Genomic DNA, 50,779 nt, shown 5'->3' on the forward strand with positions numbered 1-50,779 from the left:
CGATGGCTGCAAGCGTGACTCTGCCTCCTCGGTCAGCTACGTGATTCCAGAATTTCATTGCGTGCTCATATTCTTCTTCAGCTTGAACCTTTAGCCAGTTGGCCATTCCGTTAAGGTTCTGCTCTTCCATATATGTGGCCATGCTCAGGTAGATGTACCCACTGTATAGCTCGTAGTTGATTTGATCATTAAGCGCATCTGTTAGTTTTTGGCTAATTTCCATCTGCTTCACCTATGTAATTTGAGTTAACAATAATTAACACGCCTCTAAAGCATTATGGTAAGGTCGTTGCTTGGCAAAAAGACCTAATGTTCTCTGTATCGCTGAGTCAATCCAACTAACCTTTATCACTAGGATACTACTAGATGGATGTCCTAGTAGTCAATGGAGCCGTTTGTCAATGGTAAGCATCACGCCGCTAACAATCCTAGTTGAATTCATTCCCGCGCTCATCGTTGCTCTCTTCTACCTGGTGTTTTTCAGAGAACGACGCAACCGATTGATTGAAGCTTTTGTCATAATTATGGCAGTCAAGGTGTTTACGTTCTTTCTTCTCAACATTTGGCTTGCTCCGAACTCAGGGCTTCCAACCTATTTTACTCCGGTTGTGAATTCCGGGGATTTATACTGGATACTACTTACCGACTTTGTATTCCAATTTACCTACGCCTTGCAGGATTTCTTGACGTGGATTATGGTTTCTTTCGTGGCTGCCCTTTTTGGACAGCTCGTGTTGATAGTGAAACTGTCATTGCAGGATCCTATGAAACGCAGGTTTAGTAATCTCATCAAACGGTTGACAGGAAAAGAGCCGGAGACAGATGAATACTCAGGCCTTGGTGACAGACTAGATCATATTCATTTTGAAGGTGTCGAGCCTCAGCCTCTTGATCCTAAGATTCAAGAAAAAGCTTGGCGGGAATCATGGAAGGATTATCTCATTATTGGTCTGGTTACCATTCTGCCTTCTATTCCCGTGTACATGAATCCAGGCGGAACTATTGGCCCCTATGTTCAGGGTGTTCTGATTTTTCTAACATGGATATACAGGTTCGGATATCCAGGTTCAAATCGCATTGCTAAGGGTGCCGGTCTGAGGCTTGGTGATCGGGATTTGGGTGAAGAGATGATGCAAGGTGTACTTGGATGGTTCTTCCGTCTCAATCTGATATGGTCTCTATTCACTATTGGTCTTGATGTTATTCGCGGCATTCAAACTGGTACATTAGGTGGTTTGATTGGGTATTATGGGATCGGACTAGCTCTTGCCTTCCCACCTATTCTGTTTGTTATTCTAATATTCCCGTTGGCAGAGGACTTCTCTGTTCTTCTTTACAAGCGGATTTTTGATTCAATACGGAGTTTTAGAGAAAAAGCAAAGGCATTTGACTGGAGCAATGCGATAAAGAATACGCTTTCTGCTGTTGCTAGTGGTGGATTAGTCACAGGTGCATTCGTTGGCGCTGTCATGATGGTGTGTCTTCATTTCTCATTTACTCAGATGGGCGTATTCGGTCTGCTTCCTAGCATGGTTGATAGTGTAGTGGTGTCTCTGTTGAACAACGCTCCCAAAAATGGAGTACTTATCGCTCCGACAATTTGGGCTCTGATGATGCTGCTTATTCCATTTGCGAGCATGATTCTCCTCGGTGTGTTGGGACGGTACATATTGCGTCGGACTGGATATGGGAAGGAAGGCTTTGCTTTCTTCTCTGCTCTTACTGTTGCAATAGCTGTTTGGTTCTTGCTTCCTGGAATGGATTATCTGCTGCTTGTGAGTCCAACTCCTGCAACGGTGGCGTCACGCGTCTTCTTTCGATTACGCCCAATACTCTCTCCGCCGGTAGAAGCAGCTTATCTCCTACGAGTTGCATACCAATTCATTGTGTTTGTTCCCATTTACATTGCCACTGTGCTCTTCATTCTATACTTCTTTGAATTTCGCGAGAAGTGGCGGATTTCCCAGGGTGAGAAAACTGGTCCCCTGCTAAGTGTTCATCAAAAGGATGTGACAGACACTATCGCCATGTTTTTTGGTGGTATTTTTGTGTCTTTGATTGGAGTGTATTTGATTGGAGCTGTGCTGGATCCTGGCTTGCTGGAGGGTTACATTCTTACGCTCTTTAACGAAATTGGGGCTGCTGATGGACTAGAAGCGGTTCTAGAAGCATTCGTCTTAAGCAGTAGCGGCAGTATATTCCCAATAATTGCAGAACACAACGTAATTCGGACTCTGCTTATGTTGCTACTTGGTCCAGTATTCTGGTCGGCCATACTATGGCTCGTCGCCCTTGAGAAGGAATCCAATGAACGAAAAATCGGTATTGCTAGCATAGTCGGTATTTTTGTGGGTGCAGTTATAGCATATCTGTGGACTTTCAGGGATGCTTCTTTGGGACTCTTCCAACCAAATTCATGGCCATGGGGCTTTGCTGCACAACTCGGTCTAAGGGCTGGAATCATCTATGCTGTTCTATTGGCAATATACTTGCTTGCCTTTGTGGTCCGAGGTTTCTATGGTGCTGAAGGTTCGGTGTGGTGGGTTCCACTAACTGCTACCCTGATTGCAATGGAGTACTTCATTTATGATGATCAGTTCGTACTCATTGCATTGATTGTCCTCCCCCTCATACTCACAGCTGGCTACATGATTGCGACGAAGAACCCTGGTGACCCGCTACTGAACTATATACGATTCAGCTTGATGTCTCTAGCCATATCTGAGGTGCTGTCAACAGCTCTCATTCTAGGTGGTCTCAGTGCCATCTATCTGAATGCTCCAAATGGTGGTCTAATCGTATTCCTCGCCAGCATCCTTCCTCATGCAATAATAGAAATTCCTGCCTTTCTCCTTGCTGCAGCAATATCTATTCGTATTGCTCGTAATTTGTCCCCGTTAGTTATGCAGGAGAATTGGGAAGAGTTTCCTTCTAAGACACGTGAATTGTTGGGAGATATGAGAACATGGCGCAGCTATGTTCTGATTGTTTTCTTCCTGCTTCTCGCCTCTGTAATCGAAGCATACGTAACACCTATTGTGGTAATGATGGCTAGGACTTTATGAATTGGTGTGGATGTAATTCTCCACCTTAGAATACTAGAGAACCCCCTCACTCAATCAGAGGGGGTTTAGCTCAGATTTTGGCAGACGCGGTCGATAGATGCTTGCTTTTCTTCGGCATTTATGCAAGCTTGTTTTATATTATGCGAATAAGAAAGTGACTATAGAATGAATAATGCCGCGCTGCGCCATGCGTCAATCTAGGCTTTTGCTGCCTTATGCTTGAACGTACGCAAGCTTACACAGATTGAATGCCCATGGGAAAGCGTAGGGGATCTAGATCAATATGCAACACAAGAACAGAACACATATACTACTTTCTACACTTGCTATTGTCTTGTTCATGGTATCATTTGCTTATGCTGGTTCAAGTATGACTAGAATTCCATCTGGTCAACCTGATTCTCCGGTAACCTATACATTCTCTCAGGATGATCCTGGGGAGAATGAGAGTTATCCAGAACAGCCTAACAATGGTACCTATGTCCACTGGGATAGCGACAAGAATAGCACAAGCGACGAATGGACATGGGAACATCAGAATTGGCTTTTCGGACCAAGTCCGGAGTTCAAGATTTTCCACGAAAATGGAAGCGAAGTTGCTGAAGACAGCTATGCTGAGATTGGAGAGGTTCTAACCTTTCAGGCAACAATTCCCAAAAATATCTTCACAGAAGGGCAGAATCTCAGCGAAGTGAGGATTAATGGCTGGTACATGACACCTGACTGGAACTTCTCAGCCGATTTCGGGATGTCCTTCCGTGCAGAAGGTTGGGGAGATACTTGGTCTGCGTACAGCAGCCAGTACAACCAGAGCGAAGAAGAAGGCGGGATGCTGCCATCATTCATCGATTTAGTCGTTGATGACTGTTCCAATCATAGTGATGCAAGCGCATACTACGTCAATTTCGCTGTGAAGTTCACTGTTGATGCCCCATTGGGACTCTACGAACTCCATATGGACGTCATGGATACCGACTACAACAATATCGGCTCCTATGGATATGCTTCTGGATATGAATTCCAAGGCATTGCTGTAGGTATGCCTCCTTCCGAAGCTTGGAGTTGGTCCAAAGGTGGTTCTTATACTTTAGAGAAGGTTGACTTGGAAGGCGATTCACTCTATTCCGTAAGTCGACAAAAGGACTTCATCATGCGTTTCAATATTACCGGCGATACCCCAAGCTACGTTCAGCTTGGGTTCAAAATGCCTAGTGGTATTGATACTTGGGTAAACGCCACCGGATGGCATCAAGAAGTCATTACTGAATATGGTGGCTGGACATATGATGAAGCACTAGGAACCTATGTTTGGAATGATAGCCTTGAGGTGACATATATCGACGATGTCTATGGTGAGTACAAGAAGCGTAAGTGGGTTGAATTTGGAACTCACGACCACGTAAACGTCACTTGGCTCAATGAGACATGGCACGAAGATACCCAGACTTGGACACAAGAGGTAGTCAACGAAAGCCGCTGGGTGGAACGACAGCTCTTCTTTGTCTACAACGAGACAAACGGTGGAACCTGGGAGTCCTACTATGGCTATAGCTATTGGGGTTACCCATACGATCACTATGTTGAGGGTGAATACAACCGGGAGATAACTGTCCACGAGCCTATGCCAGAGGACCTACCAATATTATATGAACTGAACACATCTTTGTGCACTACGAGGCAGACTGACACAGCACTCAGTGTTGATTTCGTGGGTCATTTCACCGAAAAGATGCCCAAGACTGATCAATACTCAGGCTTCCGTTTCAAAGATATGGTTATGGGGCCTGAAGGCAATCGCTATTGGGCAGATACTTACGGAGAGACTGCCCGTCAGACTTTGCAAGAATATCAGATGGCCAAAGAAATAACCATTGAAAGTCCTGTTACACTTGCAAAGGTTCTGACAGCTGATGGGCGCTCACCTGGCGACTATATGTTTGCTGTTGAGAAAGGACAAGACTTCATGGTTAAGGGTCGACTTCAGGGTGGTGGCTCTATAGCTGATGACATAGATGGCGCACAATTCAGTCTAGAGGCTGGTGATGGTTACTGGACTGAAAATGAGTCACGCTGGTCACGGCTGATTTACACAATTGACTATGATGTCAACGGCACTCCAACATTTACTGCATTCAATTTCACAGAGAAACAGAATTACACATATGGAACATACGAGGACTACGTGAGGGTTAACGTCACAGGTTGGCATTATGTCTACAATTCAACAACTGACACCTGGGACTGGGTATACGGGAACTATACCGAGTGGCAATGGAAAGAGGTGGCGGGTTGGCACTGGGCCTGGTGGTACTACAACCAGAAAACCGGGCAGTGGCAGGAAGAGTACATCAACCATCGCAGCTCAGCCACAAAGGTGAATTCTAATTTCTGTACGACCTCAAACTTCACAAAATGGACGGATGGAGGTGACCTCTACGTCTCATGGTTGGTAAACATGTCTGAGATTGTTCCAGAAACCAACTACTGGTGGAACTTCGCTTTCATGAATGATACTTGGTATGAGGATTATTCCAGTGACTATGGCCAACATAAGGTCAAGAGCTGGGATCGTGAATGGGTCTACTCCTTTGACCATCAGGGTGAACGCGTATACATGGATAAGCCTCAGCCACAGCTGGCTTTCAAGAACGACACACTCTGTAACCAGACTGGCGATGAATTCCTCATGGGACGCAGCTCACCATATATCATGGTTGACGGTCAGAAACTACCTATTGAAGTTCATGAAACCTATGATTCATGGAGCGGCGAGACATATGAGAACATTCTCATGTATGACCACTACGACCCTGAGAACAACAGGGATGTGTATACCTACGAACTCGTCAATGGAACGATGGTCTATGTGACATATGATGAGACCATACACATCTACAATGTCACGCTTGGCACTGGCGAATCCTTCCTCACCGCAATGCAATATCATCACGGTTGGGACTATGGAGGCAACTACTACTACAGTTGGATCGATATTGATGGTGTGCTTCATCAAGGTACCAGCTGGGAAGACTATGCAGACTATAGCGGCAATGTCCAGATTGAGTACTACGACAAAGTCGAATTCGACCGTGATAGCAAAGGTTGGATTGTGCGATATGGCGCAGGAAATGTACTCGAGCTTGCAGAGGATTGGAGATGGGATAGCAGAACCAGTTCCTACTTCATGACAGACATCGACGGGAATCTATACAATCTTCAATACAATAACAGTGATGGCTACTACTACACCACAATAGATGGACAGTGGCATCGAGTTTCGTGGCCTAAACGCTACTTTGAGACTGAATATGGGGGCTCAACTGCCAAATTGTTGACTTGGGACACTCACAGGTTCTGGTTTACTGAAATTGCCGGAGTCAAATATGAGATGCCTTATCCCGGTGCTAATGCTGATTATCACTATCAGCTGAACGAGAAGGTGGGTTCTGGTGGGATGGTACCTACCACGAAATCCGTATTGGTTGATGATACCTGGTATCCTGTGTACAATGTTTCCTACGACTACTTCGTGGACATAGGCAGTGACACCTATGAACTGATACGTTATGACCCAATGCATACAACTGCAAACGGTACCCACATTTGGAATCCAACAACAGCTGGTTGGAGCGCTCCAATGGGCACATATAACGGCAGTATGCGTTTCGAGCAGACGGGTCTTGTGAACTACACAACTGAATCAGGTGATTATTGGCCTAGTATTTACAGCGATTCTCAGGGTGATTACGAGTACATCACTCTTACCAACGGGACAACCTGGATTCTCAATTGGACTACAATCCTCCAAATCTATGAGTATGATTACTATGGAGATGTATTCTACTCACTTAATGAATGGCCTGTGTGGTATGAGCACGAAAACGAAACATACCATTACTACGAGGCTTTGAATGGTTCACAGATAGTGTTGGATGGCTATGAGGAGCTACCAGTGCTTGATACCCACTTGGTTATGGTCTACTACAATGAGACTACGGCCACAGATAACTACGATTTCTTGGGCGAGACCTATCTATTTGAGTGGGAAGGTTACTGGAAAGACGTCTACTATGTCCATAATGCAACATACAGCAGTGATCTCTATGTAGAGATTTGTAGTGCACATTCGATGTACAATTTCTCCTATGATGGTTCTAACGTAACAGCGTATGCCACCAAGGAGAACATCTACAGGATGCGAGAACGCTGGGGTTTCGACCTAGTCTATGGTCCTCAGCCAATCGAAAGTGCTGTCTACAAGAACATCTATGATATCGTCATTGGTACACCCGAGTGGGGCATGTGGGGCGTCCAGAAATGGACCACGAACCCCGAGAACGGTGCAGTAGACTTGGACGGTAACCTTGACACATCTGATGACCAATATTACGTAAGAGAGGAGTATTGTTCCACCGATTCCTGGACTCACGAATATGAGAAGATGTGGGTCGGTGTCGACTGGGAGCCTAATGCAACCCAGTATGGCGATGAGATGCATCTACAATCCTGGATGGGTCTGGATACCTTCACGTGGAGTTACGAGTGGAACCAGACGTTCTACTGGTATGATGCTGACACCATGGAACTGGTCAATCAGACCGAGTGGGACAACATCAACAGCACACTTCGAACAGACGAAGGTGAACCTAAGCCTGGCTACTGGGATATTGCTTGGATGGCCAAGAATGTCACTTGGGCCGATATCGTTGCTGAGGCTGAAGAGAAAGGGTACGATTGGATTGATTCCAACGAGCAGACCTGGACTTGGCTATCCTTTGGCGTTGGTCAAGACTACGGTGTCTCGACAGTTGAAGATGATGTAGAGCACTACCTCAACATCGGCATGCACTATGAATACAGCGGCCTCCTAATCTGGGAGGATGCCAACAACAACAGTGAGATGGACGTCGACCTTACTAACGCTGGTAGCGGTGAACTCAGCCACTATTTGATGCCCAAATCTGTCGCCAACGTATCATTTGTCAAACCTGGTGAGAGATTCGGTAATTTCAATGACTCTGGTGACATGCGTGTGAACCTCACCGATGAGGTAACATGGGGTGTTACTTTCGAGGACATCAATGGAACAGTCTATCCCTACACAATGGAAGGCTATTGGGGTTGGTATAGCGACGTTCAGCAGGGTTCAGACTATCGGACCTTCGATGAGCGACCGACCAAGGTAACGGTCGAAGAACTTTCCTTCCTGGTACACTTCCAAGGCCATGTCAATGAGACAGCTGGTGCAACCAACAACTGGGCCGATCTTAAGGTGGATAACACAGTTGGTGATTGGTCTGTCGATATGATTGGCGGACGAGATAATCTTGAGAACAAGTCCCTAGGTTTGAATTACTTCGCTGAAGTATCGATGACCGATTTCGCATTCAAGGCGAATGGAACTCTCTCAGACAACGAACAGACGGTTAGCTCTGAGACCTTCGAGTTTGAGACATCGGGTGCACGCTTTGCGGAGATGATTATGGGTGGCGTCACTTACGATTGGAGTAAGAACACAACTGCTCCATACGAGGTGGTCAGCCATACAACCCCGCTTGGAACATTCCGATCCGCATTCGAGTCGAGCTCGGGCCGTTCAGCCACAGCATGGACATTCAGTTCCAATATGTACTATGTGACGATTGGCTTCCCCGAGTGGGAGGGCTACAGCGTCTATCAAGACCCTGTCTTCGTCAGCTATGTATCCAATTCTGGAACCTCTGCTCAGCCTGGCGGTGTTCAGTTTGGCTCTCTAACCGTATCTCCAGATGTACCACAACCAAACGAATCTGTGAGAGTGGGAGTGGACATCTACAGCGAGGAGCAGATTGACAATGTCCAGATTCAATTTGGCACCAGTGGAGATGACCTAACTACCTCCTCTGGTATGTGGGAAGAGTCCACCAATCATTATGTGGGGGATATTCCTGGCTATCCTGAAGACACAGAGGTTTTCTTCCAGGTTGTGGTCTATACCTCCTCAGGCGAGGCTAGAACCTCTGTTATCTCCTATATTGTAGGTCAAGGATTGGTAACAACTACTACCACAACACGACCTACTGGACCTGGAGGCGGACTTGAGCCAGATGTTCTGGTATTGATTGCTGGCAGTGCAGTTGCACTAGTAGTGATCATTGTACTTGTCAAGCGTCGAAAGAATTAGAACAAATGCGGGGGGATTCCCCCCTTCTCTTCTTTTTTTTGGATTTTTCTGTCTGCTCGGTTTTTTAATCGAGTTCATGTTTCGCTAATTTTCTATATCTCGTAGAAGCTCTTCCTTGAAGAATTCTACACCAACGAGATGTGCTTTGTATATGGAATTGAAAGAATCGAAGCTGATGCCTGTTACTGGAATTACGTTGCGAATCATCAGATAGCCCTTCTTGTCAACGCCAAAATTCACTTCTGCTAGGTTGGCGTTTGCTTTCAGAAGTCGCTCAAAAAATGTGAGACGCTTATTCTCGTCAAGACCTGACAAATCAGCTAATCTGGTAGTTAGTGTTATCCACTGTTTGCCCGGAAAGACCTCAATTTCTTGTGTTTCCGTGCGAGTGGATGGAAATAGACTGAATGTCTTCTTACCGTGTTCTTCGAAGTTGATTTCTAACCTCTTCAGGTATTCCTTAGCTATCCACCAGGTTGTGCCGGCCATTTCATCCTGTCTCCGTTGACCAGATACATGTCAAACAAGAAACGTCTAGTTCAGCAATTAAGAACATTCTATCTAGTAAAAGTCTTCGCTTTTTTTTCTCTCTAGGTTGAACAACAACCAATTTCATTCCGGTTTTACACCGTGTCGTGCCATATATCGTAGAACTGCTTCAGGTCCCTTTCTCCCAATTGCTTTGTCAAGGGTGGCTTTTGAGAGAAGCATCATGGAAGGCCTGCCATGACAACAATTGTACTTGTTTTTCGAATTCAGAAGATTGAGCAGTAAATCCTTGGCTTCTTTCTTGTCTAGATATTCTCCTGCGCGAATTGCCGAATGACAAGCCGTAATCTTGAGTAGTGCATCCTCAAAGTTTTCGGCTCCGTATTTTTCATCTATATCAAGAATTCTATCAACAAGGGATACTAATTCTTCCTTTGAAGCTCTTTTCCCTAAAATCTCAGGAACAGTTGAGACAAGAATCTCCCTTTCCCCAAAGCGTTCCAAGCAATAGCCTAGGGTGTCAAGAGCCTCTTTCCGTTCCAGTATCACATCGATGTCTTCCTTGCTCATTTCCAAAACAATGGGTTCTAGGAGTTGCTGTACCGAACTTGGTCCTGCTCTCACTTGCTTTCGCATTTGCTCATACAAGATTCGTTCATGAGCGGCATGTTGATCTACTATGAGAAGCCCGTCTTCCACCTCGAAGAGAAGGTAGAGTTGGTGAATCTGTCCAAGGACTTTGAACACGCCAGCTACTACTTCCTTTGCTTCGGATGGTGACTCATCAAGAGGTTCCAATGACATCTGTTCAAGAAGAGGCACTGCCCTTGCAAGATTCAGCTGTTTCTCAGCTTCTTCAGATTCACTATCGGAGATAATCTTTGACTGAGTAGAATCAGTAACCTGTATCTCTTTCTGTGCTGTTGGAACAGTTGTGCTCTCTTTCTTATCGAGAGCTATTTGTACCGCCTTTCGAACCACTTTGAGAACTGCTGTGGCATTCCAGATTTTGACTTCACGTTTGTTTGGGTGAATGTTTTCGTCTACTTGATGCGGTTCCAAGTCTATGTTTATGTTACAAATTGGATATCTGCCCTTCATCAATCGATTTCCATAAGCAGATTCAATTGCGGAAGCAAGCTTCTCACTATTCACAGGTCTTCTTCTTACTGATATATATTCCCTTCCTCTATTCCCCCTTGCGTGTGGTGGGTGAACTACAAAACCAGTGATTTGGATATCGTTCTCAGAAAACTCTACTTCGGTGCTTGCTGCAGCTACTTCTGATCCCAGAAGGCATAATACTCGATCCTTCGTGGTTTGATTTGGAGGACAATCCAGTATAGTGTTGCCGTCCCTAAGCAGCTTGAATCCAACATCATTTCTGATAATTGCATGTTGTCTTACGACATCGGTCACTTTCCGACTTTCAGCTCTGATTCCATCAAGATGTTTTCTCCTGGCTGGCACTCTTTGAAAGAGATTGCTCACATTTACTGTTGTCCCAACAGGTCTACTTGTTGTTCGTATTTCGGAGATTCTATTCTTATTCGCTGAAATCTCGTAGGCCAATTCCTGTCCAGCACGTTTCGTTTTGATATCCACATCTGCCACGGCAACGATACTTGAAAGAGCTTCTCCCCGGAATCCGTATGTTGATATTGCTTCCAAGTCTTCTTCGTTTCTTATTTTGCTGGTAGAGTATCGCTCCAAGCAACGGGGCAGGTCTTCTCTCAGAATACCAATACCGTTATCAGAAACCCGAATCCTATCAACTCCACCCGTCTCTATTTCTACGGTTATCCTATCCGCTTCTGCATCAAGTGAGTTCTCGATTAGCTCTTTTACAACCGAAGCGGGACTTTCGATAACCTCTCCCGCAGCAATAAGCGAAACGGTATCCTCGCTTAAGACCCGAATCTCGCCCATTGATTTTCCCCTTCCTTTCACCCTACAGCTTTTGGATTACTATATTCGACCTTTCCGCCTAGTATTGTCCTTTCCACTTCAATATCACATATTTCGTTGGGTGGTACTTCTAGGATATTATCTGACAGAACCGCGAAATCAGCTCTTTTTCCCTCTTTTAGGCTGCCTACGATATTCTCAACAAAGGATGAATATGCTCCCTCCATTGTGTAACACCTTAGTGCTTCTTCTACATTTAGCTGCACTTTGGGATTGTGATGTGATACCGCAGACCATATGCCATATATCGGGCCCAAGGGCATTCCATCAGAACCGAAACACAACCGAGCTCCATTGTCAAGGGCAGCTTTGAACATGTTCATGGTCATAACCCGCTCTTCTCCAAGTCGGTCCATATACAGCCCTTCTTTCTGCTGCCATCTGCCAACGAAGTTGGGTTGCATTGACAAAATCAGACCCAAGCTTGCCGCTCGGCGAATCTGATCAAGGCTAATCAGCTCGGCATGCTCAATTCTATGTCTTTGGTTTCGTATTTTACTTGTATAACTGGATTCCTCAAATGATGAAATAACCATCTCGATAGCTCGGTCCCCGATTGCATGCGTAACAGTCTGTATGTCATTCTCCATAGCCTTTCGAATGATGCTGGAAAAATCCTCCTTGTTCAATAGCATTTTGCCGGTGTTGTCTTTATCATCAGCATATGGTTCAGAAAGAGCAGCTGTTCTTGCACCAATGGAGCCATCTGTAAATATTTTGGCTCCACCAATTCGAACCATTGCTCCTCCCATACCGGATGTGATACCTAGTTCTGTGAGGTGATCTATTTGGGTCACAGGTGGGTTGATAATCATTCTGGCTGTGAGTTCATTTGTGCGTTCTGCTCTACGGAGTGATCGAAGATATCCGGCAGGTGCATTATCCACTGCTGTAGTAATACCCACTTCATTTGCGAGTCTATTTCCAGCAACAACCCCCTCATAGACATTCTTTTCACTGGGTTCGATGTTATCATAGAGTCCTTCTATGTCCTTCAGAACCCCCGTGGGTTTGCCTTTCTTATCTTTCTCCACGCCATCTTGGTCCAGATCGATATCGAGTTCTTCGAGTGCCATGCTATTTACTGATGCAAGATGTAGGTCGACGCGATCTATGGCTATGGGATGCTCTTTGCTTATTTCATCTAGGTCATTTCTAGTGAGATACCGTTTCTCATCCCAGTTGCTTTCATCCCAACCAAAGCCCCTTATCCACTGACCCTTCTCATGCTTGGGAACTTCCCTTTTCAGTCGTTTCTTGACTTCTTGTGGTGATTTAGCATCATGGAGATGAACATACGAAGACCGGATTCCCTTCTGTGTGAGATGACAATGAGCGTCGACAAAACCTGGAACGACCGTCTTGCCTCCAAGATCTATGACCCTCTTGGCTGTCGATACAAGGTCCATAGCCATCTCATCGCTTCCTACTGCCAGAACCTTGTAGCTCTTGACTGCTAGAGCTGTTGCAGTAGGTTGCTCAGGATCCATAGTGATGATGTTACCATTGACGGCAACAAGGTCAGCTTTGATTTCCATCTCAATCACGGCTTGGGCTATTCTTCCATGCTTTCCCAGTCAGCAAGGAACCTCTCAATTCCAACATCGGTAAGCGGATGGTTTACCATCTTGTCGAGTACTGAGGGAGGAATGGTCGCTATGTCCGCGCCACTAAGGGCAGCTCGATATACATGATGTGGATGCCGAATACTAGCAACAATAATCTCGGTATCGAAAGCGTAGTTATCATAGATTTCCTTGATATCGACCACAATGTCCATACCCGTATGACCGATATCATCCAATCGGCCTATGAAAGGCGAAACGAATGTTGCGCCTGCCTTTGCAGCAAGGAGAGCTTGATTTGGACTAAAACATAGTGTCACATTGGTATTAATGCCTTCTTCAGAGAGCACTCGAACAGCCGTGAGACCTTCCCATGTCATAGGTATCTTGATTGCAGCATTGTCAATCCATGTATCAAGTTCACGCGCCTCTTCAATCATCCCATCAGCATCTTCGCTGATAACTTCTAGGCTTATAGGGCCGTCAACAAAGGAGGCTATCTCGTCAACAATCTCCCGAAAATCTCTTCCTTCTCTAGCTACAAGCGTTGGGTTTGTTGTTACTCCATCAACCATGCCCCGTTCGTGGGCTTTCCTGATTGCTTCTGTATCGGCTGTGTCAATAAAGAACTTCATATGCTGTCTCTCCGTTTTCAATCTCGGTGGTATCTCAGCAACAATGAATTCCGTCGCTGTTTCTGCTACGACCTTTCTCTCAGACAATAAAAAGCATTACCATAGACGTTGAGTTCTCACACCCATTCGGAGGATCGGAGGTCTATCGAATTTATGTGATGGACTCTATCTATTCTTCGCGTTTTGAGAGGATCTGTTTTTCCAGTTATGATTTCTACGCCTTCGTCTACAGCCAAGGTATGAAGATAGTTGCAGTACTTGAGTGGCCGTATATCTAGCTCCTCAAGCTTGTTTCTGCCCAGATTCAAGACTCGAAGTTTCACACAATGTTTGATTGGCACAAGGTCTATGCTCTTGAGGTTGTTTCTACCGAGAGATAGGGTATGCAAATGAGTACAGTGACTCAGTGGTCCGAGATTAATCTCACTGATTCTGTTGTCGTTGAGATATAGTGTCCTCAGTTCTGATTTCCTTCTCAACGGGTTTAAATCCATGGATCTAAGTTTACAGTGAGAAATCATCAGATTCTCAAGCTGGTGACTAGCAGAAAGCGGCTCCAAATCAATGGATTTCAGTGGATTACCTGTCAAGTCGATGTCTGCTAGTTTCTCTAGGTTTTTTAATGGGTTTAGATCCACTTCTTCCAATTCATTTTCAGAAACGTCAATTCTCACCAAATCTTGGCAAAGCGACAGTGCTGAAGAGTCAATAGATTTCAACTGGTTGTTGCTGAGAATCAAGTTGCGTAGGTTAGGACAATCAGAGAGAGCTTCGAAACCGACTGTTTTCAGATTGGTTCCAGTTATCTCAAGCTCTATGAGCTGCTTGCATTCTCTCAACGATTCTAGACTTAGTGAATCCGTATCACAATCAATAATCCGCAGCTCTTGAAGATCACTATGGTCAAGATTTTCGATTAACTCTTGAGGATTCCTTTCTCTTTCGATAACTATGCTTCTGCCTTGCGATAGCATTCTATCCGTTGCATTCACTTCCTGATAGCAGTAAAATTCACGACTAAACAGATTGGTAGATTAAGAGGGCTTAAGAGAATATTGGTAACTCATGCATATCTTCATTCAATTTAGTTTTTGAAATGTGCACGATTCAATCTAAGTGCCTTTTGCAGCTTCTCGAAGCTGAATAATTGCGTTGTCAATCTCCTTTGCTTTGAAAATCGCTGAGCCAGCTATGAAGAATTCTGCTCCTGCAGCATGAAGCTCACCTATGTTTGATACTCCCACTCCCCCATCAACTGCTATCTTGACTTCGGGTTTGTGATCATCAAGAATCTTTCTCAATTCTCTAATGCGTGGGATAGAGGAGCCGATGAATTCTTGTCCGCCAAAGCCTGGACAGACGCTCATAATCATGATGTAATCAATGAGATCAAGCAAAGGAATGACCTGATCTACTCGTGTTCCTGGATTCAAGGTGATTCCGGCTGTTGCTCCGAGATCCACAATTAGCTGAACGGTCCTATAGATGTCATAGGTGGCTTCGATCTGGGGATAGATGATCTCCACACCAGCATCAATGAAATCTGGAATATACTTGTCTGGGTTCGTGATCATCAAATGTGCATCTAGTGGCTTGTCTGTTATTCTCTTCATTGTTTTGGCCATAATAGGACCATACGATATATTCGGTACGAAGTGGCCATCCATGATATCAAGGTGGAAATAGTCTGGATTTCCTCCTTCAGCTTTTCGAATATCTTCCTCAAGATGAGCGAAGTCGGCTGAGAGTATGGAAGGGGAGATTATTACGTCCATTCTTTGGTACGCCTCTCTGGGTGGAACTACTTACTTCCCTACGTATATATGATTCGTTGCAAATCCTGTAATGCATACTAGTTTCCAGGTGAGCATTCAAAGATTGATTGGTCGATGTTCTTCTGATGATTTGTAACAAGCTTCAACGATTTCATGTGAACGTTTGGAATCCTCAAGTGATGCCGTTAGCGGATGTGGTTCTCTTCTAACCACCGATTCAAGAAACAAAAGCGTCTCGTAGCCATAATTCTTCAACCAAATGCTGGGAGCATCTCCATACCCAATTGCTTCTCGGTATTCTTTGTCAAGCTTGTCTTGGTCGAACTCAATGTTATCCTGACCCTCGATTTCCAAGAATCCGCTGAAATCAAGCAACGAATACTTGATCTCCAAATGGGCGTTTTCCCAGAAAACTTCAATGTGCCTGGCGTCACGGTGGATGTTATGCCATACCGCGGTGAGTGCTAAAGTTGCCCCTATACCCCCCTCTTTGTGTGTCATCTGAGCTAGGACTCCTACTGAGTCTTCGATACCGTCAGCTTCGAAAAAATACTTGGCATTGGCAAAAACCTCTCCAAATCTGTACCTGTCACCAAACCAGTATCTCAGCATGTCGAAATCATGAATCGAGTGCTCATACAATGTTCCTGCATGTGCCTTTTCCTTGTCGCGTCGCCATGTAGATGGGTGAAATCCTGCACCAGTGTACGGCTTCTCTTGGTCGGATCTGAAATGCACATTGAACAGCTGCCCCATTTTTGCTTGATATTCTTCATCACGACAGATACGACGAACTCCCCAGAAGCCCGGATGATTGCGGAGACTATGTCCAACTTGAACAATGATGTCATTTCTATCTCTGGCTTGGATCATGTCTTGAATATCCTCTGCCGTAAATGCTAGAGGCTTCTGCACGAAGATGTGCTTTCCTGCATTAGCTGCATCTACGAAAATGTCTCTATGAGAATAGGTTGGTGTAGCGATGTACACCGTATTGATTTCGTCGAGTGCTAGCAAGTCATTCCAATCAGTGAATGCATGGGGTACATCCCATTGTTCTGCATACTCGAGCACATGATCCTCCCGTGTATCGCAAACTGCTTCTAAGCTGATAGCAATGTCGTCACCAAAATAGGGTCCTCTTGCGATTGTCTGAATTGCTTGATTGTGTATGTTTCCAAGCAGCCCAACTCCGATGATGCCAATCCGGAAATCTTTGATCTTCTCCATTAGTTTTCACCCTTCTTTCAATTGTCACGAGAATGTATGCCTACTTACCTCTGCAGCTGAATCCTTCGATGATTTCATGAAGTATCCTCCCCTGTGAGTCCTTTGGCCTTCGAACACCCAAGAGATATGCCAATGTGGGTGCAATATCAACCAAATTGAAGGAATTCTTCAATTCTGTGTTACTTTTGATTCCTGGACCTGCCAATACAACTGGAACATCTATGCTATAGGGTCCAAAACGAGTAGTTGGTAGGTAGTAGGCATGGGCACCAAAGCATTCGGTAGCTGGGAATGCCAGCTTTCTTTCGAGGAATTCAGGTTGGATTGACGTTACGTCAAGTTGTTCTGCATTTCCATCAAATAACTCGTATGGTGGGTTCAACGCAAAAACTACATCACCCACACGCTTGCTATTCTGACCCAGAAAATCAGCTTCTTCTCTCCGCAAGGCAATTCTTACGATTCTCTCTCCACTCTCAGGATCACGCATCGATTCGAGTGTATCAATTATCGCTTGCCTAACAGTCTCATATTCGCTATCTTGGACGATACCGTGTGGATCACGTCCAGCTTTGTTTACCCAAACATATGGCGGTTCCAGATACGGGAACACCTTTGTTTTGCTCCAATCAACGGTTTTTGTTTTGCCATCGCCCTCGCATTCTTTGTAAACTAGCAATCCAGCATCAGCCAATGCCTTCGGAATATTTGCCACTTTCCATGCAGGTATCGCCCCGTGGTCGGAAAGTAAGGCAACTACTGTGTCATCATCGACTACCGAATCTAGAAGCATACCCAGCAAGTCATCGATCAGTCCGTATGCCTTTCGAATATTCTCAAGTGCAGATTTGGAGGCCTCTTCCTCATACAGAGGCGACTCCTCATGGAGATATGCAAGTTCCTTGTGATTGACGCTATCAAGGAAATGAATATGGAATATGCAGACTTGCCAATCATGTTTCTGCTTGGCATACTTGATTGCGCGTCCGACCAACCGTGCTTCCTGTTCCGCCTCCTCTAGATAATCGGCAGTTGAACCTTGGAACCAATATTCAACATCTTCGTCCATTCCAGCTATAAGCTCCGGCTCCATCACATTGGGGATTAGTTCCTGACTAAACGAATCAGGGTTCGCCCAACCGGTAAGGCTGTATACCGTCCCTCTTCGTATGATTGCTTTATCATTCTCTATACCCTCTAATTTGACCTTACAAGTGCAGGGTACAACTTCAGAATCTGTTTTCATCTCAGATTCAAGCCATGAACTCCATTCGCCTATCTCAATTTTCTCGCTTCTCTCAAGTATGAGAATGCCATGCTGATCCCCATCGTCAGATTCAACCAGTCGTGCAGATATGCCTTCTACTAGTTCAAATCCTGATAGCGCTGATTCAATCTGGACATGTTTGATATTGGCTTGAGACAGAATGCGTGGGCGCGGATCTGGGATTTCCCATACCAGTCGACTCATAATTCCATTCTCAAGAGCACTTGGCCAGCCAGCTGGATAGTTTACAATAAAGGAACGGATTCCAACTTGATCAATGACATCCCAAAAGAATTCTGCTGTAGCGTATTTCCTCAGCTGGGTTCTTGACCTGTTTTCCTTTCTAAGTCCTTTTTCAAACGGTTCCCCTGGTTTGTGAAGATAGAAACTTGTGGCACCATGTTTTTCGACATTTGCACCAGTTGCCACAGTAGCCCAGTTCGTGGGGGTATCAGGCGGAAAACAGGATAGTGCTCTGCCTTTTGCTCCTCGCTCTATCAGTTTCGCAAGGTTTGGCATCGTGCCCTCTTCAACGAATCTATCAATGAGGCAGGGTATTGCTTGATCCACTCCCATAAGGAGCAATTTCTTCTGTGCCATATTTGATTCAGTTCCGTTCAGGTGATTAAAGCCTTAGCACATACTCAACGGAGATTTCGATTCGTGCTTTATTCCCTGTCACGAATTCTTTCTTGAAATTCCCGTAGAGCAAGAAGCGAATCTATGGGTGTTGTTCTGTCTAAATCCATATGCTTGATTTCTTCTAGAATCGGATCTTCCACAGTCAATGGTTCGAGACTCATCTGCTTCACAACAGGTTCTTCGCTTGATTCTCCGGTCACTGCTACGGGTTTTTCATTCTCAAATCTTACCAGCATTTCTGCTGCTCTGCTTACTACAGGCTCAGGTACTCCTGCCAAGGATGCCACATGTACACCATAGCTTTCGTCAGTAGGCCCTCCAACTACCTTGTAGAGAAAAACAATATCGTCGCCCGCTTCTTTTGCTAGGGTATGTACGTTCTTGATACCATGATAGTCTTCAGCCATCTGAGTAAGATGATGATAATGGGTGGCAAAGAGTGTTCGTGTCTTCATCTTGGCAATCTCTTCAGCTACTGCCCATGCAAGAGCCATACCGTCATAGGTACTTGTACCGCGACCAACTTCGTCGAGAATAACGAGGCTCCGTTCGGTGGCATTGTTGAGGATGTTCGCGGTTTCGATCATCTCCACCATGAACGTGGATTGGCTGGCTGTCAAGTCGTCAAAAGCGCCCACCCTTGTGAAGATTCTGTCAACCAGTCCTACCGTGGCTCTCTTGGCAGGAACAAAGGATCCCATTTGAGCAAGGAGGACAATGAGTGCATTCTGTCGCATATACGTGCTCTTCCCTCCCATGTTAGGCCCTGTTAAAATCAACAGCGTAGTTCCGTCTTCGCCCATTGATAGGCTGTTTGGGACGAATTCGTTTCTACCCAGTGCCACTTCCATTGCCGGGTGTCTGCCTTCTACTACCCGGATTGTCTTATCCTCGACAATCTTCGGTCGGTTGTATCCTCTCTTGACTGCAACTTCTGCTAATGAAACAATGACATCTGCAAGAGCAATAGCCTGTGAATTCCTTCGTAGCGGTTTGACCACTTCCTTCACTTCTGCTCTCAAATCCTCATAAAGCTCATATTCCAGATGATTGATTTTCTCCTCTCCAGCAAGAACAGTGGCTTCCTTCTCTTTTAGCTCTGGAGTGATATATCGCTCCGAATTGGTTAGTGTTTGTTTCCGTTCATACTCGGGCGGAACCTTGTCAGTATTGGTGTTTGTTACTTCAAGGTAGTATCCGAAGACTTTGTTGTATCCAACTTTCAGCGATTTTATTCCAGTTCTTTTTCGCTCCTTGCCCTGCAAAGATCTAATCCATTCCTTGTCTGCCGCTATCTCTGATTTCATGGAGTCTAGTTGTTCATCATAGCCATCTTTGATTATCCCTCCTTCTTTCACAGTGGCAGGGGGATCATCAACAACTGCTTCCTCCAGTGTGTTCCTCAAATCCTCAAGTGCATCAATGGAGTCAGCAGCTGATTGCAGAATCGAACAATCACAGCTCTGGAGAATCTCTCGTATTTCGGGAATCTTGGCAAGAACAGTTCTCAAAGAGACCAAGTCTCGGGCATTGGCTGTACCAAATGCAATCCTGCTCACAAGACGCTCAAAATCTCCGGTCTTGTCGAGCTTCTCTGCAATATTCTTTCTGACCAGTGCAGATCTCGCAATTTCTTCAACCGCATCAAGTCGCTCATTGATACTGCTACTGTCCATGAGGGGTTGAAGCATCCACTGTTTGAGTTTTCTTCGACCCATGGGAGTACTTGTTTCAGAAAGGACGGAAAGAAGGGTGCCGCGGGTAGACCCGTCTCTAGCATTCTTGACTAGTTCAAGATTGCGCTGGGTAATCGCATCAATTGTCATATGGTCCTGAATAGAGTATGTGCTGATTCCGGTCAAGGCCGCCTTCTGTCCTCTATGTACCTCGGAGAGATACGCCAAGATAGCACCGACAGCTCCGAGTGCAACGGGCTTATCAGCGAGGCCATATCCGTCAAGAGTTGTTACACCAAATTGCTCCTTGACAGCCCTTTCTGCTGATCTGGCTGAGAAATCCAAATCCTCTCTGAAATCTACCTTCTTTACGCCCTCTCGCAAATCCTGGACAATTTTCTCTCCGGCCATGGACTCAGGTAACAGAAGCTCAGACGGATTCAACCTAGCGAGCTCACTCATGACCTCCTCACTATCAGGTTCAGCTTCAAACTCGGTTGCTATGAACTCTCCTGTAGATATATCAACTGCGGCAAGCCCTATCATTTCTTCGTGGACAACCATGGCGGTCAAGTAGTTGTTTGCATTACTTTCAAGCATCGAGCTCTCAAGCACGGTACCTGGAGTGATTACTCGTACCACCTCTCTCCGGACCAGTCCTTTTGCTTCTGAAGAATCCTCTACTTGATCTGCTAGGGCAACCGTATGTCCGGCTTCAAGCAGCTCTGCTATATACTGCTCTACTGAATGATATGGGACACCACACATTGGCCAGCTGTCTACACCTTCACCTCGGGATGTCAAGACAATATCTAGGATTTCTGAGGCGATTTCAGCGTCTTCATTAAACAGCTCGTAAAAGTCGCCTAAGCGGAACAACAACAAACAATCCTTATGCTGTCTTTTGAGCTCTAGATACTGTCTCTGCATAGGTGTGAGTTTCTTCAAGATGAGTCTCCAATTCAGAGGTCCGAGGTTTGCAAGAAATACATTTTGGATTCAATGTGGCGGAGCGCCAGTAAGACTTGAGACGATATATGTAATGAGTAGCGTCAGTCCTCCTGCTGCAAGCGTTTTCATTCCGTAGATGAGGATATTTGTTTTGGACATCCAGCCCAGGAATCCACCCAACAAGAACAACAACAGAAGTCCAATGGCCAATGACGCATAGAATGCATGTAGTGGCTGTAACCATCCCGGAAAAACAAGGAATAATGGAGTTATGCAAATCAGGATTGCAATCGATGGTGTCAGCCCGTCAACAAGAGAAACGACCAGCGCACTTTCTCTTTCTGCCTTCACCAAGAACTTGTGACTGTATTGCTTCGATTTGGAGGCCTCTAGTTCTTCCAAAATAATCTTCCCTTCAGCTTCTTCAGTTAGATATGATGCGCTGAATCCTGCAATGAACATCGCCACACTTGTACCGAGTGAAGCAAGAAGAATCGGTTCGAAGGCAAAGAATGCAGGCTCAAAATGTAAAGATACAATCCCTGCCATTATGATGCCGAGGATTGGGAGTATGCCCTCGAACACTTCAAGCCCGATATGTCTGCGGATGACTTGAACGCGATCAGTTAGCTCGAGTTCCTCTTCAATACGTTTGATTAGATTGTTTTCATCACAGCCTATGTCGCAGGATTCCTCCTCTGACAATACCATCGCCGAGCATGTAGCATGTAGAATGGCTTATCAAATGTTGCGATGAAGAGAGCCGCTATTCATACTGGAACTGATTTCTCAGGTTGAAGTGAATATTTGAATAACCAGCATCATCAGAACTGTGAGAAAACCAGCTGATAGCGTTTTCAATCCTGATATCCATATATTCACCTTGGATATTTTCCCCAAGAATAAGCCCAAAGAGAATAGCAGAATCAAGCCAGCTATTATTGAAAGATACATTGCAATTACGGGGTCAAGTATGCCAAGAGCAGACAAGAACATTGGAGAAATAGTTCCCAATGCTGCCAAAGTCGGAGAAATACCGTTTATAACTGATACAATAAGTGTTGTCGTTCTACTAGCCTCTGCATAGATTGTATGACTCATATCCGCGAGCATTGATTTCCCGAGCTCCTTCACAGCTCTTTTTCTTTCAGCTTGTTCTGTCAGATAGGAACTGGATATCCCCGAAATAAACATGGCTATAGCTGTTCCAATTGAGCCCAGTAAGACCGTCGCAAAAACGAATCGCGGTTCTTGGTTGACTAGCGATATGAATCCACCCATGATGATTCCCACTACGGGCAGTATACCATCGAATGCATTCATCGCAAAATAGCGGCGCGCAATCTCGGTTCCTTCGGTTAATTGAAGATGATGCATCATTCTATCAAAAAATGACGCATCCTCCTCATTTGGAATAATAGCTATGTCCCTTTCGTCCTTTTCAGAATCGGCCAAGGTGTTTCCCCATTTGATTTGACCCATGATTCTAGCTATATATACTGTATCAAAGACACATCGAAAACACTTTCAAATTGCGGATTTCTTCTGCCAACTAGTGATTAGTGTATGATTCTCCGAAACAGCAGTGGTTCGACTCTCGCATACATAGAAGATGACGAGGTTCGTGATTCCTCAAGAAGCACACTCTGCGAATTTTCCTCAGAGAGAGTTTTTGACAATTCTGGAAGAACTCTTGGAACCATCGAAGGAGGCAGTGTTCGAGATAGTTCCGGCAGTACATTGGCAAGATACAATGATGCAGCTGTCATGAGTTCCTCTGGTTCTACAAAATTCCGTTTTGGTAGTTCCTCTATTCTAGATTCGGCCGGTTCGACTCTATTCCGTCTTGATGGGGATCCAACTGATCTCCTAGAGCCAATAGTGGCGTGGCTTGTGTTTTTCTCTGAAGAATGGTGATCTCTTAAGATCCTGTTAGCATCGAGTTCCCTTAGGCGGACCTACCTGCAAGCAACGTTGACAGGGCAATTGCCCCTCTTTCAGGGCTTGCAAAGGTCGAAATTCCACCTGCTTCAAGTATCTTCTTTCCCTGAGGAATACGGCTACGTGGGGCATTCAGAACGCTAACCACCGGCTTATTCCCATTCTTCTTCGCTTCTACTACTGCTTCTGCCGGCATGCCTCCTCCTATACCCTCTTGAAAATTGGGGCTGAAAACAGTCAGAATCGCATCAAAGGCATCATCATCGAGTACTATTTCAAACGCCTTCGCGAATACATCTGGTTCAGCCCACCCTTTTGCAAGCAAATCCACCGGATTGGAGACTGGGATTTCAACCGGCATATCTAGAAGATTTCTAACTGCAGTCACTGTTTTCTTTGAAGGCTCTGGAAGGTGCATTCCATGTTGTTCGAGTGTTTGTGCCGCTATGAGGGCGATGCCCAAACTGTGAGTTATCACAGCCACTCTTTTTCCTTCTGCTTTGATTTTTTGTGCGGAGAGTACTTTCGCAGAATCCATCATCTCTTGGATGCTACCAACTTCAATAGCCCCTGCCTGCTTAAGAGCTGCAGAATAGAGCATAGCGTTTCCTGCGAGGCTTCCTGTATGGCTCAATGCGGCTTTTTTGGATGCAGGGGTTTTTCCGACCTTGTACACAACGACATCTTTGTTTGGTGTTATCTTTTTGGTCTCTTCGTACATGAGCCGTGCATCCCCGGTACCTTCAACAAACATGCAGATTACCTCTGTTTCAGAATCATCGTTGAAGTAGCACAGAAGATCGTTGAAGTCAACATTCACCCTGTTCCCTACGCTGGCAAACTTGGAAATTCCCACACCTGATTCTGAAGCTCTGTACAACATCAGACCTGAGACACCTCCTGATTGGCTAATCACCGAGACGCTCCCTTTATCGAGTGGGGCAGGATGGGGAAAGAAAGTCGCATTTATATCCTTGCGAACATTGCCTGCGCCTAGGCAATTCGGGCCTATGACTGCTATCTTCCCGTTGTTGGCTACCTTCTTGAGATTCTTCTGTAATTCAGTGCCTTTTCCTCCAAGCTCCTTGAAACCGGCAGCGAAAATGATTGCTGATTTAACACCTTTTTCAGCGCACTCCTTCATCACTCCCAAGACATGTGGCGCGCCCAGTGCCAATATGGCAAGATCGACGTTATACGGAATATCCAGAATAGAAGCATAACATTTCATATCATCAATGTTATCATGGCCTGGATTGACTGGGTACTTCTTGCCTCTATACTTGTCCAAAGCTGTGAATGTTAGAGCACCAAGGCTTTCTGGTCTTGGTGAAGCCCCAACTACAGCGATACTCTCCGGATTGAACAATCTATCAATTGATTCTTGTTTCCAGCTCAACTGTCGTTTCTCCTTGGTTCTTGATGGTCCTCATGTCGTGAAGTCGTCGCAAGAGTAGCCGTATACTCCATGCTTATAAGAGACCCTGAAAGTCTGGAAGTTGCTTGGATGTGTAAAAAGTGCCGGTCTACGAATCTGAAGAGCTTGGTATTGAAATCGAAATCGATCACGACAAGTGCGTGGGAGCGGCTGTCTGTGTTGACGTTTGTCCCACAGCAGTCTTTGAACTCAACGACGATGACAAAGCAGAAGCACCCCTTGTAGATGAATGCATTGAGTGCTGCGCTTGTGTGGAAAATTGTCCCGAAATGGCAATCACACACAGCTCATGCTAGAAGACAAACAATCACTGTTTGATGTAAAACAACCACGCAAATAAGCGGCTTTGGATTGTTCTTAATCAGAGAACACTGATCCAAGCCGCTCTATTTCTCTATTTTCTTATTGCTGTAATTTGCATCTATGGTTTCTATTTTTTCATAGAGAAGATTCACAAGCTCTCGAGTGGCCTTTTCGAAATCCGTGAAATTGACTATTGGCACGTCGTTTTCTTTGGCTTGCTCTTTCATGTAATCATGTATCTTTCTAGTAGCAAGGAATTCCCGTTCACGTTTGGTGCTCTCCTTGTCTACAGTCCTTAGCTTTTCAGTCACCCCTTTACTGATGAACATCTGTCGATGGATTTCTTTTTCGGGATCAATGAACACCTCAATGATACTACTTGAGAGCTTCTTCAATTGTCCAGGTATGATGTGAACTCCCTCAACTAGTCCGGATGCTCCTTCTCTGATTATTCGTTGAATCAATCCGGTGATTTCGGTTCTCATGATACTGCATTGAGCCAAATAACCACGTATGATCTTGTCAAGAGAACTAGGCCCCACACGTTTGTATTTATGAGCTTGATATGTATGACAAAAGAGCTCGGGATGTTGGTTCTTGTCAGTCTGCTGGCGCATCAGCTGGCGAATTGTATCTGTGCCAATGATTCTGGTGATTACTAAAATTGAAGTGAGTTCTAATGACAGTATGGACTTGCCGGTTCCAGATGCCCCTTCAAGAGCGACAAACAACGGAGGTATCTCTGGGATTTCTCGTCGCATTTCATGGTATCTCGTGATTGTATCGAACCGCTTTTTGGTTTCAGCTGTAAGTCTATTTCTGAGCATTTCGAAAAGCCTCCCCTCAGAGATATATTCTTCTTCAGGAAGGCTCTCCAGAATCTGCTCCATTATCATTTCGGTTGTTTTGCGACCGAGTCCGCTGAGCCTGAGTCTTCCTCTAATTGCAATTTCTGGATAAAGAGTGGGATAGCCTTCGACTTTGATTCGCAGCAGTTGCACCCAAGCTATGAAATTCATACAACCTCAAAAGGTATTCTGATAGCGACCGTTTACCTTAGAATTCCTTCCAAGAACAATAACCTTTCTCTTCTGGGGTTTTTTCGCCTGAGAAAGTGCGAGCGGCTCGCTCTGTTCCTTTCTTTGTGTTCTTCCATGCAAATGGTTTACTCATGTCTTTCTTCAAGTTGGTTTCTAATGTTATATCCGAACATAGTGACAATACACTTCTCTGAGTTTTGAGAACTCTCATTGAACAATCGTATACACGGATTCTTGCATTACGAAGAACAAAGACTTGATCACATTCTATCTTCACTCTTTTGTCCCAAAGAGCAAACAGGATTTTGGCCGTTGAATCCGCAATGACAATTTCTGTAAGGTGATGGTGATGGCCTGTGCGAGCCGAGATAATCTTTCTTTCCGGAAGAATCTTAACTACGCGAAAGATGATATCGACGTTATGAGAATCTGGCTGGAGTTGGACTATTCGAGTCACCTTTCCCGTGTAGCCACTTGGTAAGCCGTCAGATATCTCCAAGTTCAATCATCCAATGGTTACCTTGCGTGACTCATATTAAGGCCCACAAATGTGATTGGAATACTGGAAGTAATAGCAGGATTCTGTCTATGCAATCTATCCATATAGATCCTTGAGCGCCTTTTCTAGGCGATTAAGCCCTTCAATGAGCTCTTCTTTTTCGCCGCCGAATCCTATTCTCAGATGTTTATCCATTTCAAGGCCATAGCCTGGTACCGTAAATGTGCGGTACTTCTTGACCAGTAGTTGACATAGCTTCTTGGTTGATTCCCCATTGGCAAGCCAAGGTGCACAGACCATGCCGCCTTCTGGTTCAACCCATTCAAGCCAGCTCTGCTCTTCCATCCAATCCTTGAGTATGGCATAATTTTGAGAAAGCATGGTTTCCATTTCACCAAGTATGGCATCTCTTTGCCTCAATACTTCAATTGCAATAGCTTCACCAAGAGCAGAATTGCATATGGTAATTTGTTCCCGCACTGTGCGTATTGCTTGAATGACTGGTTCTTCCGCAATCGCCCATCCTATGCGAATGCCTGGTAGACCGTAGACTTTGGACATACTCGTTATGCTGATGGCGGAAAGGCTTAGTGTAGCGGCCTGTCGTGGTGGTTCTCTGAACGTGAGATCTCTATAGGTTTCGTCTACCATTAGATGCGCATCCATGTCTTCTGCTATTTCTATTGCTCTCTTGATTTGGCTTTCATCAATCATCGAACCAGTGGGGTTATTCGGATGTGTAAGAGAAATGAGGGTTGTTTCAGGCTTGACGATTTGGTCAAGCTCATCCAAATCTGGCTTGAAGTTGTTTTCCCGTCTCAGATGAAATAGAGTCAAGTCGCGTTCCAGCGATCTGGGAACTTGATAGAGCGAGGGATAAGTAGGATGTTCAACGACAACATGATCATTCTTACCCACGAGGTGCGATATAATCGAGAAATTCGCTTCGCTGGCACCCGTCGTTACCGCTACATTGTCCATTGTGATTCCTTCATACTGATTCGCTATTAATTGGCGGAGCTCAGGGCATCCAAGGTGATATCCATAACGGAGCTCGACATTCTCTAAGTCAATATCCATTTCTTCGAGGGTTAGAAATTTCATACCGCTCTCGCCAATGTCATAGTCGACCTCATACTGCCATTTATCAAACCAGTATTCGAGTGGCATGCGTTCAAAAACCATAGAGTCTCACAGGAAAACCGGGTGCCTCTCTGTACGATAAAAGGCTTTTTAGAACGGCACATTCTGAAGGATGTTATTTTAGCAAAGATTCACCGATGAATAGTTTAGGATTCAAACGATTTTTCGATATTTTTCGACGCTTTTCGTATGATTAACCTTAATACAGGAATTGGGAGGTTACACATTGTAACCATAAACCACTGGAATGGTGATTATGCAAAACTATGTCATAAAGAAAGAGGACTTGAATAAGCTTGTTGAGCGGGCTTTAGATGATTATGATGTCTATGCCCCCGTGCAAAAAAAGAGCATTCATGTCTACGATCAGATTTCGGATCCTGCCTCAATGGATTTGAATTATGGTCAAACGATGACTTCTGCTAAGAAGTTGTTCAATCCACCTGTTGAGAATATGATGACCTTTGATTTTGATAAAAAGGAAATCAAGGATAGACTTGAGGACACTATACCCGAAACTCCGTCGCTGATTGTGGGATTGCACGCCTGCGATATTAACGGCCTGCTCTTTTTGGATCGGGTCTATGGCGGAGAATACGATGACCTCTACTACCAGAAGAGACGAGAAAAAACCACCATCATCGGTTTGAATTGCCTTGAATCGTGTGAGAGTGGGTTCTGCCGCTCAGTTAACACGCATATAGTGCTTGAAGGTTATGATCTCTTCCTGACTCCTATTGAGGATGAGCGGTACTATGTCAATGTCGGGTCACCAAAGGGTGATCGACTCATCACTCTTGCTCCTGATCTTTTCGAGGAGGCAACCGAAGATGATGTTGATGCCTTTCGTAAATCGCTTCAAAAGAAGCATGAATCATTGCCAGTGGAATTCCATCTTGATAACTTGACGGAAACGCTTGATATGGCATGGGATGATCCAATCTGGGAAGAGATTGGGGAAGACTGCATGAACTGCGGTTCATGCGCTTTGGTCTGTCCTACTTGTTACTGCTTCGACGTTGTAGACGAGGTAGGGCTGGATTTGAAAGAAAGCACTCGCAAGCGAAAATGGGATACTTGTTTGTATTATGACTTTGCTCTAGTGGCTGGCAATCACAACTTCAGAGAAGAGCCAGAAGCACGACTCAAGTATCGTTTCTATCACAAGATGAGAGGAGCAGTGCACGACCAAGGTATCATCGCCTGTACTGGTTGTGGAAGATGCATAGATGCATGCCCTGCTGGTATCAGCTTCTTAGATGTGCTAGCTCAATTACAGAAAAACTGGGCAAGTGCACCTACTATAGAGGGAGGGAACTAGATGCAAGTAGAAGTTAAGCGTGAAAATGAATACATTCCTAATCTAGCCGTTTTGAAAAACAGAACAGACATGACAGAGTTGGAGACGCTTTTCGAGTTCGAATTCAAGGATAAGGACCTCCAAGATCATTTCTCTTACAAACCTGGTCAATTCATTCAGTTGAGTATGTTTGGTATTGGAGAAGCTCCTTTTTCAATCAGTTCCACACCAACAAGACCCGGTACCATTGAGCTAGGTATTCGGCGAGCTGGCGATGTAACTGAAGCTATTCACAGGTTAGAACCAGGTGATGTTGTCGGTCTTCGCGGACCTTACGGAAACGGCTTTCCCCTCGAAAAGATGAAAGGCAAAGACATACTCATTGTCGCCGGTGGGATTGGCCTCGTTCCACTTCGCTCAGTCATCAACTATATCATTGATGAACGTGATGACTTTGGGCACATGACACTGTTTTACGGAGCTTGTCTTCCGGAAGAACGGATATTCGTGGATGAACTTGAGAATGATTGGCCATCTGCACCTGATGTTGATGTATTGCAGACTGTTGATGAATGTCATGACACATGGATGGGCAATGTTGGTGTCGTAACTACGCTGTTTGACAAGTACGAAGTTGATTCGGAAAATACTGTCGCTCTAATCTGCGGTCCTCCTGTCATGTATCGCTTCGTTGTAAAAGAGCTCCTGGACCTAGACTTCCGGAGAGACGAGATATACATGTCATTGGAGCGCAGAATGAAGTGCGGTGTAGGCAAATGTGCACACTGCCAAGTAGGCCATAAGCTAGTATGCAAAGACGGCCCCGTATTTACCTACTTCGAAGTGCAGCGACTACAGGAGGCAATCTAGGAGGTTAACAAGATGAGTGATAATGGTAAACCGAAAGTTGGCATATTTGGATTGACCGGATGTGCTGGATGCCAGCTGAACATACTGAATATAGAAGATCACCTGCTAGATATTCTTGGTCTCGTTGACATTACGACCTGGGTCATGGCTAAGCAAGAGAATTCCGATGGCCCTTGGGACATTGCGTTTGTTGAAGGATCAGTTGCAAAGGAATCAGAAGTTGAGCGGGTCAAGAAGATCCGTGAAAAGTCTGATGTGCTTATTGCCATCGGTGCATGTGCCACCCATGGTGGTCTCCCCGCAATTCGTAACATGCGGGATATTGAAGAAATGAAAGAAACGGTGTACGGAGAACAAACGTCGCATTTGGATGTAATTCCAATCAAACCAGTCTCGCATTATGTGGACGTTGATGCAGAATTACCAGGCTGTCCAATGGATAAGATGGAATTTGTCCGCGCAGTGATGGCACTAGCTATGAAGAAGACACCACAGGTACCCAACTATTCAGTATGCTATGAGTGTCGGGTGAATGAAAACCCATGTCTTCTCGATGAAGGGAAATTCTGTATGGGGCCCGTTACCCAGGCAGGTTGTGATTCGTTGTGCCCCTCCTATGGTGCTGCCTGTGAAGGCTGTAGAGGTCCCATTGCTCAGGTGAATTGGGGTGCAGAGGTAAAAATCCTCAAAGAAATGGGTGCAACAGCCGATCAGATACGTAGGAAGTTCCTCAAGTATTGCCCGTCAACAGCTGATATGGAAGACTTCCAGGAGTTGACTTTGTGATGACAACCGAAAATATTGATATCAAGCATATTGCCCGAGTTGAAGGGCATGGCTCATTGTATGTGACTACTAAAGACAAGGAACTCGTCGATGTTAAAATGTCAGTCGATGAAGGAGCCAGGCTTTTTGAAGCCTTTCTGAAAGGCCGAGAATTCACAGAAGTACCCGAAATAGCCTGTAGGATTTGTGCAATTTGTAGCGCATCACACAGAGTAGTTTCAACCAAAGCCGTAGAAAAGGCGATAGGCATCGAGGTGAACGAAGATGTTGTAGATCTTCGACGGCTTCTGGTCTGGGGTGAGTATATTGAAAGCCACATTTTACACGCACTGTACTTGGCTTTGCCAGACTACATCGGTCATGAAAGCGTGATTTCTGCAGCTGGCGAATATCCTGATGTTGTCAAGATTGCGCTCAAGCTGAAGAAGCTAGGAAACGACCTTCAAATTCTTGCGGGCGGCCGTGAGGTTCATCAAGTAACTCCTATGGTTGGAGGTTTCAGTAGCTACCCAACAAAGGACCGTTTGAGAGAATTGAAGCAAGAGATTCTTGACGCACGCGAGGATCTGCAAACTTGTGTCGACCTCTGGGCTACACTAGAAGAGCCTGAGTTCGAACGAGAAACAGACTATCTCGCAATCAGAAGAGATGATGAATACGCTCTGGTCGATGGTGACTTGGCAACTCTAGATGGACTTCGAGCACCTGTCGAGGACTACAAGAAACACATCCAAGAGCGTGTACCCGACTACAGCTATGCAAAAGCTGGTGTTCGCAACAGCCATGGTTTCTTCGTCGGTGCTTTAGCTAGACTGAACATAAATGAGGAACATTTGTTGCCCTTTGCGAAGTCTGCTTTGGAGACCTTGGAAATTGACCTACCGAGCTACAACACGTTTCTGAACAACGCGGCTCAACTGGTGGAAACTGCACAAGTATTCGAAATGGCCGAGAATACCATCGACAAGCTTCTTGAAAGCGATATGGAATGGTACGAACCTGAAGTAGAACCCAAAGCAGGAACTGGAACTCATATCACCGAGGCACCGAGAGGTACTTTGGTTCATTCCTATGAGTTCGATGAGGATGGTCTTTTGACTTACGCTGATATCATCACGCCAACTGCTATGAACTACACCAATCTAGAGGAAGACGTGCGGGAGCTCTACCCCTCTATCAACAATCAGGACCGTTCTGGTATAGAATTCATGCTGAACCGCCTCATTCGGGCATATGATCCCTGCATCAGTTGCTCTTGCCATCTCTCAACAGTAGACTAGCTAGAGGGCACTCGTAAACTGCAGTAAGTGCGGTGACATTCATAAGTGAATAGTGTATTCCATGACACAGGAACTAGGCCTACTGTTTGGCAAGAGTGCAAAGTGATGAAAATGGTAAAGCGCGTCATGGTAGTAGATGATGAACCCGCCGTGCCCTCAGTTGTGGAAACGTATCTACGAACCTATCTTGATGATTTTCAGTTGATTCCGGCTACAGATGGACATGAAGCCATTAGAGCAACTGAAGATCTCCTGGATGAAGGCAATTCACCAGATGTTGTGCTTATGGATTTGAAAATGCATCCTATGAACGGTATTGAGTGTACCAAGGCCCTTGTGGAAAAAGGAATTGAGGATATCTATATCCTTACCGCATACGTTGACTCCGATATGATTTCTGAGGCTTTGGATGCAGGCGCAAAGGGCATCATGAACAAGGCTGATGGCTACCGTGATATCGCACGCAGAGCCGCTGATATCGTCCGTGGTTAGCTCAATGTCTAGCGCGTCTTTGTCAATAGGGCAAAGGCTTTTCAACTATGAGAGTCTAGATGGTTGTCTGACGACTTTATGACAGGAGAGAGAATCTGCAGATGAGATATCCTTCACTACGACTGTTCTTCCTCTGTACAGTACTTGCCTTGGCTGTAGTTTCGTTTTCAACACCAGTAGCAGAAGCCCAAGACTTCGATGATTCCTTTGTCGGCGATGATCGCCTGCATATTCTTCTCAAACTTGATGGCAGACCAATTACTGAAGCAACAGATGAGAATCCTATTGTGGTTGACTTGGAGGAGCCTATGCGGCTTTTCCTACAGGTTAACGTTACCAATGACCAACCAATCAACATGAGCGGAAACATATGGTTCTACTACATGGATATAGCACTCTTTCCGGTTGAAGTACGCAACCCTACCACAAATACTAGTTGGGTTGTATTGCCCTACGATGAACCTGTGGATCCCGTTGAGGCGGACATAGATTTCGGAGAGATGATAGATGCTGGCCCCGTTGACCTAGCAACTGGTCTTTTCCGCGCCTCATTGAATTTCACCTATAATGAACTAGGCGAATCGGAGACTCATTCAATTGGAGCGACATTCTATCTCAAAATCCCCGCAGAACCAATGGCCGTAGTTACGTCTGCAGCTGGAATCGCAGCATCCGTGGCAACGGTGAGCGCGGTGTATGGGATAGGCAGTGGCATTGGTACCATAATCGAGGGCCTCAAGACCGCTGCTAAACTGAGAGGCATTCACAAGAAGATGTCTGAGATCAGGTCGCTACCAAATCTCGCAGTCCTTGGAGCTCTTCCGGCCCTATTCTTAATGGTTGCTGGTATGACGTCGAAGATACGACGGAAGAGCGATGATGAGGAAGAAGAGGGGACGGGAACTGCTGTCAGCGAATTTGTTGTGAAACAGCGACTTCGAGAAGTGGCTCCTGATGCGTGGCCAATGAACAAATGTCCAAGTTGTTTGAAGGATTGGGATGAGAAAAGAGACGCTTGCAAGAAATGTGGCATATCCACAGAAGAAGCCAAGCTGAAGTATGCTGATGTACTTGTGGACAAAGTTGAGCCCGCCCTCAAGGTCTTGGACAAACACAAGTCTGTATCCGTTCGAAAGCTTGCGAAAAAGACTGATTCGAATAACTACAATGCAGGTGTTGTTGCAGCTGCGCTTGTTGACACTGAAGTCACAGAGATTGAGAAAATTGAAACGCCACTACGGAGCTTCGTTATGAATCTAGCAGGTATTGCATTCCTTTTCCTGACATGGCAACAACTCTTTGGAGCTTCAGCTAGTGACTGGCAGACTGCTCTCACTCTTGTTGGAGCGGCACTCTCCGTTGGCGTTGTTATTGCCCTCTATGTGCGAAGAAAGACGCAGATTGAAGAACTGCAGGAGAAAGGATCTGACGCCGGAGCCATTGTTCCAGGTGTAAGACCTCAAGAAGACACGGAAGAGACTTCACTGCCTGAGGACGAGGAGGTATCGGTTTCTGAACAAGATGAACCCATACCTGAACCTTCGGAAATCGACATGAAACCTGATGACGAAGGGGCAGAAGTTGAGAGTTCAGAACAGGACTCTATCGATTCGGATTCGCTGACACCTGAAGAGCTTGAAAAAGAGAGAAAGTAGGATAGCCTTTCTTTTCTTCTCGGCGTTGTTACGGGTTCATCAAATGATTTTTCGTTCTTCTACGAGCCGCAGAAAGAAACTGGAATTGAAATCAAAAAGAAAAAGCGAAAGGTCAAGATTCGGAGTTTCCTTTTACCGGATTGAGGTTAGTGGATTTGGAGGGCCTATCTATTCGGCAATCAGATGTGAAGGTTGTAGCATGGCATATCTTCTGCAAAAAACCGTCATGAAAAGTTAATCTGGATTTTGTCAAGTATCATCTATGCTTGACCTAGCCCCACTTTTCACACTCCGAACCTGCTTGTCTCGTCTTGGAATTTAGAACACGTGTTCCAAATTTCCGCATTCGCTTGATATCGAATCTGGCTCTGATGCATGCAAAGATCTGAACGAGAAATAGAAACCCCGATACCTGCCTTTCCCAAAGATTGAAGTTATAGTGATGACGCCGAATATGTGCAGCAGAGATTCAATTCTGCAGTGGAGAATTGCTTATGGTTGATCATATTGCCATTATTGGTTGCGGTGCAGCTGGAGCAACTGCGGCCATGCAGGCCCGGAAAGAGAATCGCAAAATCCCAATTACGCTATTCAACAGAGAGCCTTACTCTCAATACTCAAGGTGCGGTTTACCATACACCATCTCAGGAAAAGTTCGAGAGTTTGAAGATCTTATCCTGATGAAGGAAGACAATTGGTCTGCTCTGAAAGTGGATGCGAAGCTTGGGACTGATGTTACTTCTGTTGATATGGAGTCCAAGACACTTGAATACAAGGGAGAAGACGAAGAAGGCTCCCTAGAGTTCAGCAAACTGATTCTAGCTACAGGAGCCGAGAATGTGGACCCGCCCATTGAGGGTTTGGACAAAGACAGGGTTTACGGATTGAGGACCATAGACGATGCCAAGCAACTCGTTAAGGAAGCTGATAGGGCAGAAAAAGTGGTCGTTATTGGTGGAGGCCTGGTCGGGATGGAAACAGCTGAAGCTTTTCACGAAAGAGGTCTTGATGTGACTGTGGTGGAGTTCCTCCCGAATATCCTTCTTGCCATGGTTGACCCCGATATGGCAGAGATAGTGGAAGAACAGTGCAAGGAACATGGACTGAAGATTCTGTGTAATACCGCCGCCCAAGAGATTACCGGAACTGACGAACCAGAGACTGTAGTTGTGCAGGACAGAGAAACAGAAGAAACCTCCGAGATTGATGCCGATATTGTTGTAGTTGCTACAGGAGTTCGAGCAACCACTGATTTGGCAGAAGAACTCGGTGTAGAGATTGGACCAACTGGAGGTATCGTTGCGGACGATACAATGATGACCAGTCTCGAAAATGTCTATGCTTGCGGTGACTGTGTGGAACACAAGGACTTCATCACGGGTAATCCTATGGCCGGTGGTCTTGGTACTATCGCGGTTCGACAAGGTCGGGTAGCAGGCATCAATGCAGCCGGTGGAGATGCAAGTTTTCCAGGCATAGTCGGAGCAAAGGTAACCAAGCTATTTGGTATCGAGATAGCAAGTACCGGTCTTACAGAGCATATGGCTGATGAATTCGATGTGAACGTAAAGAAAGGATCCATCAAGGGGGAGACCAAACCACCTTACTATGTTGGTGGAAAAGACATCAAGGTCAAGACCTACTACACGAAATCGGAAGGGAAGCTCGTAGGCGGTCAACTCGTTGGACCTGAAGATGCTGCGATGAGACTCAATGTGATAACCCTTGGTATCCAACAGGAAATCGATGCTGTGGAATTCTTCGATTTCGAGAATTGCTATGCTCCTGCAATATGCGATACCTGGGACCCCTTGGTCAAATCGGCTAGTGTTGCAAGGCGCAGACTGAGAATGTAACTGAAAGAGGGTTTGTGTGTAACATCAGGTAGGTGTGGGGGCTCCTGTTTCTGAATGAGAAGTGTCCCACAATCAGTCAGGCATCACTTCTAATTCACTTATCTTCTCAGCTATCTTGTCCAAATCTTCAATTGCATCCTTTTTGTCACATTCTCGCCAAGTACGGATTCGAGGATCTAGACCCAGCTTATGGATAGGTCCATTTTCGGACAAGAGATATCGCACTGTCGCATGCGAGAGATCAGAGCCATGCGACTCACTAACGTACCTTCTCACCTTGTTTGTGAGATTCACTCGTCTTCCTCTTGCAGCTTCTTTCAGTACTCCTATGAGGTAGAGAGATATGTCTTTGAGAACTGGGAAATGCTCACCATCCCAATCAAACCAACGATCATCGCTTAGTGTCCAAGCGTCATTCTCTCTCTCAAGTATATCCTGGTATTGTCCATAGAGTGGACGAAATACCACGAATCCTGTGATTGCTGAAGCCGCTATAGCAAGAACCGAGAACAATGCATGTACTGAAAAAACCAAGTATGTGCTTACAATTCCTATCATTGCTAAGAGCGCAATGGCTAGACCGTAGAAGAAATAGAGCAACACACCCAGCGGTCCCCAGTCAACACCGTAGATATGCCTTAGTGGAACAGTAGATCCAGGAGCTGATTCTTGCAGTTTCTCCTCCACCTTCAACAGGAATATGACACGTTTGACTGTCGCTTTGCGCAGATACTGGATTGTATAGAGCGTAATCGCAACAAAACAAAATGCGAATATCAGGATTGGCAGCCAAGCTATTGACGCGAGGGAGAACTCGATTTGCATGCTGGTTAGGAATACGTTGACGCTAAGAGTGACAATGGTTAAACATAGAGCGGATACCTGCCACATACTTGACGTATAGCCGCGGATATCGTCCCAAGCCTGGCTCATCTGCTCGACCGTGATTCCGGGGTGCTCATTCATAGGTTGGCTTCCTGTGGTGGTCTGCTGTGTTTACGAGACAATCCTGGATAATAAGCGTTCTGAGCATTGGTTGCCTAGAAATTCTGGTTGAAGACTCACACACTAGGAACAACTAGTCTCAAGCATAGCCCCGCAATGCTCGAATCTATCTTCAAAAACCCACGGGTCAACTACGCAACCAAACCTCTTCACAGCTACCAGCAGCAGTCTGACCGTTCCTTGGTATTTATTCTTCTGAGAATAGAAGCCTTGTGTTGTTAAGCGTATACTGAAACGAGCTGATTTGAACATCAGTTCCAGCGATAACAACGACCCCTTTAACAGAGGTTCCCTGTTGAGCAGCCTGATATATGGCATTGGTAATTTCTTCCGCTACTTCCCATGAAGGTACCCCTACAGCTTCTAGTCCTGCTGTGAAGAACATCACAGTTGGAAACTGTTCTTCGGCAGCCTTCATAAGAGCTTCATCTGCTGTTCTGCGAATTGGTTGCCTACGATTCCGATCACGTATACTGAGCGGCGGCCAGAAGATGGCTTCCTCTGCAGATTCATCTTGGATAGCAACTGACTTTCCGCTCATTTCCCCCTGTGGGGAGCGATTCAAGAATGGTCCAAAAAGGGGAATTTCTTTGCTCTTTACTGCTAAACCCGATTCGATATCTTCAGGTTCTGATAATCCAAGCGTAACAGCTATTGCATGGATTTTCCAGGTTTCCAACTGGTCATTGCTCCAGCGACTTGACATGTTTTTCAAAGACTTCTTTGGCATCATCCCCATAAGCAACTAGGATGATTTCCTCGAGTGACTGCGAGCGGTCTTCAAACCTAGATACGCCCTCCAGTATTGCAGAAGTAGATTCATCATAGTTCAATCCCCCGACTCCTGCTCCTATGGCCGGAATGGCTATCGAAGTTACCCCTTTCTTGTCTGCAAGCTCTAGTCCTTGTTCAACTGAAGAAGCAACATTTTCTGCAGTTGCCTTCCCACTTGGTGGCATACCCGCGCAGTGCACAACGAATTTCGCCTTGAGTTTGCCACCACTTGTTATCACTGCTTGTCCCGGATTTATGGGGCCTTTTACCATGGCTTCTTCTTCTATTATCGTTCCGCCTTTGCTTTTGATGGCACCGGCAACTCCTGCTCCCATCCATAAATGGGAGTTTGCAGCGTTGACAATCGCATCGGTTTCGGACTCACTAATGTCTCCCTTCACTACAGTTATCTCGAGCGAGCCTAGTCTTCTCTTCAAGTGTGTAACCTCAACAATAGCGGATATACATGGGTGTGATTGTGTAAAAGGTTATGGAAATCATACTGCTCCTCACGCCAGTGGAGTTTCTGTGCCTTTTGCCTGAATTCTACAAACAGACGCTGTTAAATACAGGAAGGCGACAGAAACCTTCATGGTAACTAACTCACAGCTCATCAAAGAAGCAGCTTCTGTTATCAGTACGAAGCAGGTTGGGGAGTTCACGATTGGGAACGTCGGAAGTGCACTGATTACTGCAAAAGGGTCCATCTACAGGGGTGTTTGCATCGACACAAGCTCAAGCATGGGATTCTGTGCTGAGCATAACGCCATCGGATCTATGATTACTGCAGGCGAATACCGTATCGCGAAAATTGTTGCAGTTTACCAGGATGAGCAGGGTGGAGTGTACATTCTTTCTCCATGTGGCCGCTGTCGAGAATTCATGTATCAAATCGACAAAGAAAATCTCGAAACCCAAGTTGTTCTCGATGCGGAGTCTGTAGTCCCACTGAGAGAATTATTACCATATCATGACTGGTACAAGAAAATCGAACCATGAGCTGGGCAGGATAGTTCTATCTCAAGTAAAACGAGATACTGTTCTAGGGATATCAATGCCAATTGCTGAACTAGCCTTTCATCCGAATCTTCAATTCGTCAACTAGTCTGGTCCCGAATTTCGATTGTATCTACCAAGTTGGCCATGGACTGAAGACATGGTAACTTTCGACGTCCGGCTGCTTCGTATGAAGACTATCCTATAGAATCAAGTCACAATGCTGGTGTACTGATATTGCATGAAAAATAAGAAAGGAATGGTCGCAGGGATGCTGCAACCAATCACTGTATTGTTATTCTATGGCGTCATTCTAATGTTCAGCTCATCAACGAGTTCCTTGTACCTATTCCGAACAGTCACTTCAGTCACGCCAGCAGCAGAGGCGATATCTCGTTGCGTTACACGGTTATCGGTGACGATTGAAGCGATGTAGATCGCTGCAGCCGCCAACCCTCGTGGGTCACGTCCTGTGATAAGCCGCTTCTTCTGTTGTGCTGCGTTAAGGATTTCGAGAACCTTCTCCTGCACATGTCCGGGTAAGTCAAGCTCGGTGATAAACCGCGGGACATAATTAGAGGGCGTGGATATGGGCATCTTGAGTTTGAGTTTCCTAACCAATAGACGATAGTGCTTTCCGATTTTCTTCTTGCTGACACGTGAATGGTCCGAAATCTCCTCAAGCGACCGTGGTGCCTCTCTCAATCTACAGGCTGCGTAGATTGCAGCTCCAACCATGGCGTCGATAGACCTGCTCCTCACGAGCCGTTTCACGATAAGCTTCCTGTACAGGAGCGCCGCAAGCTCTTTGATGCTTTTCTTGAGACCAAGCTGTGAAGTTAGCCTATCAAGCTCGGTCATAGCCTGGGCAAGGTTTCGGTCCACTGAGCTGTGTACTCTGGTCCGGATCTGCCATTTCCTGAGCCTGTAGATCTGCGCTCGTTTCTTGGCTGAGAACCGTTTTCCTGAGGAATCACGGTCGCGCCAGTCAATCATCGTGCTGAGCCCTTTGTCGTGTATTGTGTAGTTCGTGGGAGCTCCAGCCCGTGCTCTGGCGTTCCGTTCTTCTGTAGTGAAAGCTCGCCAGTCCGGGCCCTTGTCAATTCTATGATCGCTGACTACAAGGCCGCATGTTGCGCAAATACGTTCACCTTTCTCTAAGTCCTGCACCACATCATGTCCTCCACACTCTGGACAGGTGAATTCAGCTGACCTCTTTCTTCTCTCTTCTGCTGATTTGGTATTGGATGCCATCTCCTAATATCTCTCCATTGTCAGGTTTGTCTGGTATCCTATCTCCAGATAGCTCTAACACAGTAGAAATCCAGTTAGCAGTGGCGCTAGTGTGTAGAACGGTTGGAGCAGACCCTCAGACTTTTACCGTTACACTTATATGCATGGAATCTACACTAATAAATCTTTCGATAAAAAGTGGTCATTTGGAAACTTACCTATAGTTTTCCGCTTCCTACACCACATAGTAAGAGAGTAAACCAATTTAAGATTATCGCTGGTTTAACATCTGCTAGAAAGAATAAAAAACGGTTAATTTCATCCCCTCGGTTATTTTCCTTACCCTAAAATCTTTCTAGTAGTGGGCTTTACACCATGAATATGGACCATCAATCCAGCCCCACATTTGAGGATCAGGTCGAGGAACTGAAGGCGAAATTCGGTAAGCCGCAGGTATTTACATTTTCAGCCGATTTCCTGAATTTTGAGTGCGACCTCGTAAAACGAAGTGCTGCAAAAGGACGAAACCATGACATCACCTGTTTCATTCGAAAGGATGGTCAATACGTGGTGATTCAGAAACACCAATATGCTCAGACCGGCATATATCGTGCTCCTTCTGGTGGGGCCTATCCCGATGAGGATTTGGAGGATGCTGCAGAACGAGAGATGTATGAAGAGACCGGGCTCCAAGTAGATCTTAAGAAGTTCGTCATGGATGTCCGGCTCGAAGTCAGATGCCCGGATGAAACAATTCCTTGGCGTTCTTTGGTCTTCTTAGCAGAAGCCGTCAACGGCGATTTACATATCATTGACGATTATGAAATCTATAATGTGCGTCTTATGTCGAGGGAGGAAATGCTTGGATCTGTTGATGAGCTTATGGTGGAGAGCGGGTGGGGTGGGTTTGAATATCGCTCTTTCCTTACACGATCTTTCTTTGAGACCTTGGATGAACTGGATGACGGTTGAGCCATTTTTTGTTACGGGTTTAGAGTTATGTTGAGCTTATCTACGAGTTCCTTGTATCTATTTCGAACAGTGACTTCTGTTACTCCGGCCGCCGCCGCGATTTCTCGTTGGGTAGCTTTGTCGCCCACGATAATAGAAGCTATGTAAATTGCTGCAGCAGCCAAACCTCTGGGATCTTTTCCTGTTACAAGACTGTGTTTTTTCTTCGCGGCTTCTAGAATTTCCATGACCTTCTCATGAACCGTGCCTGGGAGATTCAACTCGGCTATCAATCGCGGAACATAATTCATCGGGTCACTTATGGGCATACGCAAGTTAAGCTTCTCGACTAAGAGACGATAATGCCGTCCGATTTTCTTCCTACTGATTCGTGATTCTCTTGCAATTTCATCCAGCGAGCGTGGAGCTTCTCTGAGTCTACACGCGGCATAGGCGGCAGCTGCTACCATGGCCTCAATGGACCTGCTTCTGATTAGTTTCTGTATAATTAGCTTCCTGTAAAGGACGGCGGCTAGTTCCTTTATACCACTGCTAAGCTTTAGCTGTGATGCAAGTCTATCAAGCTCGCTCATTGCTTGAGCTAGGTTTCGTTCTACGGAGCTGTGTACCCGTGTGCGAATCTGCCATCTTCGAAGCCTGTAAATTTCCGAGCGTCTCTTTGCTGAGAAGCCTTTCCCCTGCGCATCACGGTTTCTCCAGTCAATTAACGTGGAAAGACCCTTGTCATGCTTGGTATAATCAGCTGGTGCCCCTGCCCGTGCGCGGCTCTCTCTTTCTTCAGAAGTAAATGCTCGCCAATCAGGGCCTCTATCCATGTGATGCTCACTTATTACAAGGCCACAAGATGCGCAGATTTTTTCGCCTTTCTGGATGTCCTCTACCAGCTCATGCCCGCCGCACTCAGGACATGTGAACTCCTCTTCGGATTTCTTCTTGTCTTTTTTCTTACTTTGGCCCATTTGGATAGGCTCCCATTGTGCCTTGTATATTATGTGATTGGTTTCTGATAAATCTGTAAGGAAGCTATCCACTAGTACCTCAATAAAAATCTACCACATTTGCTGATCTAGGATTTGACGAAATGCTTTCCGCCTTCTGTGACATAGTATTCCTCGGTGACCAGCTTTTTCTGCTGACAACTCTCAGCCATAGGACATGTGGGACAAGTAACGTCCGGCTCACAATTGCATTCGCCAAATCTGAGGTATCCATTCTCCAAGAGGATACTAAGCATATCCTCCAGTGTGGACATCTGAACTCCCAGTTCCTTGGCAATCTCTTTTTTGTGAGCAACTTTCTCTTCAAGAATGAGACGCAATATACGTTTGAGCAACTATTTCACTTCCTTTGGCTTCTTCATAACCTGTTTCGAGAACGGATACATCGCAACAAGCAAAGGAACTACAGCTGGAAAAATCCAAATGGCCTGAGTGAAGTCAGAAGCGATTTGCCAGTTGGTCCAACCCTCAAGTGCAAGTAACCACCCTAGTGCATTTGAAAATAGAATAACGATTTGTAGTCCTGCAATTACCCCGGCCAGCAATATTCCGACCATGAGAAACGGGATGGCATCAGAAACTGATTTTCTCAACTCCTTTGCACCTTCAATGAAAACGATGCCAACAATCAATATCATAATCCCTGTGAGCACATCCGCGGAGAAGGGGGCAACAGATACCACCCCAAAGAAGGTGAGTAGTGTGAGTATCCCCGAGACTGTGTAAACAACTGCTGAAATCAAACCCAGCAACATGAAAGTGGTTCTTTGTTCCATGATTCTCATCACTCCTAGCTGAAAAGGAAACCTCCTACGAGTACCGTAAGTAACGCCAAGCCGTAGGCGAGCAAGAATTGATACGCGACCGAGAATGCGGCCCATTTCGTTGATCCTGTTTCTTTCTTGATTGCACCAATAGTGGCTATGCAGGGTGTATAAAGCAGTACAAAAATCATGAAGGCAACTGCTGATACTGGACTTAGTACTGATGTCAAGGCAGCACCGATTCCCCCTTGGCCTTGCACTGCAAAAATCACACCAAGGAAACCTACAACCACTTCTTTTGCAAGAATTCCAAACACCAGCGCTGCAACGATTTCCCAGGTGAAGCCTAGTGGTCTGAATACTGGTTCAAGGATCTTCCCTAATATACTGACGAATGATTCCGTCGCTGGAACTCCAAATCCTGCTGGACCAAAAGATGATGCGAACCATAGAATGATAGACCCCAAAAGAAGATACGTGCCTGCTTTCTTCAGGAACAGCACTGTTCTTTCCCAAGTCTGTATGGATGTATCTCGCAAGGTTGGCATCTGATACATTGGAAGCTCCATCAGGAGTGGTGAGGCGCGCTGTTGGAAAAGGGTCCTCTTGAAAATGAGTGCCATTATAACCGCCATAACAATGCCAAGCATGTACATTGAAAACACGACCGTGCCTGAAATCATTGGAAAGAAGACACCTGCCACAAGCACATAAACGGGCAATCTCGCTGCGCATGACATAAGCGGGCTTATGAGGATGGTAGTGAATCTGTTTGATTTACCCTCAATTGTTCGTGATGCCATGACTGCAGGTACAGTGCAGCCGAAACCCAGTAGTAACGGTATGAACGACTTTCCGTGAAGCCCCATTTTTACCATGAGTCTATCCATTACGAATGCTGCACGTGCTAGGTATCCACTATTCTCTAAAAGTGCGATTGCAAAATACATGAAAAGAATGGGGGGCAGAAAGACAAGGATGAAACCGACTCCCCCAATAATGCCGTCCGTAACAAGTGATGCAACCCATGGTATTGGTATTTGGCTGGTTAAACCACCGAGGTATGTGAATCCAGCTTCTATCATTGCCATGAAAACTTCAGACACCTGAAACGTAAACTCGAACATCGCCCACATAATTAGCAAGAATATGGGTAGACCAAGATACTTGTGCAAGAAGACCTCATCGAGCATGTCGCTAAGCAGCCACTTCTTCTGTCCTGGTTTGTAGACATCGTCCAGAATTTCGGAAATCAGCTCATACCGTTCATCAGCAAGAATTACCCTCGGATTGATTGCATCCCTGTATTCATTGTCCATATCTTGTTGATTCGCGGACTCTGTCATGGCGTTATCTCCAGAATCTTCCTTTTCAATTCGGGATCCTCAATCATCCTCAGTATTTCTTCATCACGTTCGAAAAGGCGCAAAGCAAGCCATCGTGGCGGAAATCGCTCTCGTAAATCTTGCTTATCCTCTATCAACATCACTATCTTCTTGAGCTTCCTCTCCACTTTAGTGCTATATTTGACCGCAGGCGGCGACAGTCGTTCGTACTCTCCATGATGGTGATGTCGTGGATGGTAGTGCAAATGGTCATCACGGTCAATGTCCCCGGGTAGATGCTCTTTCGCATTTCCTTCATGCGCTGTTGGCTCCGCTTGAAGATCTTCAGGAACCGCCTCTAGAATAGCGTCTTTGAGGTCTTCCATTCCTACCTTTTTGGTTGCAATTGTGGTGACAACTGGAGATCCCAACCGCTCAGACAGCTTCTCGATGTCTATTTTGTCTCCTCTAGATTCCACAACATCACTCATATTCAGCACAACTACCAGATTGAGCTGCAATTCTATGAGTAGCAACGTCAGATACAGGTTCCGTTCAAGCTGGGCTGCGTTGACTATGTCAACCACTACTTCAGGTCTATAATCAATGAGATATTGACGAGCAACTTTCTCATCCTCAGACCGAGCACTCAAGCTGTACACCCCTGGCAAATCCACAATCTTGAACTCGTAGCCCTTGTGTTCGAAGTATCCTTCCTTTCGCTCGACTGTTTTGCCCGGCCAGTTTCCAGTATGCTGTTTGCTCCCTGTTAGGTTGTTAAATATGACGCTTTTTCCTACATTGGGATTGCCTATGAGAGCTACTCGGATTGGCACTTCTTCACCTCTAATATCTTTGGAGAGTTAGATGCATCTAACACTTAATAAAAGCAATGAAATAACTATTGCCATTCGAGGTTATATCCAGCGAATAGAGAATATATTCAATCCCTAGCTGAAGAACAGCTGCCCTTATTAGGGATACAACATTCCATTTTCGCGGCTGTACATATTTCGTGTAGGAGAGGAGAAGACAGTATGTATGGCCGAATGCTACCTACTGGTTTTGTATGGTATCAGTCTGGAAACCATTTGATCAACTATTGTTGCTTTTCCTGCTTTTCTGGATTGATATTTACCAACCATAGGTGCATGTAACATGAACACAAAGTTTCACCCGAAGAGACTGTTGACTACGCTAGGTTTTCTCACACTGTTTCTCGTGGCAGGGCTTATTGCCACGGTTCCAGCTGAGTCAACGGAACATGAAGAAGATAACATCCCGATAGCTACCCTCATCGATCTATCCTTCGATGATACTGGTATCGCTGACAGTGTATTTGCTGACAGTTCGACACTTGAGTCCACTGTCGATGCGCTTGAGCTCATTCAACTCCTCAAGCTCAAACATACCGCGTCCATAGGCCGGATGTATGACAAGCTTACAGACCACATTCTCTCTTTGCAGGACTCCGGGGGTGGCTTCAGGGTTAGCAATGATTCCGTACGACCTGATATCAAAACAACTGCATTGAGTCTGAAGGCCCTTAATCTGATGGGGCGATTGGATACTGAGACCAGAGCTAAAGCACACTTCTATCTTGGGAACTACTTCTCAAGCGGTCTCAATTTTGATGAATGGCTCACAAACGGTGTCTTCGAACCCAAGTACTGGGGACTGGTAGCGGCCAAGGAACTAGGCGGTGTCGGTGTTATAGACATGGACGAGTTATCGCTAGCGAATGTCCACCTTCTGCAGTCAAATGATGCCTCCGGTGTAGTGCTATTGTGGGATGATGTCTATTTCAAATCAAATAGTAGTGATCCATTCAACGATATGAGTATAGACAAACAGATTCAGGTCATAGACAGCTTCAGATTCATGATATCCGATGAGAAACATCGGCCAACCCTCCTGAACCTGCTGATAGATCCGACTTCAATGCTAAATACCCTCATGGATGGATACAACGAGACAACTGGATTGTTTGGGCCATCCGTTACTGAAACGTCTCTTGACTATTCTGAATCCGTATATCGGGTATTGTCCGAGCTGGGTGAACTCGGAAGGGTATTCGATAACGATAATGGTACAAGACGTCTACAGGCTCTCTACAGTGCGATAGAAAACCACCTGAATATAGCCGAGAAGTCAGTAGAATCCCTAGATGCAGCCATATCTAAGATTCTCGCAGCATTGAGAATATCTGGGTATGTTCCATGTGAATTCAGTTCCTACCATACAGAATACATACCTGCCAAGGATGGTTCGACATTTCAGAGACAAAAGGTGTCGGATTATTCGCTGCAAGAACCAAAACGTGAAACCATCCACAATCAAATGCCGACATCAGATTTGGTTATGAACCTGGTTCTTATCTCATCTCTGGTCGGAATAGGGATTATTTCTTCATTCCTGAAGGGTAAGTGGTTCCTTCTCCTTGTTACCTTGCTTATGGTATTCATGTTCTTGGTTCAGGTATTCATGTCCGTGGTCCAAATCACCAATGCCGTACCAGAATTTCTGTCTCGCGTTTCTCCTCAGAGTGACGAAGACATACCACTGGATATGGGCTTGGCAAATATGATGTGGACCTCCCGGGTGGAAATTGAATCGGGTGGTTTTAGCGGTGAGCATGATCAAGATACCGAAGGGTCGATATCACCTGATTCCGAAGCAGCTACGGCAAGTGGACAGATTCCAATAACTGGAACGCAAGGCGTTCAAGGTGTGGTAGGCATTGCTATTCCTGAATTTCCGATTCTTACTTCGATATCAGGTGCCGGTTTTGGGCCTATCATTGGTACAGATCTTAGTATGTATCTCGATTCAGTGCTTGGTGAAATCGAACATATCCAGTATGAATCCCAGTTGGAGGTCATGGAGGCATACCCCGAGATTGAACCTGGGGAGACACTGGAACCTGACAGAATAGCAGAGATTCTCAAGACTTCATCAGACAAAATTTTGGAGGCTCAGAAGCTCATGCCGGATAACCCCGAAGTACACCACCTGTTGGGTAGGGCGTATTTCATTGCGTTCTCTGCATCGAACGCAAACGAGCATTTCAAGAGAGCTGTCGAGTTACAGCCCGACAACGCTACCCTCTTGAAGGATTACGGGGAGTTCCTGAACGCGTGTGGTCTGTACAAGAAGGCTGAGGCTGTTCTCAGGCTTGCTGTTGAGGCTGACCCCTTCGACCATCTGCCACTCGTTCATCTTGCCGAATCCATCATCGAACAGGTCAAGGAAGACAAAGGACCGGCTGAACGCGTTGATGAAGCCACCAAACTGCTCAACGATTCACTGTCCAGATATCCGGGCGAGGGTAAGACATGGCTCCTCTGGGGGATGATCTCCCTGATGCACAAAGACTGGGAATCTGTGGAGATGAACATGAAGGCGTGTATGATGTGTGACTATGACGACCCCCCGGGTCTACATGTTCATGTGTGCTGCTAAAGGTGAGCTTGGAGACGAGGAAGAAGCAGAGCGGGTGTTCAAGAAATTCAAGCGGAAGAACAGGCTGGAACGAGCAAAATGGAAACAGATGGAGAGAAAGTACGAGGCATGGAAGCAGAAACGGGGGATTGCCTGATGATAGAGCCGAAGCTGTACAAGAAAGCTGGTTTTCCGTTGCTCTTTGATGTGTACGAAAAGGAGCTGCGTGACCAGCCAGGCTTGCTTGCACATCTCAGGATGGTACGAGACCATATCATGCAAGGACAGCTCAGCATAGCCGAGAGTCTGTGCCTCGACCTCGTACCGGACTATGACTTACCTGCAGTATGGTACATATTGTTCATCGTCTACTGGTTTCAGAAGAATATTGAGGCAATCGAGAGGACGCTGAACCGTGCAGCCCGAACAGATGTGCATGATATTTTCTTCAATCTCATGAAGGCCGATGCCTTTGCTTGGTCGGAAGACCCACATCTTTCCCTTTCCATGTACACAGGGATTCTCTGCACCCGATACGAAACACCCTACGTATTCTGGATGGCGGGGCTTGTGCAGACCACCATCGGCTGGTTCTACAACGCAGTCGATATCATTAGGACTTGCCTGGACATGAATCCAGGTGCATCCGTTATGTGGGAGCGATACGCGCTGGCTCTTACCAAGACCGGGAGAATCGACCAGGCGCGGCAGGAGCTGACAAGGGTGGCACAGGACAACCCCCACGAATGGATTATCTGGAGAGCACTCGGTCAAGTTCTTCTCTTGCAGGAAGAATGGGCTGAGGGCTTGAAGGTGTTCCGGAGACTCAACGAGATGATACCGGATGATGCCTTTGTCAGTGTGGGACTCGGCTCTTGTCTGAAAGGCACCGGTCACAAGGAAGCGTCACTGAAGCACTTCCGGAAGGCCACCCGGCGAAAGGGTCACGATTTCGATGCGTGGATGAACCTTGGCGTGACACTGTCCGAGCTGGAGAGAGAGGAAGAAGCGATTGCAGCTCTCGAAAAGGCCCGTGCCATCAATCCGGAAAAGTTCGACGCCTCAGTATCCGACATCACCTATATGATTGAACACGCCATAAGGGACACCGTGGGTTCGGAGGCATGATGATCGTGACGGCAGTTAGCAAACCCGATCAGATTCGAGCTGAAGCAGAGACACTCTTGAAACAGGGGAAAATCCAGGCGGCCGCCGATATCCTGTGGGCGGCTGCTAAAACCCACAGCAAGGACGCGGCTACATGGCACATGTTCGCTAATATCTATCGAGACCACAGTAACAGGTTCACGGACGGAGAACAGGCATACAAGAAAGTATTGGAGCTGGACTCCACTAACTCGACCATTCATGCTGATTGTGGACTGCACTGCTTTAAGTTCAGAAGGCTTGACGAGGCGCAGTGGCACCTCAAACGAGCTATCAAACTGTCGAAGACTCCATGGTGGGCACACAGGACATACGGCTTGCTACTGAAACAACAACACAAGTACGATGAGGCCGAGGAAAGCCTTGCAATCGCCAAGTACCTGCAACCTGACGACTCGGTAACACTGTTCGGTCTTTGCACCCTGTACCTTTGCAAGGACGATACCGAGAAAGCGATGGAGAACCTTGAAGCATATCTGGGCACGGTTGACCTGTCAGACCATTTCAGCACCACCATGCGGACACTCGTCACGGAAGAATGTCCAGTTCATCAGTGATGTCGGTGCATACCCGGCTATCGAACCGAAGGAGAATGCGTCACCCAGATCACGGGGAAGTCCTGCATACCGACAGCTGGTCCACGAATACCAGAAGGGAGCTGGGAAGTGGAAAGAACAACATCGGTATGGGCGACGGAGTCTGGTGGAGACTGTGTTCAGCATGCTGAAGCTGAGATTCGGAGGGAGTCTGAGCTCACGCGGCTACAGGGAACGACGAAGAGAGCTCCTGTTCAAGATTGTGCTGCACAATATCGAGCGGCTCAACTTTCTAGAGTGTGACCGGAGGTGACTTTTTCCACAGAATGAAAATTGTAGCAATATTTATATATATATATATATAGTGATTATATCTTTTGAGCTCTCATTAGGAGGTCAAAAGAAATGAAATCTAGAAAGGGATATTTGATTATTCTATTGGTTCTTTTCAGCTTTCCAGCATGGTTTATGCCCGTCCAAGCATTTACGGAACAAACCATGAAAGATACATCACCAACAGAATATGAAGGAACATGGAGTACCAAGAATAATTATGCTAGAGAAACGCTTGAGGGATCTGTTTACAGAATTAATATCATATTTGAATTCTATAATGTTCCCCAAGATGCAGATGATTATTGGTTTCATATAGACTACGACGGCCTTTCTCATATTTGGCCATTTGGTGAACGCCTCGATGTGATGTACAGATGGAGTACAAGCGGTGGTTTCACCCATCTTGTATATTATGATCATTTTCTAAGTGATACAACCTGGGATATTACATCACCTTCATCAACAACCTTACAGCTGAAATTCAGAGGATGTGCAGAAGTAACAGATGGAATCCAACATACATGGTACTTCGGTGATGAACCAATTCTCCATATGTATTGGGAATAGAACATCATACATCTTTCTCATCAATACTTTGAATATAGGGGGTTGATGGATTCCGTAAGGAAGTCGGTAAGATTGATGAACTCATCGATTCGCAATAAGGTGCCTTAATTCTGGCAATTGCGTCAAGGATTCCACCTGATTTGAAATCGTGGATAGGTTTATCTTTCAGGGTGAGAATACAGAAACAATGTGAATTTCGATTGATTTGACGCCATCAACGATGTGTGGGGGACAATAATGACCAATGACTATGTCATCTCAGTTACAGAGATTACCAAGACATTTGGGGATCTTAAAGCACTAGACAGTTTCTCATTGGATATAGAACCGGGTATCTTTGGGCTCATTGGTCCCAATGGTGCTGGCAAGACAACACTACTCCGTATACTACTTGGACTGGCTAAGCCAGACAGAGGTTCTGCAGAGATCTTGGGAAACGATGTCTCAGATGATTCATTGAACTACTTACCATACGTTGGAGTGTTACACGAGCACCCCTATTTTTCACCTTCAATGACTCCTCGACAATACTTAGAGGACATTGGTGCACTCTACTCCACGAGTGTACCTGCAGAGGACCTTCTCTCAATGGTAAAACTCCTAGATGCAGCAGACAGAAAGATTGGCCATCTCTCA

44 protein-coding genes are annotated in these 50,779 nt (G+C 45.7%); 19 read left to right on the top strand and 25 right to left on the bottom strand.

Features of this window, described 5'->3' with window-relative positions:
* On the bottom strand, positions 1 to 223 hold a 223-nt coding region (locus GF309_06015), incomplete at its 3' end, for a ferritin (protein ID MBD3158330.1).
* Positions 224 to 401: 178 nt separating this feature from the next.
* Here GF309_06015 and GF309_06020 point away from each other — a divergent pair.
* Both GF309_06020 and GF309_06025 read left to right on the top strand, forming a co-directional pair.
* The gene (locus GF309_06020) at positions 402 to 3,065 is read left to right on the top strand and encodes a hypothetical protein (GenBank protein ID MBD3158331.1); all 2,664 of its coding nucleotides are present in this window, start codon (positions 402 to 404) and stop codon (positions 3,063 to 3,065) included.
* Between the two features lie 370 nt (positions 3,066 to 3,435).
* The gene (locus GF309_06025) at positions 3,436 to 9,228 is read left to right on the top strand and encodes a hypothetical protein (GenBank protein ID MBD3158332.1); all 5,793 of its coding nucleotides are present in this window, start codon (positions 3,436 to 3,438) and stop codon (positions 9,226 to 9,228) included.
* A gap of 84 nt (positions 9,229 to 9,312) precedes the next feature.
* On the opposite strand, the gene GF309_06030 is transcribed toward GF309_06025, so the two are convergent.
* The 11 genes from GF309_06030 to GF309_06080 form a co-directional block, all read right to left on the bottom strand.
* Complete coding sequence (locus GF309_06030; protein ID MBD3158333.1) at positions 9,313 to 9,717, bottom strand: hypothetical protein; 405 nt, start codon at positions 9,715 to 9,717, stop codon at positions 9,313 to 9,315.
* A gap of 123 nt (positions 9,718 to 9,840) precedes the next feature.
* Positions 9,841 to 11,646 (bottom strand): DNA mismatch repair endonuclease MutL, encoded by a 1,806-nt coding sequence (gene mutL / locus GF309_06035; protein ID MBD3158334.1) that lies wholly within the window; start codon positions 11,644 to 11,646, stop codon positions 9,841 to 9,843.
* 17 nt (positions 11,647 to 11,663) lie between these two features.
* On the bottom strand, positions 11,664 to 13,223 hold the full coding sequence (locus GF309_06040; protein MBD3158335.1) for an amidohydrolase family protein: 1,560 nt from the start codon (positions 13,221 to 13,223) through the stop codon (positions 11,664 to 11,666).
* A 17-nt stretch (positions 13,224 to 13,240) separates the two neighbouring features.
* Positions 13,241 to 13,885: a fructose-6-phosphate aldolase gene (gene fsa, locus GF309_06045; GenBank protein ID MBD3158336.1), complete on the bottom strand. Its 645-nt coding sequence runs from the start codon at positions 13,883 to 13,885 to the stop codon at positions 13,241 to 13,243.
* 116 nt (positions 13,886 to 14,001) lie between these two features.
* Complete coding sequence (locus GF309_06050; protein MBD3158337.1) at positions 14,002 to 14,859, bottom strand: leucine-rich repeat protein; 858 nt, start codon at positions 14,857 to 14,859, stop codon at positions 14,002 to 14,004.
* Between the two features lie 138 nt (positions 14,860 to 14,997).
* On the bottom strand, positions 14,998 to 15,660 hold the full coding sequence (gene rpe / locus GF309_06055) for a ribulose-phosphate 3-epimerase (protein MBD3158338.1): 663 nt from the start codon (positions 15,658 to 15,660) through the stop codon (positions 14,998 to 15,000).
* A gap of 96 nt (positions 15,661 to 15,756) precedes the next feature.
* Positions 15,757 to 16,890, bottom strand: a complete 1,134-nt coding sequence (locus GF309_06060) for a hypothetical protein (GenBank protein ID MBD3158339.1) — start codon at positions 16,888 to 16,890, stop codon at positions 15,757 to 15,759.
* A gap of 40 nt (positions 16,891 to 16,930) precedes the next feature.
* Positions 16,931 to 18,757: a hypothetical protein gene (locus tag GF309_06065; protein MBD3158340.1), complete on the bottom strand. Its 1,827-nt coding sequence runs from the start codon at positions 18,755 to 18,757 to the stop codon at positions 16,931 to 16,933.
* A gap of 68 nt (positions 18,758 to 18,825) precedes the next feature.
* The gene (gene mutS / locus GF309_06070; GenBank protein ID MBD3158341.1) at positions 18,826 to 21,423 is read right to left on the bottom strand and encodes a DNA mismatch repair protein MutS; all 2,598 of its coding nucleotides are present in this window, start codon (positions 21,421 to 21,423) and stop codon (positions 18,826 to 18,828) included.
* A gap of 51 nt (positions 21,424 to 21,474) precedes the next feature.
* A complete protein-coding gene (locus GF309_06075) occupies positions 21,475 to 22,131 on the bottom strand; it encodes a hypothetical protein (protein ID MBD3158342.1) in 657 nt (218 codons plus the stop codon).
* A gap of 84 nt (positions 22,132 to 22,215) precedes the next feature.
* Entirely contained in the window at positions 22,216 to 22,881 is a 666-nt protein-coding gene (locus GF309_06080; protein ID MBD3158343.1) for a hypothetical protein, read from the bottom strand.
* A 111-nt stretch (positions 22,882 to 22,992) separates the two neighbouring features.
* Here GF309_06080 and GF309_06085 point away from each other — a divergent pair, with 111 nt between their 5' ends.
* On the top strand, positions 22,993 to 23,343 hold the full coding sequence (locus GF309_06085; GenBank protein ID MBD3158344.1) for a hypothetical protein: 351 nt from the start codon (positions 22,993 to 22,995) through the stop codon (positions 23,341 to 23,343).
* A 31-nt stretch (positions 23,344 to 23,374) separates the two neighbouring features.
* Here GF309_06085 and GF309_06090 read toward each other — a convergent pair whose 3' ends face one another.
* Entirely contained in the window at positions 23,375 to 24,766 is a 1,392-nt protein-coding gene (locus GF309_06090) for a hypothetical protein (GenBank protein MBD3158345.1), read from the bottom strand.
* 149 nt (positions 24,767 to 24,915) lie between these two features.
* On the opposite strand from GF309_06090, the gene GF309_06095 reads away from it, so the two are divergent.
* Positions 24,916 to 25,101 carry a 4Fe-4S dicluster domain-containing protein gene (locus GF309_06095; GenBank protein ID MBD3158346.1) on the top strand — a complete coding sequence of 62 codons (186 nt, stop codon included), beginning with the start codon at positions 24,916 to 24,918 and terminating at the stop codon, positions 25,099 to 25,101.
* A 90-nt stretch (positions 25,102 to 25,191) separates the two neighbouring features.
* Here GF309_06095 and GF309_06100 read toward each other — a convergent pair whose 3' ends face one another.
* From GF309_06100 to GF309_06110, 3 genes are all read right to left on the bottom strand, one after another.
* On the bottom strand, positions 25,192 to 26,127 hold the full coding sequence (locus tag GF309_06100; protein ID MBD3158347.1) for a hypothetical protein: 936 nt from the start codon (positions 26,125 to 26,127) through the stop codon (positions 25,192 to 25,194).
* Between the two features lie 37 nt (positions 26,128 to 26,164).
* Positions 26,165 to 26,647, bottom strand: a complete 483-nt coding sequence (locus tag GF309_06105) for a hypothetical protein (protein ID MBD3158348.1) — start codon at positions 26,645 to 26,647, stop codon at positions 26,165 to 26,167.
* Positions 26,648 to 26,743: 96 nt separating this feature from the next.
* Positions 26,744 to 27,832 (bottom strand): aminotransferase class I/II-fold pyridoxal phosphate-dependent enzyme, encoded by a 1,089-nt coding sequence (locus GF309_06110; protein ID MBD3158349.1) that lies wholly within the window; start codon positions 27,830 to 27,832, stop codon positions 26,744 to 26,746.
* A gap of 205 nt (positions 27,833 to 28,037) precedes the next feature.
* Between GF309_06110 and GF309_06115 the strand changes: the two genes are divergently transcribed.
* The 7 genes from GF309_06115 to GF309_06145 all read left to right on the top strand — a co-directional run bounded on the left by GF309_06115 (position 28,038) and on the right by GF309_06145 (position 36,029).
* Positions 28,038 to 29,111 carry a hypothetical protein gene (locus GF309_06115; protein ID MBD3158350.1) on the top strand — a complete coding sequence of 358 codons (1,074 nt, stop codon included), beginning with the start codon at positions 28,038 to 28,040 and terminating at the stop codon, positions 29,109 to 29,111.
* Entirely contained in the window at positions 29,112 to 29,960 is an 849-nt protein-coding gene (locus GF309_06120) for a hypothetical protein (protein MBD3158351.1), read from the top strand.
* A 12-nt stretch (positions 29,961 to 29,972) separates the two neighbouring features.
* Positions 29,973 to 30,746: a hypothetical protein gene (locus tag GF309_06125; GenBank protein MBD3158352.1), complete on the top strand. Its 774-nt coding sequence runs from the start codon at positions 29,973 to 29,975 to the stop codon at positions 30,744 to 30,746.
* Entirely contained in the window at positions 30,746 to 32,026 is a 1,281-nt protein-coding gene (locus GF309_06130) for a Ni/Fe hydrogenase subunit alpha (GenBank protein MBD3158353.1), read from the top strand. The genes GF309_06125 and GF309_06130 overlap by 1 nt, the downstream gene beginning before the upstream one ends.
* A 45-nt stretch (positions 32,027 to 32,071) precedes the next feature.
* Entirely contained in the window at positions 32,072 to 32,518 is a 447-nt protein-coding gene (locus GF309_06135) for a response regulator (protein MBD3158354.1), read from the top strand.
* A gap of 101 nt (positions 32,519 to 32,619) precedes the next feature.
* Positions 32,620 to 34,173 (top strand): hypothetical protein, encoded by a 1,554-nt coding sequence (locus tag GF309_06140; GenBank protein ID MBD3158355.1) that lies wholly within the window; start codon positions 32,620 to 32,622, stop codon positions 34,171 to 34,173.
* Positions 34,174 to 34,667: 494 nt separating this feature from the next.
* Positions 34,668 to 36,029 carry a hypothetical protein gene (locus GF309_06145; protein ID MBD3158356.1) on the top strand — a complete coding sequence of 454 codons (1,362 nt, stop codon included), beginning with the start codon at positions 34,668 to 34,670 and terminating at the stop codon, positions 36,027 to 36,029.
* Positions 36,030 to 36,101: 72 nt separating this feature from the next.
* On the opposite strand, the gene GF309_06150 is transcribed toward GF309_06145, so the two are convergent.
* The 3 genes from GF309_06150 to GF309_06160 all read right to left on the bottom strand — a co-directional run bounded on the left by GF309_06150 (position 36,102) and on the right by GF309_06160 (position 38,245).
* Entirely contained in the window at positions 36,102 to 36,995 is an 894-nt protein-coding gene (locus tag GF309_06150; GenBank protein ID MBD3158357.1) for a hypothetical protein, read from the bottom strand.
* A gap of 226 nt (positions 36,996 to 37,221) precedes the next feature.
* Positions 37,222 to 37,713: a hypothetical protein gene (locus GF309_06155; GenBank protein ID MBD3158358.1), complete on the bottom strand. Its 492-nt coding sequence runs from the start codon at positions 37,711 to 37,713 to the stop codon at positions 37,222 to 37,224.
* A gap of 4 nt (positions 37,714 to 37,717) precedes the next feature.
* A complete protein-coding gene (locus tag GF309_06160; protein ID MBD3158359.1) occupies positions 37,718 to 38,245 on the bottom strand; it encodes a hypothetical protein in 528 nt (175 codons plus the stop codon).
* Positions 38,246 to 38,399: 154 nt separating this feature from the next.
* On the opposite strand from GF309_06160, the gene GF309_06165 reads away from it, so the two are divergent.
* Positions 38,400 to 38,807, top strand: coding sequence for a cytidine deaminase (locus GF309_06165; GenBank protein ID MBD3158360.1), 408 nt, complete (start codon positions 38,400 to 38,402; stop codon positions 38,805 to 38,807).
* Between the two features lie 297 nt (positions 38,808 to 39,104).
* Here the strand turns inward: GF309_06165 and GF309_06170 are convergent, their stop codons facing one another.
* Positions 39,105 to 40,058 (bottom strand): transcription initiation factor IIB, encoded by a 954-nt coding sequence (locus GF309_06170; protein MBD3158361.1) that lies wholly within the window; start codon positions 40,056 to 40,058, stop codon positions 39,105 to 39,107.
* 354 nt (positions 40,059 to 40,412) lie between these two features.
* Here GF309_06170 and GF309_06175 point away from each other — a divergent pair, with 354 nt between their 5' ends.
* Positions 40,413 to 41,009 (top strand): NUDIX domain-containing protein, encoded by a 597-nt coding sequence (locus tag GF309_06175; GenBank protein ID MBD3158362.1) that lies wholly within the window; start codon positions 40,413 to 40,415, stop codon positions 41,007 to 41,009.
* A gap of 11 nt (positions 41,010 to 41,020) precedes the next feature.
* Here GF309_06175 and GF309_06180 read toward each other — a convergent pair whose 3' ends face one another.
* The 5 genes from GF309_06180 to GF309_06200 all read right to left on the bottom strand — a co-directional run bounded on the left by GF309_06180 (position 41,021) and on the right by GF309_06200 (position 44,932).
* On the bottom strand, positions 41,021 to 41,968 hold the full coding sequence (locus GF309_06180) for a transcription initiation factor IIB (GenBank protein ID MBD3158363.1): 948 nt from the start codon (positions 41,966 to 41,968) through the stop codon (positions 41,021 to 41,023).
* 107 nt (positions 41,969 to 42,075) lie between these two features.
* Positions 42,076 to 42,342 carry a hypothetical protein gene (locus GF309_06185; protein MBD3158364.1) on the bottom strand — a complete coding sequence of 89 codons (267 nt, stop codon included), beginning with the start codon at positions 42,340 to 42,342 and terminating at the stop codon, positions 42,076 to 42,078.
* Complete coding sequence (locus GF309_06190) at positions 42,343 to 42,783, bottom strand: hypothetical protein (GenBank protein ID MBD3158365.1); 441 nt, start codon at positions 42,781 to 42,783, stop codon at positions 42,343 to 42,345.
* Between the two features lie 14 nt (positions 42,784 to 42,797).
* Positions 42,798 to 44,117, bottom strand: a complete 1,320-nt coding sequence (gene feoB, locus GF309_06195) for a ferrous iron transport protein B (protein ID MBD3158366.1) — start codon at positions 44,115 to 44,117, stop codon at positions 42,798 to 42,800.
* Positions 44,114 to 44,932, bottom strand: coding sequence for a hypothetical protein (locus GF309_06200; GenBank protein MBD3158367.1), 819 nt, complete (start codon positions 44,930 to 44,932; stop codon positions 44,114 to 44,116). The genes feoB and GF309_06200 overlap by 4 nt, the downstream gene beginning before the upstream one ends.
* Positions 44,933 to 45,284: 352 nt before the next feature.
* Here GF309_06200 and GF309_06205 point away from each other — a divergent pair, with 352 nt between their 5' ends.
* From GF309_06205 to GF309_06230, 6 genes are all read left to right on the top strand, one after another.
* Positions 45,285 to 47,558, top strand: a complete 2,274-nt coding sequence (locus GF309_06205; protein ID MBD3158368.1) for a hypothetical protein — start codon at positions 45,285 to 45,287, stop codon at positions 47,556 to 47,558.
* 78 nt (positions 47,559 to 47,636) lie between these two features.
* A complete protein-coding gene (locus GF309_06210) occupies positions 47,637 to 48,665 on the top strand; it encodes a tetratricopeptide repeat protein (GenBank protein ID MBD3158369.1) in 1,029 nt (342 codons plus the stop codon).
* A gap of 5 nt (positions 48,666 to 48,670) precedes the next feature.
* Positions 48,671 to 49,261 (top strand): hypothetical protein, encoded by a 591-nt coding sequence (locus tag GF309_06215; GenBank protein MBD3158370.1) that lies wholly within the window; start codon positions 48,671 to 48,673, stop codon positions 49,259 to 49,261.
* 108 nt (positions 49,262 to 49,369) lie between these two features.
* A complete protein-coding gene (locus GF309_06220) occupies positions 49,370 to 49,543 on the top strand; it encodes a hypothetical protein (GenBank protein ID MBD3158371.1) in 174 nt (57 codons plus the stop codon).
* Between the two features lie 102 nt (positions 49,544 to 49,645).
* Complete coding sequence (locus GF309_06225; protein ID MBD3158372.1) at positions 49,646 to 50,143, top strand: hypothetical protein; 498 nt, start codon at positions 49,646 to 49,648, stop codon at positions 50,141 to 50,143.
* 237 nt (positions 50,144 to 50,380) lie between these two features.
* Positions 50,381 to 50,779 (top strand): ATP-binding cassette domain-containing protein (locus GF309_06230; protein MBD3158373.1); only part of this gene is annotated, 399 nt, incomplete at its 3' end.

The sequence above is a fragment of the Candidatus Lokiarchaeota archaeon genome, assembly GCA_014730275.1.
Lineage (GTDB): Archaea > Asgardarchaeota > Thorarchaeia > Thorarchaeales > Thorarchaeaceae > WJIL01.

What these genes read in the sequence shown, in the direction of transcription:
- GF309_06020 (MBD3158331.1), top strand. Translation starts at nt 402, where the DNA reads ATGGTAAGCATCACGCCGCTAACAATCCTAGTTGAATTCATTCCCGCG.
- GF309_06025 (MBD3158332.1), top strand. Translation starts at nt 3,436, where the DNA reads ATGACTAGAATTCCATCTGGTCAACCTGATTCTCCGGTAACCTATACA.
- GF309_06030 (MBD3158333.1), bottom strand. Translation starts at nt 9,717, where the DNA reads ATGGCCGGCACAACCTGGTGGATAGCTAAGGAATACCTGAAGAGGTTA.
- mutL (MBD3158334.1), bottom strand. Translation starts at nt 11,646, where the DNA reads ATGGGCGAGATTCGGGTCTTAAGCGAGGATACCGTTTCGCTTATTGCT.
- GF309_06040 (MBD3158335.1), bottom strand. Translation starts at nt 13,223, where the DNA reads ATGGAAATCAAAGCTGACCTTGTTGCCGTCAATGGTAACATCATCACT.
- fsa (MBD3158336.1), bottom strand. Translation starts at nt 13,885, where the DNA reads ATGAAGTTCTTTATTGACACAGCCGATACAGAAGCAATCAGGAAAGCC.
- GF309_06050 (MBD3158337.1), bottom strand. Translation starts at nt 14,859, where the DNA reads ATGCTATCGCAAGGCAGAAGCATAGTTATCGAAAGAGAAAGGAATCCT.
- rpe (MBD3158338.1), bottom strand. Translation starts at nt 15,660, where the DNA reads ATGGACGTAATAATCTCCCCTTCCATACTCTCAGCCGACTTCGCTCAT.
- GF309_06060 (MBD3158339.1), bottom strand. Translation starts at nt 16,890, where the DNA reads ATGGAGAAGATCAAAGATTTCCGGATTGGCATCATCGGAGTTGGGCTG.
- GF309_06065 (MBD3158340.1), bottom strand. Translation starts at nt 18,757, where the DNA reads ATGGCACAGAAGAAATTGCTCCTTATGGGAGTGGATCAAGCAATACCC.
- GF309_06085 (MBD3158344.1), top strand. Translation starts at nt 22,993, where the DNA reads ATGATTCTCCGAAACAGCAGTGGTTCGACTCTCGCATACATAGAAGAT.
- GF309_06100 (MBD3158347.1), bottom strand. Translation starts at nt 26,127, where the DNA reads ATGAATTTCATAGCTTGGGTGCAACTGCTGCGAATCAAAGTCGAAGGC.
- GF309_06110 (MBD3158349.1), bottom strand. Translation starts at nt 27,832, where the DNA reads ATGGTTTTTGAACGCATGCCACTCGAATACTGGTTTGATAAATGGCAG.
- GF309_06115 (MBD3158350.1), top strand. Translation starts at nt 28,038, where the DNA reads ATGGTGATTATGCAAAACTATGTCATAAAGAAAGAGGACTTGAATAAG.
- GF309_06120 (MBD3158351.1), top strand. Translation starts at nt 29,112, where the DNA reads ATGCAAGTAGAAGTTAAGCGTGAAAATGAATACATTCCTAATCTAGCC.
- GF309_06125 (MBD3158352.1), top strand. Translation starts at nt 29,973, where the DNA reads ATGAGTGATAATGGTAAACCGAAAGTTGGCATATTTGGATTGACCGGA.
- GF309_06130 (MBD3158353.1), top strand. Translation starts at nt 30,746, where the DNA reads ATGACAACCGAAAATATTGATATCAAGCATATTGCCCGAGTTGAAGGG.
- GF309_06140 (MBD3158355.1), top strand. Translation starts at nt 32,620, where the DNA reads ATGAGATATCCTTCACTACGACTGTTCTTCCTCTGTACAGTACTTGCC.
- GF309_06145 (MBD3158356.1), top strand. Translation starts at nt 34,668, where the DNA reads ATGGTTGATCATATTGCCATTATTGGTTGCGGTGCAGCTGGAGCAACT.
- GF309_06150 (MBD3158357.1), bottom strand. Translation starts at nt 36,995, where the DNA reads ATGAATGAGCACCCCGGAATCACGGTCGAGCAGATGAGCCAGGCTTGG.
- GF309_06165 (MBD3158360.1), top strand. Translation starts at nt 38,400, where the DNA reads ATGGTAACTAACTCACAGCTCATCAAAGAAGCAGCTTCTGTTATCAGT.
- GF309_06170 (MBD3158361.1), bottom strand. Translation starts at nt 40,058, where the DNA reads ATGGCATCCAATACCAAATCAGCAGAAGAGAGAAGAAAGAGGTCAGCT.
- GF309_06175 (MBD3158362.1), top strand. Translation starts at nt 40,413, where the DNA reads ATGAATATGGACCATCAATCCAGCCCCACATTTGAGGATCAGGTCGAG.
- GF309_06180 (MBD3158363.1), bottom strand. Translation starts at nt 41,968, where the DNA reads ATGGGCCAAAGTAAGAAAAAAGACAAGAAGAAATCCGAAGAGGAGTTC.
- GF309_06190 (MBD3158365.1), bottom strand. Translation starts at nt 42,783, where the DNA reads ATGGAACAAAGAACCACTTTCATGTTGCTGGGTTTGATTTCAGCAGTT.
- feoB (MBD3158366.1), bottom strand. Translation starts at nt 44,117, where the DNA reads ATGACAGAGTCCGCGAATCAACAAGATATGGACAATGAATACAGGGAT.
- GF309_06210 (MBD3158369.1), top strand. Translation starts at nt 47,637, where the DNA reads ATGGAAACAGATGGAGAGAAAGTACGAGGCATGGAAGCAGAAACGGGG.
- GF309_06225 (MBD3158372.1), top strand. Translation starts at nt 49,646, where the DNA reads ATGAAATCTAGAAAGGGATATTTGATTATTCTATTGGTTCTTTTCAGC.